The sequence below is a fragment of the Priestia abyssalis genome (assembly GCF_002019595.1).
Lineage (GTDB): Bacteria > Bacillota > Bacilli > Bacillales > Bacillaceae_H > Bacillus_BA > Bacillus_BA abyssalis.
In genome coordinates this window covers 965,859-1,016,380 of record NZ_KV917369.1, presented here as the reverse complement: position 1 = coordinate 1,016,380, position 50,522 = coordinate 965,859, and the positions used below count along the sequence as shown (strand labels likewise).

Annotated in this window: 45 protein-coding genes; 7 read left to right on the top strand and 38 right to left on the bottom strand. The window is 37.5% G+C overall.

The features are described 5' to 3' along the window. Positions 1-230: 230 nt before the first annotated feature. Together BK575_RS04730 and cysQ are read right to left on the bottom strand one after the other, a co-directional pair. On the bottom strand, positions 231-1,091 hold the full coding sequence (locus BK575_RS04730; protein WP_139367966.1) for an esterase/lipase family protein: 861 nt from the start codon (positions 1,089-1,091) through the stop codon (positions 231-233). A 1,017-nt stretch (positions 1,092-2,108) separates the two neighbouring features. Continuing rightward, the gene (cysQ, locus tag BK575_RS04725) at positions 2,109-2,924 is read right to left on the bottom strand and encodes a 3'(2'),5'-bisphosphate nucleotidase CysQ (protein ID WP_078414638.1); all 816 of its coding nucleotides are present in this window, start codon (positions 2,922-2,924) and stop codon (positions 2,109-2,111) included. Positions 2,925-3,320: 396 nt separating this feature from the next. On the opposite strand from cysQ, the gene BK575_RS04720 reads away from it, so the two are divergent. Both BK575_RS04720 and BK575_RS04715 read left to right on the top strand, forming a co-directional pair. Further along, positions 3,321-3,845 (top strand): DinB family protein, encoded by a 525-nt coding sequence (locus BK575_RS04720; RefSeq protein ID WP_078409134.1) that lies wholly within the window; start codon positions 3,321-3,323, stop codon positions 3,843-3,845. A 196-nt stretch (positions 3,846-4,041) separates the two neighbouring features. Beyond that, a complete protein-coding gene (locus BK575_RS04715) occupies positions 4,042-5,010 on the top strand; it encodes a bile acid:sodium symporter family protein (protein ID WP_078409133.1) in 969 nt (322 codons plus the stop codon). 158 nt (positions 5,011-5,168) lie between these two features. Here BK575_RS04715 and BK575_RS04710 read toward each other — a convergent pair whose 3' ends face one another. The 15 genes from BK575_RS04710 to BK575_RS04640 form a co-directional block, all read right to left on the bottom strand. Next, positions 5,169-5,966 carry an ABC transporter permease subunit gene (locus tag BK575_RS04710; RefSeq protein ID WP_078409132.1) on the bottom strand — a complete coding sequence of 266 codons (798 nt, stop codon included), beginning with the start codon at positions 5,964-5,966 and terminating at the stop codon, positions 5,169-5,171. 250 nt (positions 5,967-6,216) lie between these two features. Next, positions 6,217-7,014, bottom strand: coding sequence for an ABC transporter permease subunit (locus BK575_RS04705; protein WP_078409131.1), 798 nt, complete (start codon positions 7,012-7,014; stop codon positions 6,217-6,219). 6 nt (positions 7,015-7,020) lie between these two features. Continuing rightward, positions 7,021-7,905: an ABC transporter ATP-binding protein gene (locus BK575_RS04700; RefSeq protein WP_078409130.1), complete on the bottom strand. Its 885-nt coding sequence runs from the start codon at positions 7,903-7,905 to the stop codon at positions 7,021-7,023. A 72-nt stretch (positions 7,906-7,977) separates the two neighbouring features. Then, positions 7,978-8,601: a TetR/AcrR family transcriptional regulator gene (locus BK575_RS04695; RefSeq protein WP_078409129.1), complete on the bottom strand. Its 624-nt coding sequence runs from the start codon at positions 8,599-8,601 to the stop codon at positions 7,978-7,980. Positions 8,602-9,035: 434 nt separating this feature from the next. Further along, the gene (locus tag BK575_RS04690; protein ID WP_078409128.1) at positions 9,036-9,236 is read right to left on the bottom strand and encodes a hypothetical protein; all 201 of its coding nucleotides are present in this window, start codon (positions 9,234-9,236) and stop codon (positions 9,036-9,038) included. Between the two features lie 183 nt (positions 9,237-9,419). Beyond that, positions 9,420-10,028 carry a MerR family transcriptional regulator gene (locus BK575_RS04685; RefSeq protein ID WP_139367965.1) on the bottom strand — a complete coding sequence of 203 codons (609 nt, stop codon included), beginning with the start codon at positions 10,026-10,028 and terminating at the stop codon, positions 9,420-9,422. Between the two features lie 468 nt (positions 10,029-10,496). After that, positions 10,497-12,542 carry a molybdopterin-containing oxidoreductase family protein gene (locus tag BK575_RS04680; protein WP_078409126.1) on the bottom strand — a complete coding sequence of 682 codons (2,046 nt, stop codon included), beginning with the start codon at positions 12,540-12,542 and terminating at the stop codon, positions 10,497-10,499. A 587-nt stretch (positions 12,543-13,129) separates the two neighbouring features. Continuing rightward, positions 13,130-14,659 (bottom strand): sodium:solute symporter family protein, encoded by a 1,530-nt coding sequence (locus BK575_RS04670; RefSeq protein WP_235867305.1) that lies wholly within the window; start codon positions 14,657-14,659, stop codon positions 13,130-13,132. Positions 14,660-14,829: 170 nt separating this feature from the next. Further along, positions 14,830-14,958 carry a hypothetical protein gene (locus BK575_RS29270; RefSeq protein WP_268877700.1) on the bottom strand — a complete coding sequence of 43 codons (129 nt, stop codon included), beginning with the start codon at positions 14,956-14,958 and terminating at the stop codon, positions 14,830-14,832. Positions 14,959-14,972: 14 nt separating this feature from the next. Next, entirely contained in the window at positions 14,973-16,022 is a 1,050-nt protein-coding gene (locus BK575_RS04665; protein ID WP_078409124.1) for a ketopantoate reductase family protein, read from the bottom strand. Positions 16,023-16,028: 6 nt separating this feature from the next. After that, positions 16,029-16,865: a beta-keto acid cleavage family enzyme gene (locus tag BK575_RS04660; protein WP_078409123.1), complete on the bottom strand. Its 837-nt coding sequence runs from the start codon at positions 16,863-16,865 to the stop codon at positions 16,029-16,031. 203 nt (positions 16,866-17,068) lie between these two features. Beyond that, on the bottom strand, positions 17,069-18,496 hold the full coding sequence (locus BK575_RS04655) for a sigma-54 interaction domain-containing protein (RefSeq protein ID WP_235867304.1): 1,428 nt from the start codon (positions 18,494-18,496) through the stop codon (positions 17,069-17,071). 282 nt (positions 18,497-18,778) lie between these two features. After that, positions 18,779-19,429, bottom strand: coding sequence for a hypothetical protein (locus BK575_RS04650; protein ID WP_078409121.1), 651 nt, complete (start codon positions 19,427-19,429; stop codon positions 18,779-18,781). Between the two features lie 455 nt (positions 19,430-19,884). After that, a complete protein-coding gene (locus BK575_RS28925) occupies positions 19,885-21,015 on the bottom strand; it encodes a superoxide dismutase family protein (protein ID WP_078409120.1) in 1,131 nt (376 codons plus the stop codon). A 359-nt stretch (positions 21,016-21,374) separates the two neighbouring features. Next, on the bottom strand, positions 21,375-21,857 hold the full coding sequence (locus BK575_RS04640; protein WP_078409119.1) for a competence protein ComK: 483 nt from the start codon (positions 21,855-21,857) through the stop codon (positions 21,375-21,377). Positions 21,858-22,223: 366 nt separating this feature from the next. Here BK575_RS04640 and BK575_RS04635 point away from each other — a divergent pair, with 366 nt between their 5' ends. The 4 genes from BK575_RS04635 to BK575_RS04620 all read left to right on the top strand — a co-directional run bounded on the left by BK575_RS04635 (position 22,224) and on the right by BK575_RS04620 (position 25,153). Further along, on the top strand, positions 22,224-22,733 hold the full coding sequence (locus BK575_RS04635; protein ID WP_078409118.1) for a sigma-70 family RNA polymerase sigma factor: 510 nt from the start codon (positions 22,224-22,226) through the stop codon (positions 22,731-22,733). A 275-nt stretch (positions 22,734-23,008) separates the two neighbouring features. Further along, the gene (locus tag BK575_RS04630) at positions 23,009-23,524 is read left to right on the top strand and encodes a YehS family protein (protein WP_078409117.1); all 516 of its coding nucleotides are present in this window, start codon (positions 23,009-23,011) and stop codon (positions 23,522-23,524) included. A 17-nt stretch (positions 23,525-23,541) separates the two neighbouring features. Next, on the top strand, positions 23,542-24,249 hold the full coding sequence (locus tag BK575_RS04625; RefSeq protein ID WP_078409116.1) for a M48 family metallopeptidase: 708 nt from the start codon (positions 23,542-23,544) through the stop codon (positions 24,247-24,249). 175 nt (positions 24,250-24,424) lie between these two features. Next, positions 24,425-25,153 carry a Fic family protein gene (locus tag BK575_RS04620; RefSeq protein WP_078409115.1) on the top strand — a complete coding sequence of 243 codons (729 nt, stop codon included), beginning with the start codon at positions 24,425-24,427 and terminating at the stop codon, positions 25,151-25,153. Between the two features lie 62 nt (positions 25,154-25,215). Here the strand turns inward: BK575_RS04620 and BK575_RS29265 are convergent, their stop codons facing one another. Together BK575_RS29265 and BK575_RS04610 are read right to left on the bottom strand one after the other, a co-directional pair. Beyond that, the gene (locus tag BK575_RS29265) at positions 25,216-25,356 is read right to left on the bottom strand and encodes a topoisomerase DNA-binding C4 zinc finger domain-containing protein (protein WP_268877755.1); all 141 of its coding nucleotides are present in this window, start codon (positions 25,354-25,356) and stop codon (positions 25,216-25,218) included. A gap of 222 nt (positions 25,357-25,578) precedes the next feature. Continuing rightward, positions 25,579-26,127: an NUDIX hydrolase gene (locus BK575_RS04610; RefSeq protein ID WP_235867303.1), complete on the bottom strand. Its 549-nt coding sequence runs from the start codon at positions 26,125-26,127 to the stop codon at positions 25,579-25,581. 369 nt (positions 26,128-26,496) lie between these two features. Here BK575_RS04610 and BK575_RS04605 point away from each other — a divergent pair, with 369 nt between their 5' ends. Further along, positions 26,497-27,405: an ROK family protein gene (locus tag BK575_RS04605; RefSeq protein WP_078409113.1), complete on the top strand. Its 909-nt coding sequence runs from the start codon at positions 26,497-26,499 to the stop codon at positions 27,403-27,405. Between the two features lie 511 nt (positions 27,406-27,916). Here BK575_RS04605 and BK575_RS04600 read toward each other — a convergent pair. The 19 genes from BK575_RS04600 to galU form a co-directional block, all read right to left on the bottom strand. After that, positions 27,917-28,363: a VanZ family protein gene (locus BK575_RS04600; protein WP_078409112.1), complete on the bottom strand. Its 447-nt coding sequence runs from the start codon at positions 28,361-28,363 to the stop codon at positions 27,917-27,919. 101 nt (positions 28,364-28,464) lie between these two features. Next, entirely contained in the window at positions 28,465-29,433 is a 969-nt protein-coding gene (gene galE / locus BK575_RS04595; protein ID WP_078409111.1) for a UDP-glucose 4-epimerase GalE, read from the bottom strand. Positions 29,434-29,499: 66 nt separating this feature from the next. After that, positions 29,500-29,982: a VanZ family protein gene (locus tag BK575_RS04590; RefSeq protein WP_078409110.1), complete on the bottom strand. Its 483-nt coding sequence runs from the start codon at positions 29,980-29,982 to the stop codon at positions 29,500-29,502. A 42-nt stretch (positions 29,983-30,024) separates the two neighbouring features. Beyond that, positions 30,025-31,773, bottom strand: a complete 1,749-nt coding sequence (locus BK575_RS04585; RefSeq protein ID WP_078409109.1) for a phospho-sugar mutase — start codon at positions 31,771-31,773, stop codon at positions 30,025-30,027. 21 nt (positions 31,774-31,794) lie between these two features. Then, positions 31,795-32,742 carry a mannose-6-phosphate isomerase, class I gene (manA, locus tag BK575_RS04580; protein ID WP_078409108.1) on the bottom strand — a complete coding sequence of 316 codons (948 nt, stop codon included), beginning with the start codon at positions 32,740-32,742 and terminating at the stop codon, positions 31,795-31,797. Between the two features lie 76 nt (positions 32,743-32,818). Continuing rightward, positions 32,819-34,195 (bottom strand): sugar phosphate nucleotidyltransferase, encoded by a 1,377-nt coding sequence (locus BK575_RS04575; RefSeq protein WP_078409107.1) that lies wholly within the window; start codon positions 34,193-34,195, stop codon positions 32,819-32,821. Positions 34,196-34,672: 477 nt separating this feature from the next. After that, entirely contained in the window at positions 34,673-35,731 is a 1,059-nt protein-coding gene (gene rfbB, locus BK575_RS04570; protein ID WP_078409106.1) for a dTDP-glucose 4,6-dehydratase, read from the bottom strand. A 44-nt stretch (positions 35,732-35,775) separates the two neighbouring features. Then, on the bottom strand, positions 35,776-36,669 hold the full coding sequence (gene rfbA, locus BK575_RS04565; protein WP_078409105.1) for a glucose-1-phosphate thymidylyltransferase RfbA: 894 nt from the start codon (positions 36,667-36,669) through the stop codon (positions 35,776-35,778). 11 nt (positions 36,670-36,680) lie between these two features. After that, positions 36,681-38,099 carry a lipopolysaccharide biosynthesis protein gene (locus BK575_RS04560; RefSeq protein ID WP_078409104.1) on the bottom strand — a complete coding sequence of 473 codons (1,419 nt, stop codon included), beginning with the start codon at positions 38,097-38,099 and terminating at the stop codon, positions 36,681-36,683. Between the two features lie 121 nt (positions 38,100-38,220). After that, positions 38,221-39,351, bottom strand: a complete 1,131-nt coding sequence (locus BK575_RS04555; RefSeq protein ID WP_078409103.1) for a DegT/DnrJ/EryC1/StrS family aminotransferase — start codon at positions 39,349-39,351, stop codon at positions 38,221-38,223. Beyond that, positions 39,344-39,919 (bottom strand): acyltransferase, encoded by a 576-nt coding sequence (locus BK575_RS04550; RefSeq protein ID WP_078409102.1) that lies wholly within the window; start codon positions 39,917-39,919, stop codon positions 39,344-39,346. The genes BK575_RS04555 and BK575_RS04550 overlap by 8 nt, the downstream gene beginning before the upstream one ends. A 4-nt stretch (positions 39,920-39,923) precedes the next feature. Beyond that, entirely contained in the window at positions 39,924-41,006 is a 1,083-nt protein-coding gene (locus BK575_RS04545; RefSeq protein WP_078409101.1) for a TDP-N-acetylfucosamine:lipid II N-acetylfucosaminyltransferase family protein, read from the bottom strand. Between the two features lie 107 nt (positions 41,007-41,113). After that, on the bottom strand, positions 41,114-42,313 hold the full coding sequence (locus BK575_RS04540) for a glycosyltransferase family 4 protein (RefSeq protein ID WP_078409100.1): 1,200 nt from the start codon (positions 42,311-42,313) through the stop codon (positions 41,114-41,116). Between the two features lie 62 nt (positions 42,314-42,375). Beyond that, on the bottom strand, positions 42,376-43,500 hold the full coding sequence (locus BK575_RS04535; RefSeq protein WP_078409099.1) for a glycosyltransferase family 4 protein: 1,125 nt from the start codon (positions 43,498-43,500) through the stop codon (positions 42,376-42,378). A gap of 272 nt (positions 43,501-43,772) precedes the next feature. Next, positions 43,773-45,095: an O-antigen ligase family protein gene (locus BK575_RS04530; RefSeq protein ID WP_078409098.1), complete on the bottom strand. Its 1,323-nt coding sequence runs from the start codon at positions 45,093-45,095 to the stop codon at positions 43,773-43,775. A 12-nt stretch (positions 45,096-45,107) separates the two neighbouring features. Continuing rightward, a complete protein-coding gene (locus tag BK575_RS04525; protein ID WP_078409097.1) occupies positions 45,108-46,286 on the bottom strand; it encodes a glycosyltransferase in 1,179 nt (392 codons plus the stop codon). 562 nt (positions 46,287-46,848) lie between these two features. Continuing rightward, positions 46,849-48,183 carry a nucleotide sugar dehydrogenase gene (locus tag BK575_RS04520; RefSeq protein ID WP_078409096.1) on the bottom strand — a complete coding sequence of 445 codons (1,335 nt, stop codon included), beginning with the start codon at positions 48,181-48,183 and terminating at the stop codon, positions 46,849-46,851. 86 nt (positions 48,184-48,269) lie between these two features. Continuing rightward, entirely contained in the window at positions 48,270-48,953 is a 684-nt protein-coding gene (locus BK575_RS04515) for a sugar transferase (RefSeq protein WP_235867302.1), read from the bottom strand. Between the two features lie 20 nt (positions 48,954-48,973). Further along, positions 48,974-49,861 (bottom strand): UTP--glucose-1-phosphate uridylyltransferase GalU, encoded by an 888-nt coding sequence (gene galU, locus BK575_RS04510; RefSeq protein WP_078409095.1) that lies wholly within the window; start codon positions 49,859-49,861, stop codon positions 48,974-48,976. Positions 49,862-50,522 lie beyond the last annotated feature (661 nt).

Below are 50,522 nucleotides of genomic sequence, written 5' to 3'. Positions count from 1 at the left end.
AAAAAAAAAGAAATAGCTGGGCTTATTAGCTGTGCCTAAAAATCCCCTTTTAAAAAGAAATCATAGAACTTACTAACAGTACTTTAATTTTTTAAAATCCCTTGACTAATCGTAAGAAAGAGGATGGGTCAAAAGGGGAAAAGAACCCCTTTTGACCCATCCTCTCGAAAGGCCCTTTCAGCAAAAAATCAGTTTTTGTGTTTTATTAGAGACTCGGGTGGTAACAGGCACTACTGAAAGAGAGCGACAGCCCTTTTTGGATCGGCCGGTCCCTCATGAGCGAGTGCATCAAACACAAACTTAAATGCATTCAGATCATAAGGGATGAACTGGTGCTCGATTTGATCTAAAGGATAGTAGTCCTGCAAAGTAATATTGGTGACTTTTGATGACTCGCTAAGAAAGGATGACGTATAAGGAACGACAACCTCGTCATTACGGGTCGCGACCACTGTGTAAGAGACTTGGCCCGGGGTCTCATCGCCTTGGTTGAGTTTTTCAAGAAAAGCCGAACCGCTTTGCTGCTGCCTGCAAGCGATGCAGGAGAGAACATCCGCAACAGTCCATGTAGGATTGGAGAGCCCAAAAAAGCCTTTTGTACCATGGTTGGAGGGAACAAGCCCAATTAAGTCATTGACCGTTTTATCTCCTCCAAGGAACTTAATATAATAACGCGGCATCATTCCTCCTTGACTGTGTCCAACAAGCGACACCTTATCAGCCCCTGTATGCTCAAGAACATTGTCGATAAAAACTTTCAGTTCCATCGCCGAATCTTCAATATCGCCTGTAGAATAACCAGCACTGCTGTAGCCATAGTTTAAAGAATAGACACAATAGCCCTTCGCTGTAAGTAACGGGGCAAGTCCGCTCCAGTTCTGCGCCATCGTCTCAAAGGTTCCTGGAACGAGCACGATCGGTTCTGGATGCGCTGCATCCGGTCGGCATGTTGGATCATTCGCCCCAAGCGGCGGCAATCCATCCTCCAACAAGAAATCTCCTGAAGTTTCTGCCAGCGCTTTACCGCCTCCTCCTACCAAAAAAGAAAGCGCTAACAAATATAAAAATACCCCCCTGTAAAACTTCTTCACATAATCCGCTCCTTTTGTAAATGTCTCATTCGGCTTTTTTCAATTTAAAGACACAAATATTACACCTGCAAACTTGTTAAGAACACTTCATCCCCCCATCCTTACAAAAGAAATAGTTGCGATAGAGAGTAAGTTAATAGATTAGATAAGAAAATACTTGATCATTTTACTGCAATCTATTATTCCTAAAAAAAAAACCACAGCAAATACTCCACCCCTACGGGTAAAGAATTGCTGTGGTCTCCTTTTCTCCATCACAAATATTAACTTGAATATATATAAAATAGCATATTTATGAAAACGCTGTCAAACTATTTTCCTTAATATTTAAAATAATATAAATTTTATCTCGCACTCATTTGATGAAGAATAATTGAATGATGTATCTTGTCTAAAAATCAACACCACTGAGCAGGATCGGCACCTGAAGCCATACACCTCGAACCGGCCTTGCTGGAACAAAAGCAGGCATGGTCGGTGCGTCGAAAAAGGAGAACTAAAAAATGAGAGAATGAAGATTCCCCTTCTATGTATTAGGGCGATGACATACACACAGAACTTTTCCACACGACAAATAAAAAAGACCTCCATTATCAACAAAATAATGGAAGCTTCAAAAAAATACTAATATGACATGGGTCGTACGCTTCTTATAATGAAAAGCTAATCTCTTAAATTTATTGTAAGTTATAATGTTCTTCCTCCTGCACTGACACTTTTTCATCTCAAAATCTAGTAAAGTTCGCTCTCTTCGTCTATACACTCTTCGCACTCTTCCATATGTGAATGCAACTGCTCTTCGGTTTCAAGCAAATGCCCACAGTTCGAACAGCGGTACATGACTCTTCACCTCCTTTTTGATGATGTACCCGTTAGAATAAGCTGCAACACTTCTTTTTTTATTAACACAAAAATATGTTTTTCATTCCATCAACAAAAGGAGAGCACATGGCTTTAAACCATGTACTCTCCTTTTCGTTCGACAAATATAGAGTAATATCGGGTGGTGACAGGCACTTACAAACGTCCTTTTTTCACAATAAACCACGGATTCAATAGATTCTCTTTATTATAAGACAGCCGTTCTTTCGAATCTGTTTGGATCACCTTTCCTCCCGCCTGCTCGACAATCGCTTGCCCTGCAGCCGTATCCCATTCCATCGTAGGGGCAAACCGAGGATAGACATCCGCCTTCCCTTCCGCCACTAAGCAAAGTTTCAGCGAACTTCCCGCTGAAGTAATGGTGACGTCCCCGTATTTTTTCTTGATTTCATCAATATATTCTTCTGTTTCAGGTGACATATGCGAACGGCTCGCAACCGCTGCGATTTTTTCATTTAGCTTAAGGGATGATAATTTCTCTGCTTTGGAAATCAGTTCAGCCTCGTCTTGGAAGTTGATCGTCTCGATACCTTCCATTTTAAAAGATCCCGTTCCTTCTTTCGCAAAATATAGGGTATGTAACACCGGAGCATAAATGACGCCCAATACAGGATAACCGTTATGGACTAAAGCAATATTGACCGTAAACTCACCGTTTCGTTTCACAAATTCTTTTGTCCCGTCCAGCGGATCCACTACCCATAAATACTCCCAATCTTTGCGTTCTTCATAAGGCAAATGCTGGCCTTCTTCACTCAAAACGGGAATGTCCGGGAACAAACGATTTAATTCAGAAGCAATGACTTCATGCGACTTTTTATCAGCAAGCGTCAATGGTGATTGATCTTCTTTATTTTCAACGGCAAACTCGGAATTGTATACCTCCATAATTTGTTCTCCGGCCTTCATGGATACAGCGATGATATCTAAAAGATGAATTGTATTAAGCATACCTACCCCTACCTCTTTCGCATTTTTAATAATATTGAAAAAAATCATGGCTGAAACATGCCGTAAAAGCGACCTTTTTCATTCCATTTCTAACAAATATGACAGACATTGATGATCCTTATTCACTGAAAAATGATCAAATGCCTGCTGCACTTATGTAGTTTTTGCTATTATTCTAGCACGTTCGTCCAAGAAAAGCATGTACTCTGAGCGATGAACGACCTGCAAAGGTTAACGGAGAACACAAGCCGACGTTCGTTCGTACGGTTTCTCCACAAACGAAGCACTCGCTTAGATACTGAAGGATAACAGCAGATTTAAACCAACATACACATATACCTATTAAAAGTAATTGTTTAAAATTCCCCGGAATGAATGACAGAAAGGAGCCGTTAGATGAATTTTAAGATGAACGAAGCGATTGAGGTTTTAGAGCGTACACCACAAACATTGGAACATTTTTTAGCCGGTTTATCCCATGGATGGCTGCAATGCCATGAAGGAGAAGGAACGTGGAATGCCTCTGAAGTGATTGATCATCTCATTGAAGGAGAAAAATATAATTGGATACCAAGAGTAGAAATGATTCTTCAAGAAGGTGAAAGCAAACCCTTCCCTCCATTCGATCGTTATTCTCACTTAGATGAACAGTCTGAACGATCGCTTGAACAAAAACTGGTTGAATTCAAAACGATAAGAACACGAAATATTACCAAATTGAAAGCGCTTATTGAACCCGAACGGCACCTTGAATTGACCGGTACACACCCTGCATTTGGTGCAGTGAGATTAAGAGAATTGCTGTCTACGTGGGTGGTTCATGATTTAACCCACATCTCTCAAATCGTACGGGTCATGGCCGAGAGATACAGAGCGGACGTTGGTCCCTGGAAGGAGTATTTAGGGATATTGAAAAAATGAAACAATGAAAAACAGCGGCTTTTGTTCTTTTGCGGGCAAAACCCGCTGTTTTTATGACACCTCGACATTCGATTCAATCCGTAAGGGACAAAAAAATTTCGGATTTTAAAATAAAAAATATTCTAATTATTGATTTTATTCTAAATTGACTTTATACTGTTTCCTATCGCAAAAATTTTACAGTCAGAGGTGTATCATGAAAACGTTAGAACGTATCAGTCAATTTGTCGGCAATACATTTGCCGTATGGGTGCTTTTATTTGCCGCCCTTGCCTTTTTCTCCCCAGCAACATTTACATGGATCGCTCCCTATATCGTTCCATTATTGGGTATCATCATGTTCGGGATGGGATTAACCCTTTCCGCCAACGATTTTAAAGAAGTGTTAAAACGTCCGAAAGATGTCATGATTGGAGTTGTGGGCCAATTTTTAATCATGCCGCTTCTTGCCTTTGCCCTGGCAAAAGGCTTACAGCTTCCCCCAGAAATTGCAGTCGGCGTCATTTTAGTAGGCTGCTGCCCGGGCGGAACCTCTTCGAACGTCATGACATTCCTGTCTAAAGGAGATGTCGCACTATCGGTTACGATTACATCCATTACGACCATTTTGGCACCCTTTGTCACGCCTGCACTCATTTTATTATTGGCCAGCCAATGGATACCGGTAGACCCTAGCGGCCTTTTCCTTTCCATTGTAAAAGTCGTCATTGTACCGATTGTGTTGGGCTTATTGATCAAAAAGCTCTTTTATAAACAAGCTCAAGCGAGTGTTAAAGCCCTGCCGCTCATTTCGGTCATCGCCATCGTTGCCATTGTGACAGCTGTTGTATCTGTCAGCCAGCAGCAAATTGCCAAAACAGGATTAGCGATTTTTGCCGTGGTGGTTCTTCATAATTTACTGGGGTACCTGTTGGGCTATTTATTCGGCAAGCTCTTTAAACTGGACTTATCTAAGAAAAAAGCGGTGGCTATCGAAGTCGGCATGCAAAACTCCGGTTTAGGTGCTGCGATTGCAACCGCACACTTTTCACCGTTGGCTGCGGTGCCGAGTGCCATTTTTAGTGTATGGCATAACATATCCGGGCCGATTCTGGCTACCATTTTCAGCCGAATGAAAGACACAGAAGCGGCATCTCTGGAAGCTAACCATTCTTTAAAAGGATAACTAGCGAAAGATGGGAAGAACCTTCATTCCCTGAGTAAGTATACACACATCCCTGCATACGTTCTTTCCATTAACAAAAGGAGAGTGGATTGTATTCTAGCAATCTACTCTCCTTCTTTATAACCATGAAAAAAAGACCGAAAATTACGGTCTTTGCACTAAACATTCAAATCTCTTTTTTTATAATAAACATAAGTTACGACCAAAAGTGAAAGAATCCATATTAGTGAAATTACTACAAAGATTACATCCAGACCGCCGCCATACATTACATTTTTCGCTTCAAAATATTTAAATGGTGTAAAATATCTTAAGCCTTCAATGTTCTCATTCAAATCAATAACGATTGATAAAATATACGTAAGCAATAGGATTCCAGTAGCTACCGATGCAGCCGTTTTTGGATTCTTTTTTACAGCAGCGAGTGCGCTGCCGATAACCATAAACAAGATCTGCAAAATGAACATTGCCGCCATTAAGATAGCAATTTCACCATTTACCGCCTCACCATCACTGTATTTCCCTAAAAGAATAACGGACGAAACAAATGTTATGAGATTAAAGATCACGATATTTGTGAATGCTGCCAATAGCTTTGCTGTAATGACTTTACTTCTAGATACTGGTTTTGCGAATAAAAACTCAGATGTTTTATCCCGTTCTTCTTTGGCAATAATAGTTGCTCCGAGCATGACCGCATGAATGGTGGCCATTAATAATAAATAGAGAAAAAGCATACCATAGTAGCCGCTGGCCTTCGTTACATCCAACTCACTGAAACCCAATACGGCTCGCAGCGATTTTGGAATATCTGCCATTAAATCATTTATCGATTGGCCCGATGACGAATACGCTTCATATTTAGTCATTCCTGATGCCACCATAAGGAAGACACCGATGCTCCAAAGTATGAGCGATTTTCGATGAGACTTCACTTCTTTTAAAAATATATTCATGATCAAACTCCCCCATTTATATACATTCTACTTAATCACTCGACACGTTTTCATTTTATGGAGAGATATTCACAATCAGCAGTCTAGACAACTCGAATCCGCCCTCAAAGGTTCACCTATGCGGATGGTGCCAACCCCGCAAGGGGGGTGACAGCCGCTTAGGTCTAGAAAATTTGGCATGGCCGCTCTTTGGTCATGTCGAATTTTCTAAATCGATTTATATAGCTTTCCACAAGCAAAGCCAGTATTCTTACACAGCATGGATATCCTTCTTGGTATAGACGACATAACTAGCTGCAATGGCAAGAATAATAATAGCTGCACCAACAATCAAAAATGTTGCTTCATAGCTGGAATGTTGAATGATATAGGCAGTATCAAAATAGTTAAACGGCGAAAAATAACGTTTCACTTCATCACCTGTCGTATCACTGAACATTCCCACAAAGTAGAAAGCAAAGACGGTAGCAAGCGAGACGGTCAGCACGGATTTGATCTTTTGGACAATAACGGAAATGATAATTCCTAGGGATAGGAATATCAGTTGAACGAAAAAAATTGTAAGCGAAAGCAAAAAGAAAATTTTCAAGCTGAAATCATCGGTCTTGACTTGTAATGCCACAAAGCTGGCTGCAGCATAATAAACCATATTCGTTATAACAATCGAAACCAACGCTGCCAATAACTTGGCTGTCAAAATAGTAGTACGGGTAACAGGCTTTGTTAGCAAAAAGTCCGCTGTTTTTTCACGGACTTCCTTGCTGACAATGGAAGTGCCCAGATTCATCGCCTGGATTGCTGCGAAAAGAGTAATAAACGATAATGGGAAGCTATAGAATCCTAGAATCGTAAAGAAATTTTCTTGATTAAACCCGAGTGCATTTCTTATCGCCTCTGGGTAATTTCCCAATATTTTCATAAAACCCTCTGCGTCCTTGGCAAACGAAGAATACATCGACATAAAAATAACGATAATCACAATTAACGATAGCGACCATATGATCGTAGACTTTCGATAAGCCTTCAATTCATGCATAAAAATATTCATCTTTTCTTAAGCCTCCTTTTCGTAATAATGCATAAAGATCTCCTCAAGGTCCGGCTCTTCAATCCACAGATTCGCGATTTCAATTTCCGCGATTTTTTTCATCACCGTATTGATATTACCTCTAAATAAAAAGCTGGTTACGTTATGGTTGACCTCTAATTTATTGACCCCGCTGATTTGGAAGTAATTCTTGTCTAGGGCTGATTTCGTCTCAATTTTAAACTTTTTATAGTTGTTCTCTTGTAACGTACTAATCTTTTCTACCGTTACAATTTTACCTTCTTTAATGATGGCAACACGATTGCATAATCTTTGAACCTCGCTGAGGATGTGTGACGAAAATAGAATCGCAGCACCTTTTTTATTCTCTTCCTCTAATAGTTCAAAGAATTTTTGCTGCATTAATGGATCGAGCCCGCTTGTCGGTTCATCCAAAATAATGAGTTTAGGTTCATGGAGCAGCCCTTGAATAATCCCGACCTTCTTCTTATTTCCTAAAGAAAGGTCATCAATTTTTTTATTGAGATCCAAATCCATAATTTCTGCTAACTCTTTGATTCTCTTGCTGCAATCCTTTTTATAAAAACTGGCTGAGTATTTTAATAGGTCCTTTACTTTCATATTGTCATAGTAAAAAACTTCTGATGGTAAATAGCCAATTTCCTTTTTTATTTCTGGAGCAAATTGAATACAATCTTTCCCAAAAATCGTGGCGCTGCCGCTAGTTGGATAAATGAGAGATAATAATGTGCGAATCGTTGTCGACTTCCCAGCACCATTAGGTCCAATAAACCCGAAAATTTCACCCTGTTCAACATTAAAACTAATATCGGATATTCCTCTTGCCTTGCCGTAAGTTTTGGTTAGATTTTTAATTTCTATTACGTTCATTGATAATACCTCCCTTTTTCTCCTCAATTAGTTATGCGGAATGACCAACTTTGTATACGATTGATCACCTTCTTATTCGTATAAAGAATTTCTTAGTATGTTCAGGTATTCTTCCATTTCTGCCATTGTCTCCTCCATATCGATTTGTTCCAGGGATAGGGACAATACTTTTTCTTGCATTTGATAGGCGAACCCTTCCAATGTCCAATTAATAATGTTGATCGCCTTTTTGGTATCAATCCCTTTCTTAAATTTAGAAAGATCAATATCGGAAAATAATTTATTTAAGGAACTTTCTAATATTTCCTTCCCTCTGCGGTCTATATCAATTTTCACTGCAGAGGAGGAGTCTTTATAGATCGCCTTAACGAAATTTAACATTTCAGGATAGATTTTATATATTTCAATTTTCAGCAATGCGATTTGCCGATAGCGGACAAAAATGTCTTTTTCATCCCAATTAATTTTTTCCATAATTTTTTCCATTAGAACATCGATCGTATGTTCATACAAGAATAAATATAATTGCTTTTTATTTTGGAAATAATGGAATAATAACCCCTTTGATATTCCCGCCTCCTTAACAATTTCATTGGTCGATGCCTTATCAAATCCCTTCTGGGCAAATTCCTTTATCGCAGCATTTATTATACGGTCTTGTTTTTCCTTATCCAGGTTCAAAAATTTTGAAAACATAAGGGCGGCCCTCTTTTCTTTCATTCTAAAAATTTTGATTGACCACATCAGTCAATCACATTGTACTCTTGTTGACCTATATGGTCAATGGTGGTCAAGCTATATTTTTTACAAAAAATGAAATGGTTGCATTTGTAGCTTTGGAATAATGTTTATTCAAATTGATACTCATAACCTTGATCAACGAACAAAAAGAAAGAGCGTGTTTTGAAAAAAGTTTGATTCAAAACACGCTCTTAATATATAAATCCACATAAATAATTTAACATGGGCAAAGAACGCCCATGTCGAATTTTCGAAATCGATCTATATAGATCTTTAAAGTAATGCCTGTCAGCGAAACAAGAATTAAGTATTAATTTCGACTTGTGGGGTTCCGATTCTCAATAGATGGGGCTATTACGACGATTAAGGTCTTTGAAGTATACCTCTGCTTAACTAAACCATTTGAATAGTCCTTTGCGCTGCTTTCCCTTTTCCTGCGTTTGTATGTCTAATTGTTTGAGTTGCCGCTGAAGTTCACGGGTAGACTGCATGAGTTCTCCATCACATGTATTTAGCCCTTCTTGTATAGATTTTCCCTGATTTTTAAACCGTTTCAGTAACTTTTTTTTCTTTTTATCACGATTTTTCACGAAAACTCCTCCCCATTAAGTCATCAAACAGAGCCTGTTTACCCTTTTTTAAGGAAAAATCGATTTTAACCTTCTTGACTGATATGAATAGTACTGTTTAAAGAATGGAAGAGCTTCCTTAGCATTCTTTATGTTGAATGTTCAAAAGAAAAAGACATAGCTTTGCTTTTGCTATGCCTCTGCTTAACTAAACCATTTGAATAGTCCTTTGCGCTGCTTTCTCTTTTCCTGCGTCTGTATGGTCAATTGGTTGAGTTGCTGCTGAAGTCCCTGGATAGACTGCGTGAGTTCCCCATCACGTGTATTTAGCCCTTCTTGTATAGATTTTTCCTGCTTTTCTAATCGTTCCAGTAACACCTGGTTGAACTCCTTTTGTTCCCGCATAGACTCCAGTAACACCTGGTTAAATTCCCTCTGTTCCTGTATGTATGCTTCCTGATATTGAATGATGGCCGCAGGCTTCTGAACAACCTCATAAGAACGCCTTTTTTCACTCTGTTCCTCTATTCTTATCGCAGAAACACCACTCGGGAACCCACTCTCTTTAAACTTTGATGCAATCAACATCCCGGCGTTCTCCACCGAAAAATTATTCGTCTGGACCATTGTTTGGAAAAGCTTCAAGACCACCAAGTCCTTCTCCAGGAATAAACGCTGATTTTGATCATTCCTGGTGAAAGGGTACTCGTTCTTTTCGAGGGACAAACACCATTTTTTTAACGTCGAGTCTCCAATTCCTAACGTCATGCTAATCTCTTTTGTTGTATAAGCTTTTTCAATCGTCTCCACCATGTCACCTCTTCAAAACTACATGACATTATCGTAGCATAGAGGATTAGGATTTCATTGAAAGAATAGGTAACATTTATGCTAATTCTATTACGTTTCTTACATAGTAAATGATAATGTTGCAACATTTACAGCAACCTTAAAGAAACTTACTAAACTTGACATTTGCATTGCAAATGTACGTTAGCCGATTTTTGGTTGTCATGAAGCAACTTGGCAGTAACTAGATGAGTATAAAATTGGAGATTTGATTAAATGGGAGAAAGAAGTCATCAAGCAACGACAAAAAGAAAACATCCTCTTAACAGGAGGAATAGTAAAAATTAGCCTTTCAATCTTCTCCATAACAAAAAATCTGTAGAAATCGTTTCACACAAAAAAATGAGTGGTACATTCATATACATTTGACTTTCATTTTGACTCACATTTTTAATGTTTGCGACAGGCAAAACCCGTTACGCTTTTTTGGTGTCAGGCACCAGTTACTTTTTCGACGGTAACTCTCCCAGAAAAAAAAGTGGCACCACCGCCCATGTCTGCGATACGGTCTGGGGTAAGCGAGTTGACCAGATGTTTTGTTCCTTTTACTTCCCCCCAAAGGCCTTGAGTAACTGCCACACCTGGAAGGACGCTGTCACCAACACTCGCTTTAAGTATACATTCCCCTCGGTCGTTCCAAACCCGGACCTGCTCTCCATTTTTTATTCCCAATTTTTCGGCATCGTAACGATTTAAAACCACTTCAGGCTCTTTTTCAAGCCCAACATGTGTTGACTGGTTCGCAAATGTTGAATTTAAAAAGCTATGGTTTGGCCCCGCTATAAATTGAAAGGGGTGATAAGAGTCATTTTTTAAAGGTACATAGGTTGGTAATGGAGAATATCCGTCCTGTTTCATCTTTTCTGAATATAGTTCGATTTTTCCGCTCGGTGTTGGGAGCCTGGCAGGAAATTTCGCCTTTGCCTTAAGATAATGATGTTCGGTTAAGGTTTCGTAATGTATTTCTTTCATATAAGGATTCATGGGATTAGCTAGTGATTGGCCAATTAATTCTGCTTCTGTCTCATCAAAAGCCGTTTCGGTGAAGCCCATTCCTTTAGCCAGCAGCCGGAACACCTCAATGTTTGACTTTGCTTCCTCGAATGGTTCGATTACAGGCTGTTGAAGCTGAATATAGTGATGCCAATACGATGTATAAAAATCCGTGTTTTCAAATGAAGATGTGGCCGGTAAAACAATGTCTGCGTACCTTGCCGTTTCTGTTAAAAATAAATCATGGACGACAGTAAATAAGTCTTCCCGTTTCAATCCTCTTCGAACCTTATTGCCAGCTGGCGCAACAACGGCTGGATTACTCCCATATACATAGAGCGATTTTACTGGGGGATCTAAAGTGAGCAAGGCTTCTCCCAGCAGGTTCATATTAATCACCCGCGTTTTTTTATTTTTTAACAAATCAGGCCGCTGCAAATTAGCAGTATTGTGTGCCAGGTAAGCGGAATTTCCTTTGATAGCCCCTCCTCCTTTTACCAACCACTGTCCTGTTAAAGCAGGGAGGCAGGAAATCGTTCTCACGAACATACCGCCATTGTCGTGGTGCTGCGGGCCATTTCCAATCCGAATAAAGGCAGGGGACGTTTTACCATACATCCTTGCAAGTTGAACAATATCCTCCACCGGTATGCCGGTAATGCCCGATACGGTAATAGGGTCATACTGCACAACATGTTCACGCAGCTGCTCATGACCGACTGTATATTGCTCCAGAAATGAGGAATCCACCATGTTCTCGGCAAATAAAATATGCATCAGTCCTAAAGCCAGAGCGGTATCAGTCCCCGGTAAAATGGGAATAAACCAGTCTGCTAATCTAGCAGTTTGATTTTTGTGGACATCAATAACAATGATTTTAGCGCCATTTTGTTTCCGTGCTTGTTGGGCCAGGACTGCTTGGTGCATGTTGGTACTTACAGCATTAATCCCCCAAAAAATAAACAGCTTGGTGTGGATTGTATCCTCAGGATCGATTCCATAACTGCCGCCCATTGTATATTTATAACCAACTGCACCGGCTGCGTTACAGATACTCCTGTCAAGCTGGGAGGATCCCAAACGATTGAAGAAGCGGCGGTCCATGCCTTCAGCACTAAGGTTTCCCATATTTCCATAAAAGCTGTAGGGCAGAATACTTACGGCACCCTCGCTTTGCAGCAGTTCCTTCCAGCGGGTGGTAATCGTTTCAATAGCTTCCTCCCAGCTTATTCGGACAAATTCCCCTTCTCCCTTCGCACCAATGCGCTTCATTGGATATTTTAGCCGTTTTTCATCATAGATTCGTTCAGTCATATTTCGAACCTTGTTGCAAATAAAACCCTTAGTGACTGGATGATTCGGGTCACCCTCGACCTTGATAATCTTTCCGTTCTTTTTACGAAGGAGCAACCCGCATTGATCCGGGCAGTCTAGTGAACAAACCGAAGGGAAAATACCATTTGGGCTATCAACAAAAGAGGACATAATCGGTCTCCTTTTCATTGGTGTCAGGCACCATCTTGTTAGATTTTACATTAATTCTAATTATCATATGATAGAATAAATCATCTAGCAAGCGGTACGGATATGTACCTCATACAAAAAAGAAACCAAGTATTCATTTTCCTTTGTTCTTTTAGAAAATAGCTGCTTATCACTAAGCAGGTTCTTCAACGAAGGTATCTAAGAGATCTCCCAGGGTAAGTTCATCCACTTTCTCCTCATCTATCTGCCACATTTATTCCCATTTCATCCGGGGATATTTTGGACTTTGTTTTGTTTGGCAAACTCATCCTGAAATGGGAACCTCTAATGTGATTCGTGTACCTCAGACCGAGGATTTGCCTAAGGCTTCCTTCAGATTCCACGTCACCATGGACACCCTTGCCTTCGGCTAATGGTTCGCATATCCCAACGCCCATAACGGACTCTCACCGTCGAGTTGATGAACATGCCTGGCACACCAAAAGGAGAGTGGATTGGATTCTAACAATCTACTCTCCTTCTTTTTCATCATCTCGATGCATTAATGGATTGGACACGCACCCGGGGGCTTTCTCCCAATAATCTGCTTATTTTGCCTCTTTATAAGAACCCGTAATATTTGAGAGCGTATATTGGGTAGATTCTGATACTTCCGGCTCGAAGTAAGGTTCATAAGCTTCAAGCGGAGGCTTCTTCGTACTAAATACGGCAATAAGCAACCCAATCAAAGATAACGCTATGGCGACTAAAAAAGGATTAGACGCTCCAAGTACTTTAGCGATAACATAACTTATTGAACCTATTAATATACTTGCGTAAGCACCTGCGCGATTCATCCGTTTCCAATATAACCCTAGGAACACGACAAAAAAGAACGTGGCGCCGAACCCGCCATACACATATGTGAATCCCATAGCCAGGAACCAAGGCGGCTTTAATGCACTCACTACGGCTATAATCCCGATGACAAAGACGGTTGCACGCAGCTGTTTTCTTGACTTGTCTTCCGATAGATTTTTCTGAGGGAAGAGGTTCTGATAAATATCATAATAGATGGACGTGCCGCAGTGTAACAGCATCGAATTGGCCGTCGATACAGCAGCAGCACATAGCGCAACCAGTGTCATCGCTCCAATGAGAGGCGGCGCATATTCCATAATCACAAGGGGCATAATATAATCTGCTGTTCGGCCTTCCGGTAAACTTGGTATTAATGTTTTGGAAGCTAATCCGATCGTAATGAGCGGTATAAAGATGGCAATCAAAATGATCGATGAACCCATCATCTGCATAATGGCCACCTTAACAGATTTAGGTGCCAGCATTCTCGTGACCCAATGCGGGGAAACGGCGGCTCCTAAAGAATTCGAAATAAAAATGGCAAAAAGGGCACTTAATCCAAACGATCCTACAGGTGATAACAACACACCCTGTTCTAAAGCCGGACCGCCTATATTTGTCGGAGCTGTCGTTGTCTTTAAGGCTCCATACACCTGGTCAAAACCGCCGGCAGCCCCTAATATGGATATGGCTCCCAGCACTACCCCTATCACAATAAGCGCAGAATTCAACGTATCGGTTGCAGCAACGGACCAAAATCCTCCCATACTAGTAAAAATTAAAAATAGCAAAAAGGCAAAAATGGCAATTTCATACTTCATGCCTGTTATGGTCGAAAAAACAATCCCAAAACCAACCACTTGAAGATGGGTAAAGATAAAATACCCTACAAACATCAACACCGCTACAATCGTACGTAAGTGACTTTTTTGGCTGAATGGCTCAAACCTTTGCTGGATATATTCAGGAAAGGTCCGAACCGGTGTCGCAGGTCTGCGAATCTTATACGCGACAATCGGGATGAGAGCCGTTCCAAAAAACCATCCTGCGACCCATCCAATAACCGCAGACACTCCGGAACTATATAAATAACCAGGAACCCCCATGACAGAAGCTACACTGACCCAAGTAGCCACAGACGTTCCAATTCCTATGACTAACCCCATTCGATGCCCGCCTGTCGTGAAATCAGACATCGATTCTACTTTTTTCAAACTGATCATGGTAGACCATACAATAAACACGGCATATATGCCAAAAATGATTAAATAGATCACTGAAGTTCCCCCCTTGTATTATCTATATACATTCCACTTAATAACTCGTCACATCTTTCTCCCAGCAAGAGATATTCGTAATCGGCCATTCAGACAGCTTGAATTTACTCTTAAGAGCTTCGAAAATTTGCATAGCCGTTCTTTCGTCATGTCGAATTTTCTAAATCGATTTATCTAAAAAGCTTTCCGCTTGCCCCCCAGCGTTTTACTTTTGATTTTTCAATCTTCATGCAAAGATATGTACCTAGCGCCAAGCCGAAAATAATGACGAATAGCCAGATTAATAATGCAACAATCATGTTTTCACTCCTCTCTATTTGATTACGCTTACATTATTCTGACTGCACAGTGACTTAAATTCATGAATATTCCGATCCAGGATAGGGAGTAATTGAGTTTCTTCGGATTCTTGTACAAGCTTACAAACTAAATCATTAAAAGGAGTCGCAATATTTTTCTCTCTTCCTTTTTTTGAAACATGTCCATTGATAAAATCGATTTCTGATTTTCTGCCTTTCTCTAAATCTTGCAGCATACTCGCTTTTGTATTGGCATGCGGTCCCCAGACTTCATGGTAAAATGCCATCTTTTTAGGGATATCCTCCTGACTTTCCAATTCCAAAAACTCCATGTCTTTTCCTTGCATTTTTTCCAATCGAATATGATGTGCCCTCGCAACCTTAATCGTTTCATCCGCGATGTTGGCTAAACTTTTCATTGCGTCTGGATTGGACAACACCTCTCCGAATGTGCATCCAAGTGATGCAGACATACCGCTGAATGTCGCATTCATTAAAAGTTTGGACCATTTCATCCCGATAATATTGGTCGAAATTTCGCAATAACCGACGGTATCCAACATGTCTTTTATGGTTTTGATTCGATCGGTTATTTCTCCATTTAACTCGCCGATATCAAACGCATACTTCTTCATAACATCGACCTCTGTTGCCAGCTCCGATACGCCGGGACCACTCCAAATGGCTCCAAAACCAACGACTCCCCCAACGGTTCTCTCAGCCCCAACAATAGAAGCTACCCTTTCTTCTGGTATGCCGTTTTGCAGCGTACACACAACGCTTTCCTTATGAAGGAAAGGAAGGACGGACTCCAACGATTCTTTTGTAAATACTTGTTTCGTAAGCAGAATGATGACATCATAGTTCCCGCTTAACTGTTTTGGATGTTTGGCCGTCACCGGAATCGTTTCATCCAGGAAACCTGTTAATTTCGCTCCTTTTTGATTCAATGCATCGACGTTCTCCTGATTAATATCAATTAAATCAACATCGCAGCCGCCTTTTGTGATGAACGCACCGATAATGGTTCCAAGCGAACCTGCCCCTATTACACCTATTTTCATCTATGGTCACCCCTTAATTAATTTTTTCGACTTCGATAACTTTAAAATATCTCTCGCTTCGTCTGGAGTCGCGATTTCTCTTCCTAAAATGTGAGATAAATGAACAATTCTCTCTACAAACTGAGCATTCGTTTTAGCTAATTCTCCCTTTTGATAGTAAACACTGTCTTCCATCCCCACTCGAACATGCCCGCCTAAAAGAATGCTCATTGTATTAATCATAAGCTGATCTTTACTGGCCCCTATCGCTGACCAGGTGGATCCTTCCGGAATACTATCTACCAAGAACATCAAATTTTTGGTCGTTGCCGGCATTCCGCCTTGCACACCTAATACAAATTGAAAGTGAAAGGGATCCTCCAAAAGTCCTTTTTTGGCAATACGTAAGGCATTGTGAATCATTCCGACATCAAAAATTTCAATTTCAGGCTTGATGTGACGTTCCTTCATTTCCAGAGCCAAGTTCTCCAAAAATTGCGGTGTATTATGAAAGACATCTGATCCAAAATTCATCGTTCCGGCATCAAAGGTGGCCATTTCCGGATTTAATTCACATACCCGAAGCCTGTCTTCATCGCTCATCTTCACTCCGCCGGCTGTCGTTAGATTCAGAATGATATCACATTGATCTCTGACACGGTCGATGACTTCTTTATACACATCTAAATCAAGCGTATTGTTTCCATCTCGGTCCCTCACATGAATGTGTCCGATAGCAGCTCCGGCTTTCCATGATTCAATGACAGAATCAGCGATTTCCTTTGGGGACAGCGGTACATACGGAGTATGTTCACGCGTTGTTTGCGCCCCGGTTGTCGCAACCGTAATGATTAGTTTTTCCATTCCTCTCTCTCCCTTTGCAGTCAAAATCGTTTCGATCAATAGATATTGCAATTTTCATACCAACTTCAAATCGGCATGAAATAGGGAGTTTTGAGCATAAGGGAAAACATCTTGATGAAATAAATCATCAATTTTTATCGATCCCGTGGAAAAACCTGCCTAAAAACCGATGAAAAAAATCATCTACATGATTCCTTTTTTCATCAATTGGATAGATTTTTAGCAGCTGTTAATTTGATCCCCAGTTTTTTCGCTTTTTTTACGACGGTTGATTGATTGATTTTTAGATGTTCAGCCACTTTTCGAGTCGTGCCATATCGATCAATGGCATGCTGCAATACTTTTCTTTCATAAGATTCCATCATTTTTTTGTAACTTTCCCCAGAATCTACCGAATCTTCACTGTCTGTTTCCAGATTCAATAATTTCCTTACTTTATGACTGGTCAGTACCTCAGAAGGAGCAGAGATAATAACGGTCCGCTCCAAAACATTCTGCAACTCTCTAATATTCCCCGGCCATGAATAGCAGCTCCATACAATAAGGGCTTCTTGTTCGAATGTAATGTCTTTTCCGTATTTATGGTTATAACTCGTCAAAAAATAATCGGTTAATTTTTGAATATCAGATGTTCTTAATCGAAGCGGCGGGATATGAATAGGGAAAACATGCAAACGATAATAGAGATCTTCTCTAAATAGCCCTTTTGAAACAAGGTCTTTCAAATCTCCATTCGTTGCGGCAATAATTCGCACATCCAGTTCGACCGGTTTCGTTCCGCCGATTCTAGTCACTTCTTTTTGCTGGATTACTCTTAATAATTTAACTTGTAAATCTATAGGCATATCGGCAATTTCATCTAAAAGAATCGTTCCCTTATGGGCTAATTCAAATAATCCCAATTTTCCCTTGTTGGAAGCACCCGTAAACGCACCTTTCTCATATCCGAAGAGCTCCGCTTCCAATAAGGTGGATGGAATGGCTGCACAGTTTACTTTAATAAATGGCTTATCATGTCTGCTGCTATTCATATAGATTTCGTTTGCAACCACTTCTTTGCCGACGCCTGTTTCGCCGGTAATGAGAACATTTACGTCCAATCTTGCTACTTGGTGAATCATTTGAATAATGTGTTTGATTTCCTCACTTTCTCCGATTATTTTTTTCTCTAGATTTTTTTTTCGTAAATGCTCAATTTCTTGAACATTTTTCTCTTCAATTTCCTCGACAATCTTCATTTTTTCTTTTGACTTTTTTAATTCATTTTCAATTTTTAGAAGATCTGACAAATCTCTGTTGTTCACGACGATAATTTCTACCTCGCCTTTATCATTAAATAAAGGTGTTCCTGTGATTAACACCTTCACACCGTTATGGATGGTAGCGGTTGCATTTATTTGTTTCTTTTCTTTGATGACATCTGGTGTGACCGCGTAATTAAACAAGCCGCTCGCTATTAAATCATGAACATATTTGCCTACAACTTGTTCTTTCTTTAACCCTGTAATTCTCTCATATGCTTTATTCACAAATAACGTTTTTCCGTGTTTATCGGATATGTAAATTCCGTCATATAAAATATCGGCAATTTTTTCGAAGTCGAAAAATTCCGTTTTTTCATCATACATCATAAGAACCCCCTCTTTCAAAACGCTTACATTCTAGCGATTTTCCAATTATTATATCATTAAGGACCGGCATTTATCATTACAGCATGACGACAAGTTTACCGCAAAAGCTATCCGTATTGGAGCACAAGACAAAAGAGAGTAGATCATCAGCAATCTACTCTCTTTCTTCCTTTTCCATTAACATACCCGTTTCATTACAAACGAAAAATGTTTTCCTTATCATCTTTCACACTTTACTGTTTTAAAGTGCAGTTTAATAGAGGACCCATCCCTTAAATCGGATTACTGCGGTAATACTGTACCATTGCTTTTATCTGAAATATTCGGATTCCACATGGTAAATAACCCATTTGGATTATGTTCCCATATCCAAACGTGTAAATCATAGTGCATGTTTTTTCTATCATGGGTGAGCTCGTGAATTTGCTCTTCCGTCATGTTACTTGTATCAATATGATGGTTTAGCATCGGACCATCGAAGGTTTGGCCAAAAAGGGTTGGAGCTTCGTCCACAAGGTCCGCCTTCACATGGTACTCGATTCCAACTAGTTTCATTCTGCCGTCTTTTTGTGGTTCGTATAATAAGTTTTCCGGCTGTCTAGGATCAAGTATCGCATCATTGCTAATATCAAAGTTAGTGCGATGGATACCCATTCCTCCAACTGGAATCGCAGCAAAAGGACCGTCAAATTTGTAGCCGGCGTCTACAGCGACGCTAAAATCCTTGTATTTTGCTGTTGCCGAAATGGCTGCATTCAAATCCCTCATGTCTTCTTTACTCATTGCCTTAAAAATTTTAGAATAGCTGCTTTCCTTCGGTGCTTCCACATACACAGGAGAAAAGTCCTCGTGTGCAAATGCAGCATTTGTTCCTGTAAAGATTACAGCGCTGGCCGCCAGCGATGCCATAAGTGTTTTTACTGTTTTTTTCATCCTTCTATCCCCTTTTAATATATTCAATGATCCAATCAAACTACTAAAAACCAAGTTTGATAGAGTATCACCCGTCCCTCATTTATCCCGCATTAACGGGCAGTAAAACCCCCACCACCGATGGAAGTTTCCTTTATCTGTGTTTATGCAGGTTTTTGTTCTCATTTGACGCCGTAGTCTTATTTCGTTTCATATGTATGACAAGAAGAACAACTACATTAAAAATTATGTATATAAGTAAAATGTCATAAGTATATAGACCTATTTTAAAATAGCATACCATTCCTGTCAATGTAATTTATGGTAATTTCTACATAAGGTTCTTTTAAAGACAAAGAAGAAGAGTAGATCATCAGCAATCTACTCTCCTGCTTTTTTCATCATCCTTAATTCGTTAACATACCGAGGACTGACTCCCTATTTTCTTACTTAGCGGGCGGTGACAGGTACCACGTTCATTCAGGTATATTTCCACCAGCAACCCTGTCTCCAGAATTGCCGGAAGGATCAGTTTCCCCATCATCTTCCGCAGCATGAATGATGAGTGATTTCCCTAATATACTGTTGCTCTTTCCTTTTTCAAGCGATACACCGCTAAGGAAGATCGTTTGTTCAATTTCCCCATTTTCGTCTGCTGTTAAGTTAGGCAGATCACCAAGATGGGCTCCCTCAGGGTTATCATGACCGTGCTTCTTATCTGATGGATTAAAGTGGCCGCCTGCTGTTGTGAAGTCGTTGTTCGTAATGGCATTTTGATGAATGTGGAACCCATGCTTACCAGGAGTAAGACCAGAAGCGCTCACCTTTAACATGATTTGATCACCCATTTGGCCAAATGCAGCGAAACCGATTTTCTCTCCTTTGCCATTCTTCAATTCAACAAAGGTAGTGCCAATCTTATGCTGTTCCTCATCAGAAATAAAATAAGCATGGATATCAAAATGCGCGATGTCAAATCCCAGATGACCATGAGGCTGGAATTCAATATCCGTTTGAACAACGGATGGAGAAGGCAAGCCCTTCATCCCTCCAAGGTTCGTGTGGCTTTTACCGTTAACAAAGTCGTCCTGGGCAATCATATACTCGATAAAAACAAGCGTTCCATTATGTACCCCGTAAATAGGGCCATTTGGCATTTCTTTAGGATTTGCCCAGTGTTCTCCCATAGCAGGTACGACATGAGGGTCTAATTGAATCGTTCCTTCTGGCAGTACTAACATGTAAGCTTCGCCGTTCTTTTCATCCCAGCTAATGTTTTGTGCCCCAACTGCGGTCCCAAGCTTATCAATCCATACAGTCGGTTCACCATTTACGAATCTAATATCGTTCAATTTTTTACCATTAAAGGTGACTACTTTCTTATTCTTGCTTAATTCAAAAGTCTTGCCAAATAAATCCGCAAATTCTTCCATATCGACATACACTTTAGATTGATGGATATGATTTAAGTCTGATTGAATGTCCACACCGTTAACAAGCACTGAAAGCTTCTTTTCTGTGTGGCCTGCATGCAAACCGTGAGCTGAAGCAATTCCTGCCGTAAATAGCAACACCATCATCACTAACCATGAAATAAGCCTTTTCATACCATTCCCCCTGTTTTAATTTCCTTAATCATTAAAACACTTTCATTATATAATCCAATTGGCTTATTTATGTATTTGAAATACACCTTTTATTTATTTCCTCTAACCATTTATCGATACATTTGGCTCACTTTTAAACTAAAATCCTATTTTTCCCTTGTGTGAATGGGGGTCTTGCACCAAAATCCCGTGTAGAATTCCCCATAAAAGTGCAACAATAGAAACCAAAACATCCAGGAAGTTTATTTCATCAGAAAAAGGAGAGTAAATGGCTTTTAAACTATCTACTCTCCTTCTTCATTTGACAAATTTCGTGTGGTGACCTAAGAAATTCCACTCCTATGTATAACCAAAACACCTTATCGTTTAAACGGAGAAAGATCCAAATAGCCGAACTTAGATGCACAAGCCGACGTTCGTGCATATTGAGTGTCTAAAAATCTAGCGCTTGCTTTGACACCCAGCTCTTTGCCGTTACGAAATCTGGCGATGGAATGCTGATGGTTCGCGGGGTCTGGTGAAAATTGCAGAGTATGTTCCAGAAATAACCACACACAGTCCCGGTCCCTTGATGACGCGCTTGGAAAAGCATAAATCCCAAGCAAAGGAGCAATCGGGAACGGAGTTCTTTTCCAATATTGAAGCACATGAATGACCGCCTGCCGTCTTCCCTCATAACTGGACCCATGCTTCAAGCAAGCTTCATCAATTAACTTTTCAGGAGAAGTGGACGTTAAATATGCTCCATTTACCTCAAGTATTAACGTCTGATATTGTGTATCGGGGTAATACATAACCGCCATGGTGTCTGAACAAATTCCCCGTGTTTCATCTACTATCATAGCTAACTCAACATCCTTCCTATATTTTATTTGTCTAATATAACAATCCTATTATACCTTCCGATTCGACAAGTTTTTTAAAGACAACGTAAATATTTTGTTAATAATTGTTAAAAATGTGTGTTTTTGTCACTTTTATATTTGAAAAGTAGTTTGATAGACTTATTTTTTTTGAAATATAAGTCTTCGAACTCCTAAGTCATTCCTCCCTCCTCCAACCAACTCCGTCCCCAGGCAAGCAAACTTCGGAAACAAAACTCCGCTCTCCTCCCATCCTCTAAGCCCATTCGCCCCCGTCCTTTCCGTGCCGTACAGTAAAGATACCGCGGAATACAAGAAAAGCGCGCTTTTCAAAAGGAACCGAATATGTTTGACACAAAACCGGCTACATTTGAAGAAGCACTTGTCCAATACACACCCATGGTCCACCATCTCTTGAAAAGACTGCGAATCTACAAAGACTTTGATGACTATATCCAGCTTGGCTTCATCGCCCTATGGGAAGCGTATGAAAAGTTTGATCCAAGTAAAGGAACCTTCTCCGCTTATGCCTATATGACGATGAAAGGCCACCTTTTAATGGCCTTAAAAAAGCAAATCAAATACGAAGAACATAACAAAGCACTCAACGAAGAATTCCTCGACGCCATCGAAGCAGACATGAGCCGTGTACCGCTTGAGCAGGAAATGCTTTATCTTTACTACCGGGACTTGACAGAAGGCGAAAAAACATACATCCACGAACACATCATCAATGACCGCCCTCTCCAAGACATTGCCGCCGAACATCAAGTCAAACTGGAAGCCGTCAAATGGTGGGGCCGATCGGCGAAGAAGAAATTGAGAAGAGTCGCTGAGACGCTGGGGGATCACTAACCGTACCTCATACAGCAGCCATCAAAATGGATGGTCTAAACAAAAGGAGAGCAGCTTGCCGGATGAACAGCAAGCTGCCTTCCTTCTTCCTTTTCAATACATATACTTTGTTCTATCCACTTCTACACTTTAAACTTTAGCTGAATGGCAGCCTGGCACCGAATGTATGTATAAATTTATCAGAAGTTGACGAAGGTTGATAAATGTGAGAAATTATATGTTTGTAGAAATGGATAGTTTTTTTTGCATCGTACCCATGAATGGAGGACTATAAAATGGATAATAACGACATTTTGATTCGATTAAGATACGCGCTGGATTTGAAAAATACAGAGATGATTGAAATCTTCAAGCTTGGCGGGATAGAAGTAACCAAAGATGAAGTGCTGAAGATCCTCACCAAAACAAAGGACCATGACGACGAGGATGAAAATTTGGCTGACGATGAAGAAAACATGAAATGCACGAACAGTATGCTGGATGCTTTCTTAAATGGTTTCATTACATATAAACGAGGAAAACAAGAAACGAAACCAGGACAGGCAAATCCACCACAACCGTCCAGTAACAAATCCCCAAATATGAATAATCTATTGTTAAAGAAAGTAAAAATCGCCTTGCAATTAACAAGTGAGGAGATGCTGGATATCTTCGAAGATGGCGGGATTATCGTGTCAAAAGGCGAGCTGGGAGCTTTATTGAGAAAAGAAGGCCATAAGAATTATAAAGAGTGCGGAGATAATTTTTCCAGGAAATTCCTAAGAGGATTAACGGTAAGATACAGGGGATAAGACATGAAGGTGATAACATGATACATAGCTATTTAGGGGAAACCATCCTATACGACATTCAATACAAGAATCGAACCTCCTTTGCCATTAAGGTGGATGGTTATGGACATGTCGAAGTTCTAGCTCCTAAAGGAACGTCTAATGAACAAGTGATTCAATTATTAGAAGGAAATTGGGAGCTGATTCAGCAAAAATTGAACGAAATGAAGGATCGAATGCATGGACCGAAGGAGAAGGTCTATGACCATGGTGAGAGCTTTTTATATTTAGGAAAATCCTATCCCATTCAGATTCATCACGATTCAAGTATTTCACAGGACCATGTTGTGTTGGAAACGGATCAGTTACATATATATGTAACGCAGCTTGAGGATGAGAAAATAAAGCAAGCATTAAAACGATTTTATTATAAACAATGTAAAGCTTTAGTGAAGAAAAGTATCTCGTCCTACCAAACTCACTTTAAGACCAAACCGCGGTCAATCACTATTTCTGACAGCAAAACCACATGGGGAACTTGTGATTCAAAGCTGCAGCTAACCTTTAACTGGAGGCTGGCCATGGCACCACAGAAAGTGATTGACTATGTAGTGGTCCATGAAATGTGCCATATGGTCCATCTTAATCACGACCGATCCTTCTGGCGTCTAGTCGGGAAAATCATGCCGGATTATAAGGAACAGGAGAAGTGGCTCGAGATGTCCAGTTGGGAAATGACGGTATAACAACATAAAACTTAGTGACAGCGTGATCAATCATGTGAAAAAGGCATCACAGATGAAAGCATTTGGGAAGCGATGACACTTTGAAGAACCAATAACAAAGGCAGTGAAACAACAGCGGCCAGGCGAACACCCATAGAGGTTGTCTCTTGTATAAACAAAAGGTGGCGAATAGGTAATGTATGCATCCATTGACGAGAAGAAAAAGCGGTTAGATGCAATGAGACCGCTGCCCAAGTACACGTTGAAAAGTTTAAAAGAAAAAATGCTACTAGAATGGACCTATCATTCCAACGCGATTGAAGGAAATACACTAACCATGAATGAAACGAAGGTGGTTCTAGAAGGAATTACCGTTGGAGGCAAGACGATGAGGGAGCATTTAGAGGTGATTAATCATCGTGATGCCATCCTGTACGTGGAAGAGATTGTCCAGAAGAACGAAGCGTTTTCAGAATGGCAAATTAAAAACCTCCATCGACTTGTATTAAAAGGAATTGATGAAGACTATGCAGGTACTTATCGCGACCAGCAAGTACTCATCGCCGGTGCCCAACATACGCTACCTCCCCACTATCTGATAAAAGAAGAAATGGAAAAAATGATGAATTGGTATAATGAAGAGGCACAAAGTCTCCATCCAATTGAACGAGGGGCTAAGCTTCACGACATTTTTGTTGGTATTCACCCGTTTATCGACGGAAACGGAAGAACCTCCCGCCTATTGCTGAATGTAGAATTAATGAAATCGGGTTATCCCCCTGTCATCATAAAAATAAAAAATCGATTAGCTTACTATGAAGCACTGGACAAAGCTCATACAACCAAAAACTATGACGATTTTATTCGCCTCGTTGCCATCGAGATTGAAGATTCACTAGATTTATATTTAAGCGTGATCACTTAAAAAGGGGAACTGCGGACCAGATCGGGGGACTGGCCCCCACTGGTCCCTAACAGCAGCATACATTATAAAACTTGCTTTGTATACCTGCACTTTGGAAAATTGCTGCATCCATAAAAAGAGCCATACTTCCCTTTCCTCATAGACAACTCACCACCGCACTTAGGGCAAACATTTTGTTGACTGACTTCTTTTTCCTTCCGTATCTTTTCTTTACGGTTATTTTTTATATCTGCTATATGCTTTTTCTTAATCTGTTTCTTTTCGTTCTTATCTTTAATTATTAACCCTTCAAGTGCTTGATTAATCTCTTTTAACTCACGTACCAGAGGTCTGACCCCATAGCCAAAGTCTCACAAACAAACATACGTTTGAAAAATTTTGGGTGGTGACAGGCACAAAAAAAGCTAAGCAGCAAAAACAAACTCCTATTCCTCAGGTACTTGATCATCAACGCTCCTAAACACATACCTCCCCACAGCAGCAATTCCAGCTGAATGACGAAATGCGCCTTCGGCAATCCATTTCTTTAATTCATCTAAATCTACTACTTCTATTTCAATCTCTTCGCTTTCTTCCAACTGCTGTTCATGCTTTGTTAAATCTTTAGCTGCAAATAAATGAATCACTTCATCTGTTGAGCCGACAGATGCATAAATGTAACCAAGGTCCACCCACTGTGCTGCTTTGTAGCCCGTCTCCTCCAGCAGCTCTTTCTTGGCAGTGTCGATTGGTTGGTCTCCCTCTTCAATCCCTCCAGCCGGAAGCTCATATTCCCATGTTTGAAATATATGTCTGTATTGCTTGATGCAGATGACTTGATTATGTTCAAGAATTGGAAGAATGCATACCCCATGTTTCATCTTCACATATGAAAAAGGAGCTTCACTTTGGTTTGGAAGCTGCACTCTCTCTACCACTACTTCAAACCGGTCAGCTTTAATCGTTTCTCTTTGTAATACATGCCAATTGGACACTTGATACACTTCCTTTGCTTCATAATCTCAAATAGCAAGCAGCTTGAATGTTCGACCGTGATTTATATGTATCAACTTAACACTTCATTCGTATAAGCTTATGAAGTGAAGGATGCCATTTGAAACACAGCTTGTTTCAATCCATATTTATGTATAAGATAGTACCACCCGTAATTCCAGCAAGTGATAAACATCTTAATTTACCAATATATTCATTTTATAGGCTACAAGGCACAAAAACAATAAACATGCAGCATAACCATATTCAATTCCCTTACAAATCAATAGATTTACATCCATTCAAGCGGTGACAGCTGCACAAAAGCCATATTAAAATAGTAGTAGACTAAACGAAAGGAGCGGGCAATCATGGACGAACAGAATATATGGATCGGCATCGACCTTGGCGGGACGAACGTACGAGTCGCAGCCATCATCGAAAACGGAGCGATTTTAGAAGAAATCCAACAACTAACAAACGTTGAAAAAGGACCGGAAGCCATCATTGACAGCATCATCGACATGACAACAAATTTACAATCATATCCTCAAGCAAAAGCCATTGGCATTGGAGCGCCTGGACCGCTGAATGCGAAGAAAGGCATTATCTTAGGTCCTCCAAATCTGCCCGGCTGGGATGATGTTCCCTTAAAGGACATCATCGAAAACCGGACAAACCTTCCCGTAGTTGTAGACAATGATGCGAATGCTGCGGCGTTGGCGGAAGCTCACTTTGGAGCGGGCGCCGGCTATGAAAGTGTCTTTTACATTACCGTCAGTACGGGTGTCGGCGGAGGCTTCGTTTACAACAAGCAAGTCATCAAAGGTGCCCATTCATGTGCCGGTGAAATTGGGAATATGATCATTACGGATGCAAGTCCTGCCCATCCTGTTTTGAATAAGGGAAGCCTGGAGCTTCTGGCAAGCGGGACTGCCTTGCAGCAAGCAGGCAAAGAAAAGTTAAACTTAACTGACCACGCAGGCGAAGTGTTTCAGCTCGCTGCCAACGGAAACGAAACCGCTAAAGCTCTTGTTGAAGAATTTATGAACTATTTAGCGATCGGCATCGCCAACGTCATTCATACCGTTGATCCCGATATCATCGTATTAGGCGGCGGGGTCATGAAATCACAGGACCACTTCCTGACAGAATTGCGGGAGAAAGTGAAATCCTATGTATACCCTCAGCTGCGGGAGTCGGTACATATCGAACCAGCTCTGTTAGGGACAAAAGCCGGCATTGTCGGTGCGGCGATGCTGCCGAAAGAGGATCATTAAAAAAACAGCGGCTTCTCTCCACTTAAGGACAGAAGCCGCTGTTTTTTAATAAGTATCTACTTCAATCGTTCTATTTTCACATATTCATATCAAAAAATCAGTGATTTACTATTGGTTACACAGTTGCCTTTTGATAGCAAAAGAATAATCACAAAAACAGCCTGCTTATTAATCTGACCCAACCAAAGAATGCTATCCACAATGGAATACTCAAAGACGTTCCCCACATTAAACCAATCAAGAAGTTTCCTTGTTCTTCCACGGTAATCCACTCCTTCTTAAGGTTGTAGATTAATGATACTTTTTCTTTGTACATTCATTATAATTGTAAACGCTTACAAAATACAAGGGTAGAAAGAACTCCCTTACTCTATCAGTTATATATACCTAGACCATATAAATGAAAAACAACGGCTCCCACCTTCCAATGAAATGGGTGAACCGTTGTTTTTAATAAAAAGGTATATACAAACACTCTTATATACCAAAATGCTGAATATCGCTAGTTCATTCAGTACGTCTTTACACTTCTTTTTCGACGATTATTGATGATAAAGACTAACGACAAAACGATGAGCGCACCAAAAGAATCAATGAGTACATCTCTAAAAGATGCTTCCCTTCCTGGAATAAAAGATTGATGCCATTCGTCGCTCATCGCATAGATAAAGGTTAATATCCATGCCAGTATATAGGAGAACCTGTACTTCTTCACGCAGTTCCATATGAAAAAAGCTAAAATGCCAAACACGGTAAAATGAGCGGATTTCCTTACGATGAAATTGATACTAAAACCAGCTGCTTCCTTCGTTGTTGGTGCCGTTTCATTTACTGAGGTCACCGTCTTATTGATGACTGCTTCTGTATGTGCACCGTTAAAATAAGGTAACTGCGTAAACAAAAAGATAACAATCAACCATAAAAGAGTGGCAAATAACCATAGTCTATTTTTCGGCATTATCTTTCTCCTTCTCTATCTATATTAAAACTGTTTCGAGAAAGATGCATGTATCAAATCTTCCCAACGTTCTTAATTGAACATAAAAGAATCTCATGAAATTACTTACTTTGCTGATGCCACTTCCACGCACTAGAAATAATCTCTTCTAACGAGTACTCGGCTTTCCAGCCCAATTCTTCATGGATTTTGCTAGAAGAAGCAACGAGTCGGGCAGGGTCTCCCTCACGACGATCGCTCATCACCACATTCGCTTTTTTGCCTGTCACCTTTTCACATGTATCAATGACTTCTTTAACGGAATATCCCAGGCCATTCCCTAAGTTATAAGTCGCTGTTTCTTTTGTTCCAGCAAGTAATGCTTCTACTCCGAAAATGTGAGCTTTCGCTAAATCTGTTACGTGTATGTAGTCACGAATGCAAGTTCCGTCCGGTGTATCATAGTCTGACCCGAATACCGCAATATGTTCTCTTTCCCCTAATAAGTGCTGCAAAATGATTGGAATCAAGTGTGTCTCCGGATCATGCTTTTCTCCAATTTCTGCCGATACATGGGCACCTGCCGCATTGAAATAACGCAGCACAACATAGTTCAAGCCATATGCCTTCGAGAAATCTGCTAAAATATGCTCAATCATTAACTTAGAGCGTCCATATGGATTAATCGGATTTGTTGCTGTATCCTCAGTAATTAAGTCCACATCTGGAATCCCGTAAGTGGCTGCAGTTGATGAGAAAATGAACTTTTTCACATCATGCTTCATCATCATTTGCAATAACGTAAGAGTAGCAGCAACATTATTTTGATAATATTTGAGCGGATCAACGACTGACTCACCTACTAAGCTATTTGCTGCAAAGTGCATGACCGCTTCAATGTTATAAGCAGAAAAGACTTTCTCCAAATCAGCCGCATTTCCTAAATCACCTTCCACGAACACCGCACGCTCATCCACTGCCCAGCGATGGCCTGTTGAAAGATTATCCAATACGACCACTTCTTTTGTTTCGACTAATTCTTTTACTAAATGGCTGCCGATATAACCGGCTCCGCCTACGACTAGAATCATCCTTTATTCCTCCCTGTTAAACGACTTACCCTATTCCCCTTATAAATATAAAATTCATGCAACACGTCATTTCAAGATGTTAAGCTTCTTCAACAAATAATACTCCGTTGCAATGCCTAAAGAATCAATCATTAAATCATATAAACGTCCGTCTCTTCCGACAAAGAGCTGTATCACTTCTGTGAAAATAGCATACATAACAGCAATCACAATGGACATCCTATGGTTTTTTAGCCAGAAATAAAGCAATAAATTAAGAATCGCAAAACCGATAAAATGCCCAAACTTAATAAGAAACCAAGAATTGTGGATTTCCGTTAAATCAGCAAAATGAAAAAAAGACGAAAAGTCTGGAGATGAAACCCATGTGAAACGAATGGAATGCAAACTTAGTAAAGCTCCTAAATTTTCTACCCATGTATTCACACTTAAGAATAATACCCATACGAGAACAAGCAGCAGTCGTATTCGCTTCTTGCGCCGCTCTTGTTTGATTAACTCCGACCTTGTTCCCTGTAAGCGTGTTATTCGGATATTGTTGGCATCCATGATTCATCTCCTATACTTTCCATTTAACCCATTCCATTTTGATTATGCTTTCACCGCAACCATCTCATTTACCAATTTCATTACAGCTGTCTCTAATGTCTCCAGCAACTGTTCACTATGTTCAAGCGACGTTCCTTTCACCCCAAAGTAGAACTTCGCTTTCGGTTCTGTACCGGATGGGCGCAGACAGAACCAAGAGCCATCTGCTACATGGAATTTTAACACATTGGATGCAGGAAGAAGAATCTCTGTTTCTTCACCCGTTTTCACGTTCAGGCTTTTACTTGATTGATAGTCTTCAATTATTAAGACTTCAACTCCTGCCACTTCCTTTAACGGGTTTGCACGGAATGTCGCTAAAATGTTGGCGATTTGCTCCGCACCGTCCTTCCCTTTTAAGGTTAGCGATTGTAAAGATTCTTTGTAGAAGCCATACGTTTCAAAGATTTCAAGTAGTCCATCATATAGTGATTTGCCTTGCGCCTTATAATACGCCGCCACTTCTGCTGCAAAAATCGCAGACTGCACCGCATCTTTATCACGAACGAAATCACCGATTAAATAGCCATAGCTTTCTTCATAACCGAATTGGAATGTATGTGCACCCGTTTGTTCAAATTCAGCGATTTTTTCCCCGATGAACTTAAATCCTGTTAACGTATCCAGCGTCGGCACTCCAAAAGCTGCCGCAATCGTACGCCCGATTTCAGACGTGACGATCGTTTTGATGACCATACTGTTCTCCGGTAAAATGCCTTGCTCTTTCTTTTGCATGAACAAGTACTGAAGCATTAATGCTCCCATTTGGTTTCCTGTTAATACGATATATTCACCGTCAGCGTCTTTGACCGCAACGCCTAAACGGTCCGCATCCGGGTCAGTTCCCATTAAGATGTCTGCATCAATTTCTTTTCCGTATTGAATTGCCAATTCAAATGCCGCATGTTCTTCCGGATTTGGCGACTTCACCGTTGAGAAGTTCGGATCTGGAAGCTCTTGCTCTTTTACAACTGTTACGTTTTCAAAACCGAACGCCTTTAATCCGTCACGTACCGGCTTATTGGCTGTTCCGTGTAATGGTGTGAACACAATCTTTAAATCTTTTCCTACCTTCTCCACTACTTCGCGATTGATTTGAATCGTTTTTAATTGCTCAACATAAGCCGCATCAACTTCTTCACCGATATATGTAAGCAAGCCATTAGCAAGCAGCTCTTTCTCATCTGCCACTGCAACCGTTAATTCATTCTCGACTGCATCGACATATTGAATAATCGTATTCGCCGCAGCCGGCGGAATTTGTCCCCCGTCTTCCCCGTATACTTTAAAACCGTTATATTCAGGAGGATTATGGCTTGCCGTAATGACGACACCTGAAAATGCATTTAAATAGCGAACAGCAAATGATAGCTCCGGTGTTGGACGCAATTCATTAAATACATAGGCTTTAATCCCATGCTGGCCTACTGTTCTCGCAACTTCTAAGGCAAACTCCGGTGATTTATGACGGGAATCGTATGCAATAACAACACCGCAGTTTTTCGCTTCGTCCCCTTGTTCTGCAATATAACGAGCTAGCCCTTCCGATGCTTTACGGATGGTATAGAGGTTCATACGGTTCGTACCAGGTCCGATTTCTCCGCGCATTCCGCCTGTACCAAATTCAAGGTTGCGATAAAAACGATCTTCCATCTCTTTTTCGTTATCTTTTACTGCTAATAATAACTCTTTTAATTCTAAATCCAAGCCTTCAAACGAAAGCCACTTCTCCGCTTGTACTTTCCAAGACATGTTATTTTCCCCCTTATCGGATTATGGATGTGACACAATCAGTTGCAGATGTCCCTCTAACACAAAATCTCCCATGTTATAAGGTAAAATGAAATGCTGCCCTTTTTCGATTGAATATTTTTCACTGTTCACTGTCAGCATACCGTCACCATCAATGACACTCACCAACATGAATGGTTTATCCTGTCCCATTTCTAACCGAGAATGAACATCCCACTTATAAACCGTAAAATACTGTTCTTCGATAAAAGTCGTAATCGTTGCCTCTCCTGTTTTCATCACGGCAGGCTCTACCTTGCTTACCGTATGTGGAACGGTTGTCACTTCTATGGCTTTTTCTAAATGCAGCTCACGTAAATGGCCGTCTTGATCACGGCGGTCATAATCATATACGCGATAAGTAGTATCAGAGCTTTGCTGGGTCTCTAACACGAGTGTTCCTTTACAAAGCGCATGAATACTGCCGCTTGGAACATAGAAAAAATCACCAGGCTTAATCTTAATGCGCTGCAGTAAATCGCTCCACTGGCCATTTTCAACCATACTTACAAACTCTTCTTTACTTTGTGCATGATGACCGAAAATCATTTCTGCATCTTCATCACAGTCAATGATGTACCAGCATTCCGTCTTGCCAAGCTCACCCGTTTCAAACTTTCTCGCGTACTCATCATCAGGATGCACTTGGACAGACAAATCATCATTGGCATCTAATATTTTCGTCAACAACGGAAAACAATCACCTTCATAATGGCCGAACAACTCACGATGATGCTCCCAAAGCTCACTTAACGCTTTGCCTTTATAATCTCCATTGCTTCCAACACTTTGACCGTTCGGATGGGCGGAAATAGCCCAACATTCTCCCGTCAAGTCAGATGGGATTTCATAATGATATGTATCTCTTAATCTTGTTCCGCCCCAAATGCGTTCCTGGAAAACAGGGGTTAAGAAGATTGGTTGGGTCATATTTGTAACCTTCTTTCTCAGGTAAATTTAGTCAGCACAAAGAAGGCCGTTAGAGATATCTCTAACGGCTAATAAATTACTTAGTTAATGCATAACAATATTCTTCAATTTCATCCCATGTCATGTAGACACGAACGATATCTTCTTCAATCAATTGTGTTCCACTTTGAACTTCAATAAATTCTAAGTCGGAAACAGCCTTCAATGCATGATGATCACCAACTTGAATTTGAAGCACATCACCAGGACGTACAACACGTAACTGACCGTTTAAAGCAAACACGCCTTCACCTTTTACAATTGTCCATACTTCACTGCGCTGATTATGAAATTGATAGCTTAAGTTACGGCCTGCTTTAATACCAATGCGTTTTGTCAGTACCTCGTTACCCTCTTCAAACTTTGTATGATCTAGGACACGATACCATCCCCAGCGGCGTTCCTCATACATTGGACGATTGTCAAAATCACCAACTAATTCTTTAATGCGCGGGCTTGCATCTTTATCAGCAACTAAAATCCCATCGGGGCTTGCCGCAACTACTACATTAGACATCCCTAAAACAGTAACCGGAATATCTAATTCATTAATTAAATGAGTATTGACAGAATCCTCACTAATGACACCTTTACCAATCTGATTTGTATCCATTTCTTCCGTTAATGTATTCCAAGTACCAAGATCTTTCCAGTAACCGTCATATGGAAGAACAACAATATTCTCAGTTTTTTCTACTACTTCGTAATCAAAACTAATTTTTGGAAGTTTATCATATTGTTTTAACAATTCTTCATAGTTAGTTGGCAGACCTTTTTCTTCTAAAATATCAATCACATACCCTAATTTGAATGCAAAAACACCACAGTTCCAAAGAGCACCTTGTTCAATCAATTCTTGTGCTTTCTCTTCTGTCGGTTTTTCAGTGAAACGGCTTACTTGACGATATTCGGCTGCACTCATTTCCTCTGTTGGAACAATATAACCATATTTAGAAGATGGATAAGTTGGCTGCACACCAATAAGAGCTAGTTGTGCGTCACTATTGTGTACCACAGCTTCTAAATCTTTCACACGCTCAAAGAAGCCATCATGGACGTATGGATCAACTGGCAATACAGCTACTACTTCATCTACATTTGCTTCCTTTACTGTATATACATAGGACGCTGCTAGAGCGATAGCAGGAAATGTATCACGCCGGCTTGGCTCAACGATCAAGCCGACTTGCCCGTTAAGTTGGTTTTGAATCATATCTACTTGTGATTTACTTGTTGCAATAACTGCTGAATTCTCTAAGCCAACATTACCTAACTGCCCCCAAACACGTTGAACCATTGACTCTAGGACCCTATTTTTATTTTCTAATACTTTTAGAAATTGCTTAGATCGTGCATCGTTAGATAATGGCCAGAGACGCTTACCCGATCCTCCAGATAATAACACTAATTCCATTTTACTCCACCCCAATATTTACAACATCTGTTAAATTTAAATCAAATGGATTTTAGATACAAAAAAATCTCTAAAGTAAGGCTGCAAAAGCATCGTTCTTTATAATAAAAATAAAAGAGGGAATCCCCTCTTCCTAAACCACTTCAAGCAAATAGATAAATTACAACTGGCCTCAACATCAACTATTTACATATTTTTTGGTAAATTCTTCATAATAACTTTCACTTCTATACTTCTTGCTACAAGGATACTCCCTATATAATCAGCCTGGAAAGAAGAATTTATGTTTGCTCAGGACAACCACTTTGTATAATGGAAATTTTAGTTTTTTAAACACTTCTCTGTTCATTCTATAGGCTAGCAAATATTTTTGACATCAAGAGTAAATTAACATTTACTACAAATCTCCCCAAGTTTCTGATGTGTAAAGTGTCATCTCGACTGTAATCTCTAAATTTTTAAATAAAATAAACCAAACTAGTTATTAATTTGGTTTTTATACATCTCCTCATAATAATTCGCATACTCACCAGATACTATATATTCCATCCAATCAGTATTGTCTAAATACCATTTAATTGTCATTTCAATCCCCTTTTCAAAAGTGTATGAGGGGGACCAACCTAACTCTCTTGTAATTTTAGTGTTATCAATTGCATACCTTCTATCATGCCCCAAACGATCTTTTACAAACTTTATTAAATTCTCACTTTCCCCTAAAAAACGGAGAATAAGTTTAACAATCTCTATATTTTCTTTTTCATTGTTTCCGCCTATATTATAAACCTCTCCTACTCGTCCCTTATGAAGCACAGTATCTATTGCCGTACAATGGTCTTCTACATGGAGCCAATCTCTAATTTGTTTGCCATCGCCATAAACAGGAAGTGAATTACCTTTTAAAGCATTATTAATCATTAGTGGAATTAGCTTTTCAGGAAATTGATAAGGACCATAGTTATTAGAACATCTTGTAATATTTACAGGTAGTCCGTATGTCTCATGATATGCTCTCACTAACATGTCAGCTGATGCTTTTGAGGCAGAATATGGACTATTTGGGGATAAACATGTCTCTTCCGTGAAATACCCTTCTTTTCCTAGTGTTCCATAGACTTCATCTGTAGATATTTGAATATACTTTACTCCTTTTTTAAATTCCCTGCTATATTTATCAAAAGAATCAACTTTCCAATGATGCTTTGCCGTATTGAGCAAAACCTGAGTACCTAAGATATTTGTATTCAAGAATACTTCAGGATTTTCTATACTTCGGTCAACATGGGACTCTGCAGCAAAATTAATTACAACATTTATAGCAAAACGCTGAAAAATGTCGTTTAGTAATTCCTGATCACCAATATCCCCTTTTACAAAATGATAACGACTAGTCTGAGCAATTCCCTCAAGATTTTTAAGGTTCCCTGCATAAGTTAGCAAATCTAAATTAACAATTGTATAGTCATATTTAGAAAGCATATGTTTGACAAAATTTGAACCGATAAATCCAGCGCCTCCAGTTACCAAGATATTCATAGTAGACTCCCTCTAATTCTAATTATTGTATAAAAAATATAATCTTATATATGAACGATTTCTTTATTTTGAACTCCTTTAGAAATTTCCACTAAATATTTACCATAATCGGTTTTAAGTAGTGGTTGAGCCAGTTTCATCAGCTGTTCTTTTGAAATATATCCTCTACGAAATGCAATTTCTTCTATACATGAAATATATAAGCCTTGTCGCTTTTGAATTGCTTCAACAAAATTAGACGCTTCCAAGAGTGACTCATGAGTTCCGGTATCTAACCATGCTAAACCTCTTCCCATAACTTCTACCTTTAATTCACCTCTTTGAAGGTATTCATCAATCACAGAAGTAATTTCAACCTCTCCACGTGCAGAGGGGCTTACGTTTTTGGCTATTTTCACCACTGTGTTATCAAAAAAGTATAATCCCGGAACCGCATAAGAAGATTTAGGATGCTCAGGTTTTTCTTCAATTGATACAGCATTCATATTTTCATCTATCTCGACAACACCATATGCCCTTGGGTCCTTCACATAACATCCAAAGATGGTGCACCCTTTAGATAATGAGGCTACTTGTTGCAACCTATTACCAAAATTAGAACCATAAAAGATATTATCACCTAAAACTAAGGCAACTGGTGAATCCCCAATAAATTCTTCACCAATAATAAACGCTTCTGCAAGGCCATTTGGCTTCTCTTGTACTGCATATTCAAATTTTATTCCTAGTTTACTTCCGTCTCCTAAGAGATTTTTAAACCCCTCAAGGTCTCTTGCAGTACAAATAATTAATATTTCCTTTATACCAGCTAACATTAAGACTGATAACGGATAATATATCATTGGTTTGTCATATACTGGTAACATTTGCTTAGAGATTGCTTTTGTCAAAGGATAAAGACGAGTGCCCGAACCACCAGCTAATATGATTCCTTTCATGAAACAACACCTCAAATGTTTTTATAATTTCTATATAAATTTAATAAATCTCTAAAGTATACAATTATAACGATTGAGAAGAAAATAAAGCCTACAAGAATACTACCCAATAGAGTTTCATTATGGAGAGAATAAAAACCATATAAAAGTATAGTAAAAATTACAAAATATACTTTTTTTAATTTATAATTTACCTTATAGTACTTAAGTGATACATATGTTCTTAAACCGAAGAAGATAATGTATGAAAGAGCAGTAGATATAGCTGCGCCAGTTGCACCATATGGTGGAACTAATATTGAGTTTCCAACTATATTAACTACACATACAATACCAGCAATTAGTATGTGCCACTTAGGTTTTTTATAAAAGTTAATGCCAATAACTGTTGTTTCCGATAAAGTATACATTATAGGCATAAATACTAAAAATGGTATTATCTTTCCGGCCTCTCCATACTCTTGTCCAAGAAGCATAATGATAATGTCTTTAAACGCTATAGTTACAATAGCAACTATAAACATGCTAAAAGCTACTATTGTAGATATGTGTTCATAGAAAGTTCTATCTTCTGGATCCGCTTCAAACTTCTCATAACATATTGGGCTCCAGAAAGTTGAAAATGCTACTTGAATTACACTTAGAAGGGCAACAATTTTAAATGCTGCAGCGTATAAACCTAGTTCTTGAAAGTCACTCCAGTTTCTTATTGCTACTTTATCAAAGGATTCAAATAACCATGTAATAAGAGTTGTTAACACTAGTGGGTAACTATAATTTAATATCCCTGCCTTGCTATGCTTTAAATTTTCAAGTGAAATATTTCTGTAGTGCCAGAACTTTTTTGCAAACATAATGGAGACGACTGCTAATACACTTAGGGTAATAACAGTTGAATAAATTATAATCTCATAACTTGGTCCTATAAAAAAAAACAATATTATTATTATAGCAAACTGAGATAGTCTATTTAAAATCTCTAAAAGAGAAAAGAGATTCCCCTTTTTCTGCATTCTTATAACCAGAACTCCATATCTATACAAAATTTGAATGATCATTCCAAATATTAGTATAAATATAATTTTTAAATTTTTCTCTTCAAATAAGAATAGTGATATTTGTTTGCTGAAAAATAGGATTAATAGACTTATAATAACAGCTATTATAATAGGTATTTTAAGGCAATTATATAATAATCCGCCTCTTTTCTCTTCCTTCTCCTCATAAAAAAACCTAACAAATGATTGATCGTGGCCAAATATTATGAAAATCGTACAAACATTTATAGCAAGTGTAAACATTGATGCTTTACCGAAATCTTCTGGGTCCAAAATCCTGGTTGTAACCATAGTAGTAAAAAAGCCTATAATTAGCCCAATTCCACTTCCATAAGAAAAAGTTAAGAATTTTTTTAGCAAGTTATCTTCCATGTCTTATTGTCCTTTAAAATACTCTTTTACTTTCTGTACCTTGTCCCTAGCTTTATTTCATAATATTTTTACGTGTCTATTATTCTTACTAGAGAATTGGGAACGTGTTGCAAGTTTAATCTCATGAATTTTGTAGTAACGGCATTTTTTCTTTTTGAATACTTTTAATCGTTTCGCAAATCCTCAAAACTTCATCTATGCTTAGATCACTATATAGAGGTAATGTTAGAATGTTTTTTGAGACAAATTTAGCATTTAACAATTCATTTGAATTAAAATCATAACAATTGAAATCAGTACATAAAGGATAAAAGTATTTTCTAGTAAAAATATTAAAATCTTGTAATTTTTCATGTAGAGAATCCCGATTCATTCCAAAAATAGATTCATTTATTATGATAGGAAAATATGCATAATTATGTTTAACTCCCTCTTGATCTTCTAGATATCTTAATCCTTCTATATCTTTTAAGTTGTTACGATATGCATATGTTGCTTTTTTTCTCTTTTCTATTTGTTCATCAATATAGGATAAATTGACTAATCCCATTGCCGCTTGAAATTCATTCATTTTGGCGTTTAATCCAACCACATCTACTTGTTCTTCACCCGAAATCCCAAAATTTTTATATTTATTTAACTTCTCCTTTAAAGCTCCATCATTAAATGATAAGACTCCCCCTTCAATTGAATGAAAAACCTTAGTAGCATGTAGACTAAACATTGATATGTTACCGTAACTGCCTATACCTCTACCATTCAACTCTACTCCAAATGTATGTGCAGCATCATAAATAACTTTTAAATTATATTTTTGTGCAATCTTTTCTATTGCCTTAACATTGCAAAGATTCCCAAATACATGAACAGGAATTATTGCCGATGTTTTTTCCGTTATAAGTTCTTCTATTTTATTAATATCAATATTAAAAGTACCCAGTTCAATATCACAAAAAACAGGGGTCAGGCCATTCATAGTAATAGTATGAACGGTAGAAGCAAATGTAAAAGGCGTTGTTATAACTTCTCCTTTTAAATCAAGAGATTTTATAGCCACGTCTAAAGCCAAATGTCCATTTGTAAATAAGCAAGCGTTTCTAACCTTTAAATAATCGACAACACCTTTTTCAAATTGCTCGTGTAAGGGACCATTATTTGTTAACCAGTTATTCTCCCATATTTCTTCTATTTTTTTAATAAACTGTTCAATAGGTGGTAAAAATGGTTTTGTAACGTTAATTCTTTTAGTCATTATTAAGCTCCAACTCTTTTAAAAATTGATTTTCTAACTCCAACAATCTTCTAGACCTGTCTTTTCTGTAAGTAGCAGGAATCCCTACATTTACTGTCCATGGCTTTGAATCTTTTGAAACGAGGCTACACGATCCAAATGCACTACCCTCTCTCAAAGTAACATTAGGTAGAATTACTGAATTTGCCCCTACTAAAACATGTTTTTCTAAAGTAACCTGCCCAGAAATGACATTTCTATATTGATTTGGTACAGTAGGATTTGTTAAATACTCCCCTGAGTAATCATCAGTGACTGAATATATTACTACTCGGGAGGATATACCAGAGAAATCTTTCATGACTATGCCGGCAGTTCCTCCATACAAACTAGAATGCGCTGCAATATGGATATAGTTGCCCAGTTCAATTTTTCCACTTAATATACAAAAATCATCAATCCTAACATTATTGCCAATTATAATATTTTCAGGATTATAAATACTTGACTTTTTGCTAATTAAAACATTTTTTCCTAAAACTTTAAATCCCATACTCTTTAATTCTTCTTGTGTGTAAAAGCTGTTCATTTTCTCACTCACCTAAAAAAATTTTTTCCCATACGCTTTTAATATAATTATGTGAAAAAAGCTTAACAACATTCCCTTTACTTTTTGCTTTATCAATAGGAGCCCTAAACTGAGAGAAGGTTAAACCACTTATTGTTGAAATATCAAACACGTCTAAATTTAACTGGCTATTTATATAATCCCAACTAGTTATATCACTTCTTAAATAGACCTTTTTACCTAAATACAATAAGGCGAATATATTGCCTAGTGCCTGTTGCCTTTCATGATTGAATATTGCTATATCAATAGACCCCAAATATTTCGAATATTCTTCAGGCTCTAGAAAATCAAATAATGGAATGAATTTTTCACCAAAAAGTTCTCTTCCATACCTTGCTACTTTCGAGACATAAGCCAGATTACCACTGTATGATAGTGGTGCATAAATATTAATATTTTCATTCTTAAACTCTTTAAGTAAATCTAATATTTGAACATGATTATTACTAGGATCAGCAGAATTTCCAATTTGGATATTTGTTATTTTTCTTTGTCTGTGTTTATATTCATGTTCTAGTGTTTCAACTTTATCTAAATATTCTAGACTTATAGGGTTAATATATACTGCATGATGGTATTTCCCTTTTACTTTATACCACTCTTTAGCTAGACGATAGTCCCCTTCAACTAATGTAGTAACCGTCCCAAGATTTCTTATCACTAAACGCCTAAATACTTCATGTAAATTAGATTTAATATTACGTGATCTATATAAATAGTGATATAAATCTCCTCCCCAAACTATCCAATTACTCCTTTTTAACAACCAAGGTTGTAACAAAAGGAGTAGTAATATTAACTTGTTATTAATTAATCCATGAAAAAGTATTTTTTTATGACTATACATCTTCATGTTCAAAGCTAATATATTCTTTAGGTTCTTAGGTACCTTCCTTACATTTTTTCTTTCCTTAATTTTTATCTTATCTTCACTAACTCCACCTATAATCAAAAAAAAATGGTCGTCAGGATTAAAGTTGGTGTTTATAAAACTAATATATGGATCCGTGAACTTCTCATTAGGGAATAAATGCAAATGTTTCATTTTTACCTACCTTTATCCGGTAATGTATAATAATTTGTTTTAGAATACTGTATAATGGTTTATCTACAAAATAGGTTTTAGGCTAGTACTTACTTTCACTTTGGTAACTAAAAGTGAAATATTTCATCATACATTTTATAGATTTTATCCTTAGAATATTCATTCTTATAGAAGTTATAAATACTTAGTGAATATTTATTATTGACTTCAATATCAACAAGATTTTTCATATGAGAAGGATATTTGAGTATATTTTCTTCTAAAATAATATGTTTATTATCAATAGAAATACCTTCAACTCCATAACTTGTAGAAATGACAGGAAGCCCTCTTGAAAAAGCTTCAAGTGTTTTGAGTTTAACTCCTGTTCCGAATTGAAGCGGTATTAGCATAGCACAAGCATCTTTAAAAACCTGCTCTAGATTTTCTACATAACCACAAAGCTCAATGTGCTCTCCGTAATCCATGCATAGTTTTTTTAGCCTTTCACTTGGATTTTTCCCAATAATTTTTAATTTAAAGTTAGGTATTTGATGGATAATTTCAATAATATTTTTTTCTATGAATTCGCAGATGGAAAAATCATTATGAGGGATGTTTAGTAACCCAAGAAATATAAATATAGGCTCACCATTATAATTTCTATCATACGTTGTATTAAAGTCAATATAGGGTCTAATTTCTCTAATATTAGAGCAACCTGCTCTTTTTTTTAAAATATTAACCTCTTTACTGCTAATTAACAAATTATGCCTAAAATTTCTCGTTGATTGGATTTCTCGTTTATAAATTAACCCCTTCTCCGTTTCCAATAATATCCTTGTTAGACTTCTCAATTTCACAAGTCTTCTTAGACTTTTAGGCACGTACTTATAAAAGTTTCCTAAGGGATTTAAATTAACAGTGGGATATTTTTTCAGAACATCAATCATTTTTTGATATCTTACTGAAAATAAATCATCCAGATAAATAAATTCTTTATTCTTATAAGTATCATCATTCTCGAACATCTGAGCAATCCGAAGTGTATCATATACAATAATATCAATATTATTCCGCTCTACAATTCTGTTTATTTCCTTTCTTAAGTCTTTATTGTACAATAAAGCTTCTTGTATACTCTTCTTCTTTAACAACAATGTGTAAAAAGTTAGATTAAACATCTTTTGAAATAAACCGATATTTCTAAATTGGTGTATATTACTTATTTTATCAATAGATTCTGTTACAGATTCATCAGTAATATAACAGTAGTAGAGATTTTCTTTCCCAACCCTTTCTAAGAAATAATCCACTATAGACGACAAAATGATTTTCTTTCCATTATCCTTTGGATAAGGGAAAACAGCACTTACTAAAAGAACCTTCTTTATTTTAACTCACTCTCCATTTCTCTTAACAAGTCAAGTAACACTAAAGCACTTTTTTCCCAGCTAAAATAAGATAATCTTTGTTTACCCTTCTGTATTAATTCTTTTTGTAATGAGTCGTTTTTTAATAATCTATTAACGGCTCTTGATAAATCTTGTGGGGACTGTGGATCAATATATAATGCTGCATCGTCTGCCACTTCAGGAAGGGAAGTGACAGACGATGTAATGATAGGAACTTCATACATCATAGCCTCTAATAATGGAATTCCAAATCCCTCATAAAGTGACGGAAAAATAAATATCTTTGCATTTGAATAAATATAGGCTAATTCTTCGTTTGTTACATAGCCAGTAAAATATACATGCTTTTCAATACCTAACTCCTTTATTTTTTTCTTTGTTTCTTCTAGCCCATTTCCTTTTGCACCAACCACAACTAAAGGTAGTGTTTCAAGCCCATACTGAAGAGAGTAAGCCAAGGATTCTAAGATAACATTAATATTTTTACGTTTTTCCGTTGTACCCACAAATAATGAATAGTTTTTAGGCAGATGAAGAGATAGATTATTAGACGGCAAAATGTTTCTTGTTTCAATAGCACAATACGATACCCTTACGTTTTCTTCAGATAGATTAAACTCTTTAATTACATCAGATCTTGTATATTCTGACACAGTAAGCACTTTTAAGTTCTTCTTTAAAGTCAATTGAAGATAAATATTCAAATATAAAGAATGAAATCTAGAATGATCTTCCTTGTTTTTAATAAAAGCAAGGTCATGAATAGTTACGATACTATTTTTATTTGGAAAAAATATTGGTTTTACAAAGTTTGGCCCCCAGAATATATCTATACTTAGTTTTTTTAATCGTGAAGGCACAAGAAAGTTTAACCAAAACACATTATATAATTGTTCGCTTGGAAAAATCTCTCTGAATTTATTAATACAAATAATTTCCACTTGGTCTGATTCATATTTAAATTGAGGTAGAGAGTCAAATAATAGGTAATATTTGTTTATAGAATCTATTTCTAATAATTTACTCAATAAACTCTCTAAATAATTACCAATACCTGTTTTGTTCCCTACTAACTTTCTACAATCTATTGCAATTTTCAAGTAACCAACTTCCCCCTTAAACTCTAATCTTTAAAGTTTTAAATATAATCTCTAAAATAACTTCACTATTAATTGATATCATAGTTAATTTAACCGCACCAACCAGCTGCATTCTAATTTAATCATTATTAATCAAGCTTTCCTGAAGATTATTCTTGTCTAAATAGGTCGAGTGGATTTTTGTCAAAGTAAATATTTTATCTTTGAGTGCTAAGTAAAAATTTATAGCTCCTTATACAAATTCTCTTGTAAAAATCACTTAACTATCTGAATTAAGCCTCCATAAGCCCGTTTGCTTCTTTCATTTCAAAGCTTTCTTTTGTTTGCTTGACCTGATTTAATAATCTACAATGTTCCCCTAGCAAGATACCCAATAAAAGTAATAATACTGGAGACTCGATAACATTTGCTGTTGCACCAATTGAAAACACTATCACACACAAAAAAATAAAAGGATAATTATGGATTTTATTTAAATCTAATAATAAGAGTCTTAAAACTAAATATATACTTAAAAATAGACCTATTAAACCAAACATGACAAATATATATACAAAAAAGTTATCTGCTGCATTATATACATCTCTTTCGAAAAACGACTGTGGACTTCCTATTCCACCTATTCCTCGTCCTAGAGGTGTAAAGTTACTACTTTCTAATAAATTAAAAGCGTTAGGCCACATATAAGTCATTCTCACATTATAAGATTGAAAGAAAAACTTATTTAAGATGTTGCCTTCGTTCAAAATACTATCAATTGAATAATTACCGGTAAAACTAATTAGGGGTGGAAAAAAACTATAAACAAATAAAATACCAAAGCACAATTTTGTAATCAAAAAAATTAGACTGCGCATTCTACTTCTATAAAATCTTATAGACCCCCACAAAACAGTTAGCAAAATTACAGAAAGATATGTTGATTTAGACGTTGTTAAGACGATAGATATGATTCCAAGTATATAGATACCTGTATCTATTTTTTCCCAAATGACTCTTCGGATTTTTTTGGCTTCCGTAAGTGTATATATTATATACAATGACATTAAACTAATAAGTAAAAAAGCACTGTCGTATGAGCTTCTTTGAAACCCAGATAAGCGATCTAAGCCCGAAATCGTCCAACTTCTGTTCCCTTCTAGTTCTATCCCCCCTATTGAATAAGAGAAGCCTTCCCACGGTAAATCCATAACAGCATCTAAAATGAGCCCTAAGAAAATTAGGGGTACAAAGATTCTATACATTATTAATAGAATTTTTTTATTGTTCATATAGTAGAAGGAAAATGCACTTCCTGCTATTAATGGCATAAATATATATAAGCCATATCCTATTTGCATATAATCAAGATTATTCAAGACACCAAATAAGAGGCCAATAATAATAATTGCAATTATACTTATCAGAAATTTTGGTGTTTCTAAGGATTTGATAATTTTACCAGTAAGTACTATTATTAACACTAAAAAAAACATATTTTTAATATATAGAAGTTGTGGGAACCCTATCTCTACTAAAAAATATCTTAAGTTTGAATCAAAAACAACTATTAAGAACCAAATGAATAGCAATGTATTTAAAACTTTATTTATCATTACAAACCCTCTTTACATACTAACTTTCGATAAAATATTCGAGTAGAAGTCTAAATGGCTCTTAATGATATTGGTTTGGTTAAACTGTTTACTATAATTGTACACTGATTCTCTCAAAGTACTTCTTTGCTCACTACTCATCGAGTAATAATGAAGAATACACTCTTTAATCGCGAAAGAATTATTGCTCTCAAACAAAAATGAATTATTAAATATTACACTAGGTATTCCACCACGATTTGATGCGTATACAGGTGTACCTTGTCTGTATGACTCAATTATAGCCCTCCCAAATGCTTCATCACAGATTGACGGAACAACTGTTAAATCAATATCATTAAGAAGTTTAGGTATTTCCCTAGGTCTCTTTTTCCCTAGAAATATAATGCGTTTATCATCTTTCGACATCATGATAAGTTTTTCTTTTAAAAAACCGTCTCCAATAATAAATAGCCTACTAACAACATCCTCTGAAAGACTTTTTACAGCTTCTATTAGATATTCGACTCCTTTATCTTTATCTAGCCTGCCAACATATCCAATATTTAAAGGGGCCTTATTCAATTTTACTTCTAGTATAGGCTGGATCTCTGAAGAAACAATATTACCAATTACAGCATGCTCTGCGTTAGGAAAAAAGTTATTATAAATATGTTTTTTTAAAATAAAGTCTGATATTCCTATAACACCATCTACATGTTTACTGTTTTTTTTATTTAATAATTTCATTACGCTCGATATAAGAGGAATATTTGTAGATTTTGTTAACCATGTATCTCTTAAAGAATGAATAATAGGAATTCTATATATATTACCGATTTCCCACACAAAACTTCCAATACCTGACAAATTTTGAGTATGAATGATCGATGGATTGATAGTTTTTATTATATCCTTTAGAAGAAAGTACTGGGGTACATTATAAATATTTATACTATTCCAAACCAGCTTTTGAAACGGGGTCCTCTTCACAAGTTCTCCAGACCAATAAATGTTATTCTGCGGTACTCTCCACACACTTACTCCGTTGATGTCCTCACGGATAATTCCTTTTTTTTGAGGACCTGTAGTAAGAACATAGACCTTATAATATTTTGCTAGGCTTTCTGCAAGTAATTGTGTTGATACTTCTGCACCACCTATAATATAGGGTTGATAAAATGTGTTGACAATTAATATCGAATTAATCATAGAAATCTATCCTATCTAGACAATAATTTTTAAGAAAGTTATTATCACTGTATTTTTGTACGATTTACGCTTTTTCCTATTTCTTATAGAGCAACAGTATTTAATTTCACCTAAACAATTGGTTCGCCAAGTAAAGATGCAATTTACTGTTTCTTAATGCCATCATAACCAATAAAAATCTCTATTAAAATTCACTTAAAAATTTTATATCCGTGATAGTACACATGCTCTCTTTCCTGCGTTGTACAAAAGAAATAGATTTGATTGGAAGACAAACAGCACCTCTTTTTCTTACTCTACGAACAGATAAGCAACCTAGATGTACTGAAGAATCTGTAACAACTACTATAATTATTTAAAACAATGCTGGAAATTAACCATTTTTATGTCTGAAACTTTAAACAGTAATTTATTAAACAACATTTTGGACTTTATCAAGTTATATAGGACTTATTCCTATTAAATTTATCAAGAAAAAGTTAAGTTTATTAAAAAATAATCACTCCTTCCAAAGACCGTTTGAAAGAAGTGACTAAAATGTATATATAATAACACTTATCTTTTACAATTTATAATATTGTCCTTTTATACCTGAATAATTCCCCATTGCGTTTCTAGTATCAAAGATAATTTTGGAGTGCTCAGCTATTAATTTGTAATCTAAACTTGTATGATTGGTGACTATTATAGATAGATCCATTTTAGATAAATTCTCTTTATTTAAGGGAAACGAAACATATTTTTTACCATTAAAATTAAATTCACTAATATATGGATCATTAAAAAATACATTTGCCCCGTGACCTTCAAAATACTTAATAATCTCAAAAATAGGAGATTCTCTAATATCATCTATATCTTTTTTATAAGCTGCCCCTACTAAAAGAACATTAGAACCATTTAAAGGTTTTTTAACTTCATTTAATATTTTCATTGATCTTTCAACAACAAATTCAGGCATATAATTATTAATTTCACTAGAAGTTTCTATTAACCTCACATGATATTTGTATTCCTTGACTTTCCATGAAAGATAAAATGGATCAATAGGGATACAATGTCCCCCTAAGCCAGGTCCTGGATAAAAAGGCATAAATCCAAAAGGCTTAGTAGCAGCAGCATTTATTACTTCCCAAACATCAATCCCCATCTTATTACATATTATTGCCATCTCATTTGCCAGGCCTATATTGATATTTCGAAAGGTATTCTCAAGGATTTTAGCCATTTCTGCAACGGCAGGGCTGGATACCTCATGTATATTACTATTTAATACACTTTTATAGAACATAGATGTTAACATTGTACAGTCTTCTGTAATTCCACCAACTATTTTAGGTATATTCTTTGTTTTAAAATTTTCATTACCTGGATCTACTCTCTCAGGAGAGTAAGCTAAAAAGAAATCCTCACCAACTTTATGACCTTTTTCCATTAAAATTGGTAGCATTACCTCTTTGGTTGTATTAGGATAGGTTGTACTTTCTAGCACTATTAACATTTCATCATGTATATAGTTCGCTATATTCTTTGTTGCAGACTGTATATATGAAATATCCGGGTGCTGATGAGCATCAATAGGTGTTGGAACACAAACTAGTACTACATCAATTTGTTGAATTTGCGAGAAATCAGTAGTTGAAATAAACTTATTATTCTCTACTATTTTAACTAAGTCTTCATCATTTACATCATTAATATAATTATGTCCATTATTCAACGAGTCTACTTTTTGTTGGTTAACATCAAACCCAACTACATTATATTCACTTTTTGCTATTTCTACTGCCAGGGGTAACCCTACGTAGCCTAGCCCAATTATACCAATTTTCGCTGTTTTATTTTTAATTCTTGTAAATAAGTTTTCTACAGTCACATTAGTAATCGTTTTACTCATTATATCACCGTCTTAATATAGTTTAGTTTCCAAAAACTTAAGGGCTAATTATATTTCTAAACTTAAATGCCTTTCTTGACAAAAAACTAAAATGCATCTTTTGATCCAAATAAGATAAGGACTGTCTTGAAAATAAGTTTAATATCCATTAAAATAGACCGTTTGCGAATGTAATGTAAATCTAAATCTACCATTTCTTTAAACCCTATATTGCTTCTACCGCTTACTTGCCATAAGCCTGTACACCCCGGTGTCACCAACAATCGCTGTTTATCATAATCAGTATACTCACTAACTTCCCTTGGAAGTGGCGGCCTTGGACCTACTAGGCTCATATCCCCTTTTAATACATTCCAAAGCTGTGGCAATTCATCAATACTTGTTTTACGAATAAAACGACCAATTTTTGTTACACGAGGGTCATTTTTCATTTTAAACATTGCACCGGTCGTTTCATTGTGTTTAAGCAATGCTTCTAACCGCTTCTCCGCATCTGTAACCATAGAACGGAATTTATACATCTCAAATTCTTTTCCATCTTTCCCCACACGTTTTTGAGAAAAAAATACAGGACCTTTCGGATCTTCTAATTTGATTGCAACAGCTACCACTAGGAAGATAAATCCTAATAAGGTTAGACCAGCGATTGCTCCAAAGATATCCATGAATCGTTTTAAAAATAAGTAAATTACCGTATCCTTTACAACAACTTGGGGTGTACTCTGGGATGTATGAGTGCTTAGTGCTTCACTTTTCATTGATGGGGGCATTTCTCAGTCATCCCTTTCTATTACGCTGATTCTACTTTCTCTTTTTTTAATAAGGCTTCCATTACTTTAAGAATATCATCACGCAAATCTTCATGCTGTAACGCAAACTCAATCGTGGTCTGAATAAATCCCAACTTCTCCCCTACATCATATCGTTTGCCTTTAAAGTCATAAGCAAATACACGCTGTATTTCATTTAAACTCTGGATTGCATCTGTTAATTGAATTTCTCCGCCTGCACCTGTTTCCTGCTGCTCCAAAAACATGAAAATTTCCGGTGTTAAAATATACCGTCCCATGATTGCTAGATTAGAAGGAGCAGTACCTGGTTCTGGTTTTTCAACAAATTGATTTACTTGATAACGGCGGCCGTCTGCTAATAATGGATCAATAATTCCATAGCGATGGGTTTGATTATCGGCTACAGTTTGCACTCCAATAACAGATGATAAAGTTCTTTCGTACTCGTCCATTAATTGACGTAAACATGGTTTCTCTGCTTGTACAATATCATCACCTAGTAATACGGCAAACGGCTCGTCTCCAATAAAGTTGCGCGCACACCAAACGGCATGTCCCAATCCTTTCGGCTCTTTTTGGCGGATATAATGAATATCGACCATATTTGAAGAGTGTTGAACCTTTTCTAACAGTTCAGTTTTCCCTTTTTCCAGAAGATTTTGTTCTAATTCTGGTGCATAATCAAAGTGATCTTCAATCGCACGCTTTCCTTTACCTGTTACGATAATGATATCTTCAATCCCTGATTCAATCGCTTCTTCCACGATGTATTGGATTGTCGGCTTGTCTACAATCGGCAGCATTTCCTTTGGCATTGCTTTCGTAGCTGGTAAAAATCGTGTGCCTAATCCCGCTGCTGGGATAATAGCTTTTCTTACCTTTTTCACTTCCATCCCTCTTCTTTCGACGTTTATTTTGAATCCATTCTGCATGATCACAGTATGTATATATAATGAAATTAAATAACTAGCTGTCTAGCACCCCCGTAAAATGATGCTAGTTAGCTAATTATTTAATATTAAAATGCGGGCATCTAACCCCTCCTCACACCATGCCTTTGACGACTTGCGTCTAAGGTGAATATTCACCCACGGCATGACCGAGTGCCTCCATCGGTAACGGCAAGGAGACATCACCGTAAAGCATTGTTTATCTTTCATCCAACAACCTCATCTACTATATCGAACAATTCTGCTTAGTTTTTAATAAACTAAAGGGATTTTCCTTACATTACCAACAAATCACCTGCATTCTTTCATCATATTGTTCAACTTTACACATAGTAAAGCTCTTTATATATGAAACAAAAAGCCCATTTCTTTCGTTCTATATGATAGACAAGGCTATCCCTTACATACATTAAACAAGGCTGTCCATTTTAGATTGATATGTATATACAGGCTTTGCCTGATAAAGAAAACTTCCATTAGTGGGATTTTCTTTCATCCCCCACTGATGGTTAGTTGATCTTATCGGGCTTTTACGGGCAGTTATCCCCCACTTAAGTTTCTCCGATAACTCTAAACTTTGAAGTGGGGGTCTTACTGC

Coding starts and splice junctions, on each gene's coding strand:
- BK575_RS04700 (WP_078409130.1), bottom strand. CDS start 7,905: ATGAACGTAATAGAAATTAAAAATCTAACCAAAACTTACGGCAAGGCA.
- BK575_RS04665 (WP_078409124.1), bottom strand. CDS start 16,022: ATGAAAATAGGTGTAATAGGGGCAGGTTCGCTTGGAACCATTATCGGT.
- BK575_RS04655 (WP_235867304.1), bottom strand. CDS start 18,496: ATGATGTATGATGAAAAAACGGAATTTTTCGACTTCGAAAAAATTGCC.
- BK575_RS04685 (WP_139367965.1), bottom strand. CDS start 10,028: ATGGTGGAGACGATTGAAAAAGCTTATACAACAAAAGAGATTAGCATG.
- BK575_RS04620 (WP_078409115.1), top strand. CDS start 24,425: ATGTATGCATCCATTGACGAGAAGAAAAAGCGGTTAGATGCAATGAGA.
- BK575_RS04705 (WP_078409131.1), bottom strand. CDS start 7,014: ATGAATATTTTTATGCATGAATTGAAGGCTTATCGAAAGTCTACGATC.
- cysQ (WP_078414638.1), bottom strand. CDS start 2,924: ATGCTTAATACAATTCATCTTTTAGATATCATCGCTGTATCCATGAAG.
- BK575_RS04585 (WP_078409109.1), bottom strand. CDS start 31,773: ATGTCTTGGAAAGTACAAGCGGAGAAGTGGCTTTCGTTTGAAGGCTTG.
- BK575_RS04625 (WP_078409116.1), top strand. CDS start 23,542: ATGATACATAGCTATTTAGGGGAAACCATCCTATACGACATTCAATAC.
- BK575_RS28925 (WP_078409120.1), bottom strand. CDS start 21,015: ATGAAAAGGCTTATTTCATGGTTAGTGATGATGGTGTTGCTATTTACG.
- BK575_RS04660 (WP_078409123.1), bottom strand. CDS start 16,865: ATGGAAAAACTAATCATTACGGTTGCGACAACCGGGGCGCAAACAACG.
- rfbB (WP_078409106.1), bottom strand. CDS start 35,731: ATGAATATCTTGGTAACTGGAGGCGCTGGATTTATCGGTTCAAATTTT.
- BK575_RS04650 (WP_078409121.1), bottom strand. CDS start 19,429: ATGAAAAAAACAGTAAAAACACTTATGGCATCGCTGGCGGCCAGCGCT.
- BK575_RS04600 (WP_078409112.1), bottom strand. CDS start 28,363: ATGCCGAAAAATAGACTATGGTTATTTGCCACTCTTTTATGGTTGATT.
- BK575_RS04530 (WP_078409098.1), bottom strand. CDS start 45,095: ATGATAAATAAAGTTTTAAATACATTGCTATTCATTTGGTTCTTAATA.
- BK575_RS04635 (WP_078409118.1), top strand. CDS start 22,224: ATGTTTGACACAAAACCGGCTACATTTGAAGAAGCACTTGTCCAATAC.
- BK575_RS04630 (WP_078409117.1), top strand. CDS start 23,009: ATGGATAATAACGACATTTTGATTCGATTAAGATACGCGCTGGATTTG.
- BK575_RS04545 (WP_078409101.1), bottom strand. CDS start 41,006: ATGAAACATTTGCATTTATTCCCTAATGAGAAGTTCACGGATCCATAT.
- BK575_RS04550 (WP_078409102.1), bottom strand. CDS start 39,919: ATGAACAGCTTTTACACACAAGAAGAATTAAAGAGTATGGGATTTAAA.
- BK575_RS04525 (WP_078409097.1), bottom strand. CDS start 46,286: ATGATTAATTCGATATTAATTGTCAACACATTTTATCAACCCTATATT.
- BK575_RS04640 (WP_078409119.1), bottom strand. CDS start 21,857: ATGATAGTAGATGAAACACGGGGAATTTGTTCAGACACCATGGCGGTT.
- BK575_RS04695 (WP_078409129.1), bottom strand. CDS start 8,601: ATGTTTTCAAAATTTTTGAACCTGGATAAGGAAAAACAAGACCGTATA.
- BK575_RS04720 (WP_078409134.1), top strand. CDS start 3,321: ATGAATTTTAAGATGAACGAAGCGATTGAGGTTTTAGAGCGTACACCA.
- BK575_RS04680 (WP_078409126.1), bottom strand. CDS start 12,542: ATGTCCTCTTTTGTTGATAGCCCAAATGGTATTTTCCCTTCGGTTTGT.
- BK575_RS04520 (WP_078409096.1), bottom strand. CDS start 48,183: ATGAGTAAAACGATTACTAATGTGACTGTAGAAAACTTATTTACAAGA.
- BK575_RS04715 (WP_078409133.1), top strand. CDS start 4,042: ATGAAAACGTTAGAACGTATCAGTCAATTTGTCGGCAATACATTTGCC.
- BK575_RS04710 (WP_078409132.1), bottom strand. CDS start 5,966: ATGAATATATTTTTAAAAGAAGTGAAGTCTCATCGAAAATCGCTCATA.
- BK575_RS04560 (WP_078409104.1), bottom strand. CDS start 38,099: ATGGAAGATAACTTGCTAAAAAAATTCTTAACTTTTTCTTATGGAAGT.
- manA (WP_078409108.1), bottom strand. CDS start 32,742: ATGACCCAACCAATCTTCTTAACCCCTGTTTTCCAGGAACGCATTTGG.
- rfbA (WP_078409105.1), bottom strand. CDS start 36,669: ATGAAAGGAATCATATTAGCTGGTGGTTCGGGCACTCGTCTTTATCCT.
- BK575_RS04515 (WP_235867302.1), bottom strand. CDS start 48,953: ATGCCCCCATCAATGAAAAGTGAAGCACTAAGCACTCATACATCCCAG.
- BK575_RS04590 (WP_078409110.1), bottom strand. CDS start 29,982: ATGGATGCCAACAATATCCGAATAACACGCTTACAGGGAACAAGGTCG.
- galE (WP_078409111.1), bottom strand. CDS start 29,433: ATGATTCTAGTCGTAGGCGGAGCCGGTTATATCGGCAGCCATTTAGTA.
- BK575_RS04605 (WP_078409113.1), top strand. CDS start 26,497: ATGGACGAACAGAATATATGGATCGGCATCGACCTTGGCGGGACGAAC.
- BK575_RS04555 (WP_078409103.1), bottom strand. CDS start 39,351: ATGACTAAAAGAATTAACGTTACAAAACCATTTTTACCACCTATTGAA.
- BK575_RS04575 (WP_078409107.1), bottom strand. CDS start 34,195: ATGGAATTAGTGTTATTATCTGGAGGATCGGGTAAGCGTCTCTGGCCA.
- BK575_RS29270 (WP_268877700.1), bottom strand. CDS start 14,958: ATGATTGTTGCATTATTAATCTGGCTATTCGTCATTATTTTCGGCTTG.